Origin of the sequence: Aurantiacibacter sediminis (assembly GCF_016019885.1) — a bacterium.
Classification (GTDB): Bacteria; Pseudomonadota; Alphaproteobacteria; order Sphingomonadales; family Sphingomonadaceae; genus Alteraurantiacibacter; species Alteraurantiacibacter sediminis.
On the sequence record NZ_JAEANY010000001.1, the window covers coordinates 501,461 to 558,094 of the forward strand.

Annotated in this window: 58 protein-coding genes and 2 tRNA genes (2 of these 60 only partly in view); 38 read left to right on the top strand and 22 right to left on the bottom strand. The window is 60.7% G+C overall.

Translation table 11 applies throughout. The features are described 5' to 3' along the window. The 9 genes from ileS to I5L03_RS02655 all read right to left on the bottom strand — a co-directional run. Positions 1-1,320, bottom strand: the 5' end (the start) of a protein-coding gene (gene ileS, locus I5L03_RS02615; RefSeq protein ID WP_197920136.1) for an isoleucine--tRNA ligase. It extends 1,548 nt beyond the left edge of the window; the window shows 1,320 of its 2,868 coding nt (coding positions 1-1,320); it begins with the start codon at positions 1,318-1,320; its stop codon lies beyond the left edge, outside the window. A gap of 62 nt (positions 1,321-1,382) precedes the next feature. After that, the gene (locus I5L03_RS02620) at positions 1,383-2,441 is read right to left on the bottom strand and encodes a glycerophosphodiester phosphodiesterase family protein (protein ID WP_197920137.1); all 1,059 of its coding nucleotides are present in this window, start codon (positions 2,439-2,441) and stop codon (positions 1,383-1,385) included. Continuing rightward, complete coding sequence (locus I5L03_RS02625) at positions 2,438-3,361, bottom strand: bifunctional riboflavin kinase/FAD synthetase (RefSeq protein WP_197920138.1); 924 nt, start codon at positions 3,359-3,361, stop codon at positions 2,438-2,440. The genes I5L03_RS02620 and I5L03_RS02625 overlap by 4 nt, the downstream gene beginning before the upstream one ends. Further along, on the bottom strand, positions 3,358-4,539 hold the full coding sequence (locus I5L03_RS02630) for a dipeptidase (protein WP_407647598.1): 1,182 nt from the start codon (positions 4,537-4,539) through the stop codon (positions 3,358-3,360). The genes I5L03_RS02625 and I5L03_RS02630 overlap by 4 nt, the downstream gene beginning before the upstream one ends. Next, the gene (locus I5L03_RS02635) at positions 4,539-5,039 is read right to left on the bottom strand and encodes a dihydrofolate reductase (RefSeq protein ID WP_197920139.1); all 501 of its coding nucleotides are present in this window, start codon (positions 5,037-5,039) and stop codon (positions 4,539-4,541) included. The genes I5L03_RS02630 and I5L03_RS02635 overlap by 1 nt, the downstream gene beginning before the upstream one ends. 3 nt (positions 5,040-5,042) lie before the next feature. Then, positions 5,043-6,095 (bottom strand): 5-(carboxyamino)imidazole ribonucleotide synthase, encoded by a 1,053-nt coding sequence (locus tag I5L03_RS02640; protein ID WP_197920700.1) that lies wholly within the window; start codon positions 6,093-6,095, stop codon positions 5,043-5,045. A gap of 105 nt (positions 6,096-6,200) precedes the next feature. Next, positions 6,201-6,683 carry a 5-(carboxyamino)imidazole ribonucleotide mutase gene (gene purE / locus I5L03_RS02645; protein ID WP_197920140.1) on the bottom strand — a complete coding sequence of 161 codons (483 nt, stop codon included), beginning with the start codon at positions 6,681-6,683 and terminating at the stop codon, positions 6,201-6,203. Positions 6,684-6,687: 4 nt separating this feature from the next. Continuing rightward, positions 6,688-7,377, bottom strand: coding sequence for a 2,3-diphosphoglycerate-dependent phosphoglycerate mutase (gene gpmA, locus I5L03_RS02650; RefSeq protein WP_197920141.1), 690 nt, complete (start codon positions 7,375-7,377; stop codon positions 6,688-6,690). Positions 7,378-7,420: 43 nt separating this feature from the next. Continuing rightward, on the bottom strand, positions 7,421-7,561 hold the full coding sequence (locus tag I5L03_RS02655; RefSeq protein ID WP_197920142.1) for a hypothetical protein: 141 nt from the start codon (positions 7,559-7,561) through the stop codon (positions 7,421-7,423). Between the two features lie 136 nt (positions 7,562-7,697). Here I5L03_RS02655 and I5L03_RS02660 point away from each other — a divergent pair. The 3 genes from I5L03_RS02660 to I5L03_RS02670 all read left to right on the top strand — a co-directional run bounded on the left by I5L03_RS02660 (position 7,698) and on the right by I5L03_RS02670 (position 10,271). Further along, positions 7,698-7,772, top strand: a tRNA-Thr gene (locus tag I5L03_RS02660). Positions 7,773-8,196: 424 nt separating this feature from the next. Beyond that, positions 8,197-8,661, top strand: a complete 465-nt coding sequence (locus I5L03_RS02665; RefSeq protein ID WP_234034998.1) for a PH domain-containing protein — start codon at positions 8,197-8,199, stop codon at positions 8,659-8,661. Next, complete coding sequence (locus I5L03_RS02670) at positions 8,658-10,271, top strand: PH domain-containing protein (RefSeq protein ID WP_197920143.1); 1,614 nt, start codon at positions 8,658-8,660, stop codon at positions 10,269-10,271. Before I5L03_RS02665 ends, I5L03_RS02670 begins: the two co-directional genes overlap by 4 nt. A 119-nt stretch (positions 10,272-10,390) precedes the next feature. On the opposite strand, the gene I5L03_RS02675 is transcribed toward I5L03_RS02670, so the two are convergent. Together I5L03_RS02675 and I5L03_RS02680 are read right to left on the bottom strand one after the other, a co-directional pair. After that, positions 10,391-10,825 (bottom strand): PRC-barrel domain-containing protein, encoded by a 435-nt coding sequence (locus I5L03_RS02675; RefSeq protein WP_325100050.1) that lies wholly within the window; start codon positions 10,823-10,825, stop codon positions 10,391-10,393. Positions 10,826-11,059: 234 nt separating this feature from the next. Beyond that, positions 11,060-11,362, bottom strand: coding sequence for a GNAT family N-acetyltransferase (locus I5L03_RS02680; protein ID WP_197920144.1), 303 nt, complete (start codon positions 11,360-11,362; stop codon positions 11,060-11,062). A 50-nt stretch (positions 11,363-11,412) separates the two neighbouring features. Between I5L03_RS02680 and I5L03_RS02685 the strand changes: the two genes are divergently transcribed. Further along, complete coding sequence (locus I5L03_RS02685) at positions 11,413-12,408, top strand: threonine aldolase family protein (RefSeq protein WP_197920145.1); 996 nt, start codon at positions 11,413-11,415, stop codon at positions 12,406-12,408. Then, the gene (locus tag I5L03_RS02690) at positions 12,405-13,370 is read left to right on the top strand and encodes a DMT family transporter (RefSeq protein WP_197920146.1); all 966 of its coding nucleotides are present in this window, start codon (positions 12,405-12,407) and stop codon (positions 13,368-13,370) included. Before I5L03_RS02685 ends, I5L03_RS02690 begins: the two co-directional genes overlap by 4 nt. Here I5L03_RS02690 and I5L03_RS02695 read toward each other — a convergent pair. Beyond that, on the bottom strand, positions 13,367-14,143 hold the full coding sequence (locus I5L03_RS02695; protein ID WP_197920147.1) for a Rossmann-fold NAD(P)-binding domain-containing protein: 777 nt from the start codon (positions 14,141-14,143) through the stop codon (positions 13,367-13,369). The two genes, I5L03_RS02690 and I5L03_RS02695, sit on opposite strands and share 4 nt — an antisense overlap. Positions 14,144-14,195: 52 nt before the next feature. Between I5L03_RS02695 and pepN the strand changes: the two genes are divergently transcribed. The 9 genes from pepN (at position 14,196) to I5L03_RS02740 (ending at position 23,860) form a co-directional block, all read left to right on the top strand. After that, positions 14,196-16,850: an aminopeptidase N gene (pepN, locus tag I5L03_RS02700; protein WP_197920703.1), complete on the top strand. Its 2,655-nt coding sequence runs from the start codon at positions 14,196-14,198 to the stop codon at positions 16,848-16,850. Continuing rightward, a complete protein-coding gene (gene pgeF, locus I5L03_RS02705) occupies positions 16,843-17,544 on the top strand; it encodes a peptidoglycan editing factor PgeF (protein WP_197920148.1) in 702 nt (233 codons plus the stop codon). Before pepN ends, pgeF begins: the two co-directional genes overlap by 8 nt. Before the next feature lie 190 nt (positions 17,545-17,734). Beyond that, positions 17,735-18,304, top strand: a complete 570-nt coding sequence (petA, locus tag I5L03_RS02710; RefSeq protein ID WP_197920149.1) for a ubiquinol-cytochrome c reductase iron-sulfur subunit — start codon at positions 17,735-17,737, stop codon at positions 18,302-18,304. Between the two features lie 20 nt (positions 18,305-18,324). Beyond that, positions 18,325-19,620, top strand: a complete 1,296-nt coding sequence (locus I5L03_RS02715) for a cytochrome b (RefSeq protein WP_197920150.1) — start codon at positions 18,325-18,327, stop codon at positions 19,618-19,620. Between the two features lie 28 nt (positions 19,621-19,648). After that, complete coding sequence (locus I5L03_RS02720) at positions 19,649-20,497, top strand: cytochrome c1 (protein ID WP_197920151.1); 849 nt, start codon at positions 19,649-19,651, stop codon at positions 20,495-20,497. 7 nt (positions 20,498-20,504) lie between these two features. Beyond that, entirely contained in the window at positions 20,505-21,041 is a 537-nt protein-coding gene (locus I5L03_RS02725; protein ID WP_197920152.1) for an adenine phosphoribosyltransferase, read from the top strand. A gap of 82 nt (positions 21,042-21,123) precedes the next feature. Beyond that, positions 21,124-23,034, top strand: a complete 1,911-nt coding sequence (locus I5L03_RS02730) for a cation:proton antiporter (RefSeq protein WP_197920153.1) — start codon at positions 21,124-21,126, stop codon at positions 23,032-23,034. Positions 23,035-23,064: 30 nt separating this feature from the next. Beyond that, positions 23,065-23,718, top strand: coding sequence for an OmpA family protein (locus tag I5L03_RS02735; protein ID WP_197920154.1), 654 nt, complete (start codon positions 23,065-23,067; stop codon positions 23,716-23,718). 68 nt (positions 23,719-23,786) lie between these two features. Further along, positions 23,787-23,860, top strand: a tRNA-Gly gene (locus I5L03_RS02740). A 355-nt stretch (positions 23,861-24,215) separates the two neighbouring features. On the opposite strand, the gene I5L03_RS02745 is transcribed toward I5L03_RS02740, so the two are convergent. Together I5L03_RS02745 and panC are read right to left on the bottom strand one after the other, a co-directional pair. Beyond that, positions 24,216-25,697, bottom strand: a complete 1,482-nt coding sequence (locus tag I5L03_RS02745; protein WP_197920155.1) for a DUF4403 family protein — start codon at positions 25,695-25,697, stop codon at positions 24,216-24,218. Between the two features lie 2 nt (positions 25,698-25,699). Beyond that, entirely contained in the window at positions 25,700-26,548 is an 849-nt protein-coding gene (gene panC / locus I5L03_RS02750; RefSeq protein WP_197920156.1) for a pantoate--beta-alanine ligase, read from the bottom strand. A 70-nt stretch (positions 26,549-26,618) separates the two neighbouring features. Between panC and I5L03_RS02755 the strand changes: the two genes are divergently transcribed. From I5L03_RS02755 to I5L03_RS02780, 6 genes are all read left to right on the top strand, one after another. Next, a complete protein-coding gene (locus tag I5L03_RS02755) occupies positions 26,619-27,455 on the top strand; it encodes a division plane positioning ATPase MipZ (RefSeq protein ID WP_325100052.1) in 837 nt (278 codons plus the stop codon). Position 27,456: 1 nt separating this feature from the next. Continuing rightward, complete coding sequence (locus tag I5L03_RS02760; RefSeq protein WP_197920158.1) at positions 27,457-27,741, top strand: J domain-containing protein; 285 nt, start codon at positions 27,457-27,459, stop codon at positions 27,739-27,741. 33 nt (positions 27,742-27,774) lie between these two features. Next, positions 27,775-29,202 (top strand): phosphoglucomutase/phosphomannomutase PgmG, encoded by a 1,428-nt coding sequence (pgmG, locus tag I5L03_RS02765; RefSeq protein WP_197920159.1) that lies wholly within the window; start codon positions 27,775-27,777, stop codon positions 29,200-29,202. 11 nt (positions 29,203-29,213) lie between these two features. Continuing rightward, complete coding sequence (locus tag I5L03_RS02770; protein ID WP_197920160.1) at positions 29,214-30,077, top strand: DUF2059 domain-containing protein; 864 nt, start codon at positions 29,214-29,216, stop codon at positions 30,075-30,077. 8 nt (positions 30,078-30,085) lie between these two features. Further along, positions 30,086-31,498, top strand: coding sequence for a hypothetical protein (locus I5L03_RS02775; RefSeq protein WP_197920161.1), 1,413 nt, complete (start codon positions 30,086-30,088; stop codon positions 31,496-31,498). A 179-nt stretch (positions 31,499-31,677) separates the two neighbouring features. Next, entirely contained in the window at positions 31,678-34,137 is a 2,460-nt protein-coding gene (locus I5L03_RS02780; protein ID WP_197920162.1) for a ligase-associated DNA damage response DEXH box helicase, read from the top strand. On the opposite strand, the gene I5L03_RS02785 is transcribed toward I5L03_RS02780, so the two are convergent. The 6 genes from I5L03_RS02785 to I5L03_RS02810 form a co-directional block, all read right to left on the bottom strand. Next, positions 34,134-34,718: an ExbD/TolR family protein gene (locus I5L03_RS02785; RefSeq protein WP_197920163.1), complete on the bottom strand. Its 585-nt coding sequence runs from the start codon at positions 34,716-34,718 to the stop codon at positions 34,134-34,136. The genes I5L03_RS02780 and I5L03_RS02785 overlap by 4 nt on opposite strands. After that, on the bottom strand, positions 34,708-35,148 hold the full coding sequence (locus tag I5L03_RS02790; RefSeq protein WP_197920164.1) for an ExbD/TolR family protein: 441 nt from the start codon (positions 35,146-35,148) through the stop codon (positions 34,708-34,710). Before I5L03_RS02790 ends, I5L03_RS02785 begins: the two co-directional genes overlap by 11 nt. 187 nt (positions 35,149-35,335) lie before the next feature. Then, a complete protein-coding gene (locus I5L03_RS02795) occupies positions 35,336-35,770 on the bottom strand; it encodes an ExbD/TolR family protein (protein WP_197920165.1) in 435 nt (144 codons plus the stop codon). A 48-nt stretch (positions 35,771-35,818) separates the two neighbouring features. Beyond that, positions 35,819-36,355, bottom strand: a complete 537-nt coding sequence (locus tag I5L03_RS02800; RefSeq protein WP_197920166.1) for an ExbD/TolR family protein — start codon at positions 36,353-36,355, stop codon at positions 35,819-35,821. Between the two features lie 80 nt (positions 36,356-36,435). Next, positions 36,436-37,254: a MotA/TolQ/ExbB proton channel family protein gene (locus tag I5L03_RS02805; protein ID WP_197920167.1), complete on the bottom strand. Its 819-nt coding sequence runs from the start codon at positions 37,252-37,254 to the stop codon at positions 36,436-36,438. A 39-nt stretch (positions 37,255-37,293) separates the two neighbouring features. Then, positions 37,294-37,974, bottom strand: a complete 681-nt coding sequence (locus I5L03_RS02810) for an energy transducer TonB (protein ID WP_197920168.1) — start codon at positions 37,972-37,974, stop codon at positions 37,294-37,296. A gap of 375 nt (positions 37,975-38,349) precedes the next feature. Here I5L03_RS02810 and I5L03_RS02815 point away from each other — a divergent pair, with 375 nt between their 5' ends. Together I5L03_RS02815 and I5L03_RS02820 are read left to right on the top strand one after the other, a co-directional pair. Next, the gene (locus I5L03_RS02815) at positions 38,350-39,258 is read left to right on the top strand and encodes a hypothetical protein (RefSeq protein WP_197920169.1); all 909 of its coding nucleotides are present in this window, start codon (positions 38,350-38,352) and stop codon (positions 39,256-39,258) included. 120 nt (positions 39,259-39,378) lie between these two features. Then, positions 39,379-40,686 (top strand): homoserine dehydrogenase, encoded by a 1,308-nt coding sequence (locus tag I5L03_RS02820; protein WP_197920170.1) that lies wholly within the window; start codon positions 39,379-39,381, stop codon positions 40,684-40,686. Here the strand turns inward: I5L03_RS02820 and I5L03_RS02825 are convergent. After that, a complete protein-coding gene (locus I5L03_RS02825; RefSeq protein ID WP_197920171.1) occupies positions 40,683-41,168 on the bottom strand; it encodes a hypothetical protein in 486 nt (161 codons plus the stop codon). The genes I5L03_RS02820 and I5L03_RS02825 overlap by 4 nt on opposite strands. A gap of 55 nt (positions 41,169-41,223) precedes the next feature. On the opposite strand from I5L03_RS02825, the gene glpX reads away from it, so the two are divergent. From glpX to I5L03_RS02840, 3 genes are all read left to right on the top strand, one after another. Further along, the gene (gene glpX / locus I5L03_RS02830) at positions 41,224-42,216 is read left to right on the top strand and encodes a class II fructose-bisphosphatase (protein WP_197920172.1); all 993 of its coding nucleotides are present in this window, start codon (positions 41,224-41,226) and stop codon (positions 42,214-42,216) included. A 40-nt stretch (positions 42,217-42,256) separates the two neighbouring features. Then, on the top strand, positions 42,257-42,610 hold the full coding sequence (locus tag I5L03_RS02835) for a DUF3703 domain-containing protein (protein WP_197920173.1): 354 nt from the start codon (positions 42,257-42,259) through the stop codon (positions 42,608-42,610). A gap of 90 nt (positions 42,611-42,700) precedes the next feature. Beyond that, positions 42,701-43,636 carry a ribose-phosphate pyrophosphokinase gene (locus tag I5L03_RS02840; protein WP_197920174.1) on the top strand — a complete coding sequence of 312 codons (936 nt, stop codon included), beginning with the start codon at positions 42,701-42,703 and terminating at the stop codon, positions 43,634-43,636. Here the strand turns inward: I5L03_RS02840 and I5L03_RS02845 are convergent, their stop codons facing one another. Further along, the gene (locus I5L03_RS02845) at positions 43,637-44,617 is read right to left on the bottom strand and encodes a DUF6597 domain-containing transcriptional factor (RefSeq protein WP_197920175.1); all 981 of its coding nucleotides are present in this window, start codon (positions 44,615-44,617) and stop codon (positions 43,637-43,639) included. It lies immediately after the preceding gene. Positions 44,618-44,682: 65 nt separating this feature from the next. On the opposite strand from I5L03_RS02845, the gene I5L03_RS02850 reads away from it, so the two are divergent. From I5L03_RS02850 to I5L03_RS02910, 13 genes are all read left to right on the top strand, one after another. Beyond that, positions 44,683-45,459, top strand: coding sequence for an inositol monophosphatase family protein (locus I5L03_RS02850; RefSeq protein ID WP_197920176.1), 777 nt, complete (start codon positions 44,683-44,685; stop codon positions 45,457-45,459). Between the two features lie 125 nt (positions 45,460-45,584). Further along, positions 45,585-46,409: a hypothetical protein gene (locus I5L03_RS02855; protein ID WP_197920177.1), complete on the top strand. Its 825-nt coding sequence runs from the start codon at positions 45,585-45,587 to the stop codon at positions 46,407-46,409. Between the two features lie 215 nt (positions 46,410-46,624). Continuing rightward, positions 46,625-46,828, top strand: coding sequence for a 50S ribosomal protein L35 (gene rpmI, locus I5L03_RS02860; protein ID WP_197920178.1), 204 nt, complete (start codon positions 46,625-46,627; stop codon positions 46,826-46,828). A gap of 120 nt (positions 46,829-46,948) precedes the next feature. Next, entirely contained in the window at positions 46,949-47,308 is a 360-nt protein-coding gene (rplT, locus tag I5L03_RS02865; protein ID WP_197920179.1) for a 50S ribosomal protein L20, read from the top strand. A gap of 80 nt (positions 47,309-47,388) precedes the next feature. Beyond that, on the top strand, positions 47,389-48,492 hold the full coding sequence (pheS, locus tag I5L03_RS02870; protein WP_197920180.1) for a phenylalanine--tRNA ligase subunit alpha: 1,104 nt from the start codon (positions 47,389-47,391) through the stop codon (positions 48,490-48,492). Next, entirely contained in the window at positions 48,489-50,903 is a 2,415-nt protein-coding gene (gene pheT / locus I5L03_RS02875; protein WP_197920181.1) for a phenylalanine--tRNA ligase subunit beta, read from the top strand. Before pheS ends, pheT begins: the two co-directional genes overlap by 4 nt. Positions 50,904-50,906: 3 nt before the next feature. After that, complete coding sequence (locus tag I5L03_RS02880; RefSeq protein WP_197920182.1) at positions 50,907-52,448, top strand: peptide chain release factor 3; 1,542 nt, start codon at positions 50,907-50,909, stop codon at positions 52,446-52,448. Positions 52,449-52,539: 91 nt separating this feature from the next. Further along, entirely contained in the window at positions 52,540-53,115 is a 576-nt protein-coding gene (locus I5L03_RS02885) for a pyridoxamine 5'-phosphate oxidase family protein (RefSeq protein ID WP_197920183.1), read from the top strand. Positions 53,116-53,125: 10 nt separating this feature from the next. Then, complete coding sequence (locus tag I5L03_RS02890; RefSeq protein ID WP_197920184.1) at positions 53,126-53,821, top strand: endonuclease/exonuclease/phosphatase family protein; 696 nt, start codon at positions 53,126-53,128, stop codon at positions 53,819-53,821. 152 nt (positions 53,822-53,973) lie between these two features. After that, entirely contained in the window at positions 53,974-54,312 is a 339-nt protein-coding gene (locus I5L03_RS02895; protein ID WP_197920185.1) for a P-II family nitrogen regulator, read from the top strand. A gap of 14 nt (positions 54,313-54,326) precedes the next feature. After that, the gene (gene amt, locus I5L03_RS02900; RefSeq protein WP_234034999.1) at positions 54,327-55,691 is read left to right on the top strand and encodes an ammonium transporter; all 1,365 of its coding nucleotides are present in this window, start codon (positions 54,327-54,329) and stop codon (positions 55,689-55,691) included. 184 nt (positions 55,692-55,875) lie between these two features. Continuing rightward, positions 55,876-56,214: a P-II family nitrogen regulator gene (locus I5L03_RS02905; protein ID WP_197920186.1), complete on the top strand. Its 339-nt coding sequence runs from the start codon at positions 55,876-55,878 to the stop codon at positions 56,212-56,214. 71 nt (positions 56,215-56,285) lie between these two features. Continuing rightward, positions 56,286-56,634 carry the beginning of an OmpA family protein gene (locus I5L03_RS02910; protein ID WP_197920187.1) on the top strand. It continues 803 nt past the right edge of the window, so 349 of the gene's 1,152 nt are visible here — the first part of the coding sequence; the start codon lies at positions 56,286-56,288; its stop codon lies off the right edge, out of view.

Genomic DNA, 56,634 nt, shown 5'->3' on the forward strand with positions numbered 1-56,634 from the left:
CGGGGTGCAGCGATAGATGACCTTGGCTTTGGAGCGCCACGAATGCGGGTAGGAATGCTCGTAATCGGCGGAAGCCGAGAGCAGTGCGCCTGCCTCACGCAGGTCCGAACAAATCGGCCCGTCGGGCGCGTTGAATTTGGGGTTGATGACCGAGCCATTGCGCGCATCGGTGCGCGGCAGCCATTCCCAATCCTCGCGGTAACGCCCGTCGGCATCGACCACGAACTTCGGATTGATGCCATGCGCCTTGCAGAGGTCGAAATCGTCCTCGCCATGGTCGGGTGCCATGTGCACGAGGCCAGTACCGCTGTCGGTGGTGACAAAGTCGCCCGCAAGCAGCGGACGCGGCTCGGCAAAGAACCCGCCGAGATGGTGCATTGGGTGGCGGCAGATTGTGCCGGCGAGGTCAGAGCCTTTGATTGAGCCAACCAAGCCACCTTCACCGGTGGTTGGCTCGTAGCCCCAACGCTTCATTGATTCTGCTTGGCAACCAAAGGCGACAAGCATGCGCTTCCCGTTCCATTCGACGACATCGTAGGAAAGGTCAGGGCCATAAGCCAATGCCTGGTTCACAGGGATCGTCCACGGCGTGGTTGTCCAGATCACCGCATGCGCGCCGACCAACTCCTCGATGGGGCTCTCGACGATCTCAAACGCCACATCGATCTGCGTCGAGGTGATGTCCTCGTATTCGACTTCGGCCTCGGCCAGCGCGGTCTTTTCAACCGGGCTCCACATCACCGGCTTCGCGCCGCGATAGAGCTGGCCACTCTCTGCAAACTTGAGCAATTCGGCAACGATGCCCGCTTCGGCTGCGGGAGCCATCGTCAAATACGGCTTGTCCCACTCACCCGTGATGCCGAGGCGCTTGAATTGTTCGCGCTGCACGCCGACCCATTCGGCGGCATATTCGCGGCATTCCCGGCGGAATTCGCGCACCGGGACTTCATCCTTGTTGCGCTTCTTCTTCTTGTACTTTTCCTCGACCTTCCATTCGATGGGCAGGCCGTGGCAGTCCCAGCCGGGCACATAGGGCGCATCACGCCCAAGCAGGCTCTGCGTGCGGACGACCGCATCCTTCAGCACCTTGTTCAGCGCATGGCCGATATGGATATTGCCATTGGCGTAGGGCGGGCCATCATGCAGCACGAATTTCTCGCGCCCTGCACGCGCCTTGCGCAGCGCCTTGTAGACGCCATCGTCTTCCCAGCGCGCAAGAATGCCCGGTTCCTTCTGCGGAAGGCCGGCCTTCATGGGAAAATCGGTCTTCGGCAGAAAGACGGTGTCCCGGTAATCTCGCTTGCTAGATTCTTCGCTCATAGGGCGCAGGCAAGTAAGGGCAAACGCGCCCTACGGCAACACCGCATCGCGCGTTGCTAAAGCTAATCCAACCCCAGTCGCACGCGGCGGGCGGGCAGGGCATCTTCGGACCCGGCGCGAACATCCGCGCGGCGGCGATCAGCACTCGGGCGCAGGGCGGGGCCGATCGTCCAGATATCCTCCACCCAAACATAGCCATTATAGGTGCTGGGAATTTCCTGAAGCTGTTCGGGCAGGGCGAGGCCGCGCGGGTGATTCTCCACGTCCATCGGGCCGATCACGAGCACGCGTCCGCCATGCTCCTCCATCCGGGCGATGGCGCGATTGGGCCAGCCCCAGAATGCCCATTGCTTGTCCAGCGGCACGACGAGTGTGCGCCCCCGGCAGCTCTGCGGCAGATAGCCGGTCCAGGCATAGGCGACATAATCGCGCGAGCATTCCTCCAGCTCCGGCGCGGTCCACGACCATGCGTCGGGATAATACTCGCGGATGCGCGCAATCACATTCGGGTGGCCGTAGAAAGCATCGCCCATCCGCTCTACCCGGCGGCCCGAGGCTTCCAGCTTCTCGGCAAGCAGGTCCGCTTCTGCCGGATCGCGCGATTTAAAATTGAAGACGATAGCGCGGCGCGACAGCACTTGCAGCGCTTCCTCCAGGGTGGGGATGCGGTTGTCAGGATTGCCGCGAAATGGGAACGTTGCGCCGCCGTCAGCCGTGTAGCCGTAGCCTGCGTCGAGCGCCTGCAATTCCGCCATGCTCGCATCGCGGGTATCGCCGCTGCCATCGGTGCGGCAGTCCAGCGTCCAATCATGAAAAACCGCGATCTCGCCATCGGTAGTGGGCGCAATGTCGAGTTCCACCATCTGTGCACCGACCTGCAGCGTCATGGCCATGGAGGGCAGCGTGTTCTCAAGATAATCGTGCACCGGCTCCTCGATCCGGTCCGCAGTGCAGGTGTCGCGCCCGACGCCTTCCTTGTCATAGAGCTGCGAAACGCCGCGATGGGCGATCAGCTGAGGATTACCCTGCGGCGTCGGCGCAAGCCAGCTGGCATTGACCACGGTCAGGATGAGAAAAGCGACGGCAAGTGCCATCGCGCCGCGATAGAGCCAGATTTTCATGCGAGTAGCGTACGAGCCTTTGTGCAGTCGACCCCCATCTGCGCGATCAGCGCATCCAGATCGTCAAACTTCGCTTCGGGGCGGAGGAAATGGTGAAATTCCACGTCGAGAACTTCGCCGTAGAGATCTCCGGAAAAGTCGAAGAAATGCGGCTCCAGCAATTCCTTGGGCGGATCGAATTGCGGGCGCACACCCAGATTGGCCGCGCCTGTCAGCCCCTGCCCGGTCGAGAGTATTTTGCCGCGCACGGCGTAAATGCCGAAGCGGGGCCGCAGATATTGGCCCATGTCGATATTGGCGGTGGGATAGCCCAATTCGCGGCCCCGCTTGTCGCCATGGATCACTTCGCCGCGCACGGTGAATGGGCGGCTGAGCAGGCTGGTGGCGGTATCGCATTCGCCAGCTTTCAGCGCATCGCGGATACGGCTGGAGGAAATGACCTGCCCACCATCGCCGACCGGGCCGATGGCGCGCGCCTGAATGCCGCAGTCTGCACCGACCTCGCGCAGGACCTGCGTATTGCCGCCGCGGCCTTTGCCGAAGGTAAAGTCCTCGCCCGTGACTACACCCGCCGCGCCGATATGGCTGCCAAGCAGGTCGCGCACGAAGCTCTCCGCTTCCATACTGGCGAGCGCATCGCCGAATTCGAACACGAGCATCGCCGCTGCGCCCGCTTCGGTAAAAAGCTCTTCGCGCTGGTCCAGCCTCGTCAGGCGGAAAGGCGGCACATGGGGGGCGAAATGGCGCACGGGGTGGGGATCAAATGTGGCGACAATCGCCGGGCGGCCTTCGCTTTTCGCCCACTCCACCGCTTCGGACACGACATGCTGGTGCCCGCGATGAAAGCCATCGAAATTGCCGAGCGCGACGATGGCGCCGCGCAAGCTTTCAGGGACAGGATCGCGGTGGGAAAGCCTCATGGCGCCTGCTCCATAGGGGCGATGCCGGCGCGGATGACACGCAGGGCGTTCAATCCCATGATCGCGCGGATTTCGTCCTCTGAAAAGCCGTCTTCTATAAGAGCCTGCGTCACATGTACGATCTGTGCCGTGTCGAAGCGCACTTCCACCGTTCCGTCATAATCGCTGCCAAGCGCGACATGCTCCACGCCGACGAGGTCCGCCACATGGCGCATCGCGGCGACGATGGCTTGCGGCGAAGTGTCGCACACAGCGCCGTCGAAATAGCCGATGCCGATCACTCCACCTGTCGCCGCCACGCCGCGAATCTCATCGTCGGTCAGGTTGCGATTGACCGGGCAGGTCGCCTGCACCCCGCCATGGCTGGAGACCAGCGGGCGGCGCGCCATGGTGATCAGCTCGGCCACGCATTGATGGCTGCAATGGGCGACATCGACGATGACACCCATGCGCTCCATTTCACCCACCATCTCGCGCCCGAAATCGGTCAGGCCGCCCTTATCCTCACCATGCATCGATCCGGCGAGTTCATTGTCGAAGAAATGGGTGATCCCTGCCATGCGCATGCCATCATCATACAGGCGCTGGAGGTTCTCCGCGCGGCCTTCCAGATTGTGCAGCCCCTCGACCGAGAACAGGCCGCCAATAGGGCGACCTGTCGCGTTGCGCTGCTCCAGCAAGGCATCGATATCTTCGGGAGAGCGGATCGTTCTCAGCGCATCGGGAGCTTGATTGGCGGCACGGGTCAGGCGCGATGCGTGCCAGCGCGATCGTTCGAGCAGCGATGTCCAGGTTGACACCGGCTGCAGCTGGCCGATGGCAAGCAGCGTAATGTTGTCGCGCGCGTCGGCGGAATTCTCATCAAAATTGAGGCCCGCAGGCGATTTGGTGACGCTGGAGAATACCTGCAGCGCCACATTGCCATCGATAAGGCGCGGCAAATCCATATGGCCGCGATCCGCGCGCTCCACCGGATCACGCGCCCACATCAGAGTGTCCGAATGCAGATCGACGATCGTCAGCGTTGCATGCAATTCGCGTGCTTCATCGGTAATTTCCGGCAGCGATCCGCCATCGATCACATTCATATTTCGCTCGGCGATACCGGGGGCGAAGATGAAGAAGCCCGCCAGTGCCACGACCAGCACAATGCCAAGACCTTTGAGAAGCCGACCGATCACGTGCGCCGCTCGAAAGTGACGAAGTCGAAAGGCGGAAAGCCTTCAGCCGTGCGCGCTTCGCGCGCCACTTCGACCCAGCTATCGTCATCGGCAGGGCTGCGCATGGTGACATCGCCTTCGGTGTCTTCATGCACTTCGGTGAGTTCGAAAACGGTACCATGATCCCAAAACAGGTCGAAAATCTCCGCCCCGCCAATCACGGAGAAATCCTCATCCCCCACCAAAGCGAGTGCGCCGCCGAGGTCGTGCGCGACTTCGGCACCATCGGCCTGCCAGTCTTCGGATCGCGTCAGCACGATATGGCGCCGACCGGGCAGAAGACCGGGCAGGCTTTCGAATGTCTTACGGCCCATTACCATCGGCTTGCCCATGGTAAGGCGCTTGAACCTTTTCAGATCTTCCGAAATTGCCCAGGGCACGGCGCCATCGCGCGCGATCACGCCATTGATGGCGCGGGCGACGATGAATAGAATTTCGCGATCAGCGGCGTCAGTCAAAACTCAGCCCACCCGGGTGACGTGGCCCATCTTGCGACCCTCGCGCGCCTCGGCCTTGCCGTAGAGATGGAGGTGAGCCTTGGGGTCGGAGAGGTGCTTTGCTACATCCAGCGCATTCGCGCCGATCAGATTGTCCATGACCATCGTTCCGCTCACGCTGGCGGTATCGCCCAGCGGCAGACCGGCGATGGCGCGAATATGGTTCTCGAATTGGCTGGTGACGGCTCCTTCAATAGTCCAGTGGCCCGAATTGTGCACGCGCGGGGCCATTTCGTTGAATAACGGGCCATTCGCCGTGGCGAAGAATTCACAGGTGAGCACGCCGACATATTCGAGCGCTTCGGCGATCTTTTGCGCCAGCGTCCGCGCGGCTTCTACCTGCTCGCCAACGATAGCGGGCGCGGGCAATTCGCAGTGCGCGAGGATGCCGCTGTCATGCCGGTTGCGGGTCGAATCCCAAAATCGCACTTCGCCCTCGCGCCCTCGCACGAGGATAACCGAGAATTCGCATTCGAAGCGGACTTTGCCTTCATAGACACTGCCGCTTGCAGGCACGCGCACGCCGTCCGCTTCATGCGCGCTGGCAATGCTCCACTGGCCCTTGCCGTCATAGCCATCGCGCCGTGTCTTCAGGATGCCGGGCGTGCCGACCTTCTCGATAGCTTCAGCCAGATCGGCATCGTGATCGACCACGGCGAAGGGCGCGGGCAATCCGCCGAGCTCCTCGACGAAGCGTTTCTCGCTCACCCGGTCTTGTGCGATTTCAAGCGCGCGTGTGCCGGGGGCCAGCATACCGGCAGGGATCGCTGAAAGCGGCTCTACCGGCACGTTCTCGAACTCATAGGTCACCACATCGCAGGCAGATGCAAAGGCTGCCAGCGCTTCGCGATCATGCCAGGATGCCTTGGTGAACTGCGCGCTGACTTCGGCTGCAACGCTATGCTCTTCCGGCGAGAAGATATGACAGCGATAGCCCAATTGCGCGGCAGACATCGCCATCATCCGGCCAAGCTGGCCGCCGCCCAAAATGCCGATTGTCGATCCGGGAGCTAGCACCATACCTCCGTCTGCCCTGAGCTTGTCGAAGGGCTGTCCTTACTGTTGCTTCGCTAGACCAAAAAAGCAGTCCTTCGACAAGCTCAGGACGAACGGCAATTGTGATTATTCCTTAGGATGCTGAGCCACTTTGTCGGTCTGCGCCGCGCGCCAGTCTTGCAGCCGCCCTGCCAGGGCATCATCGCCGAGTGCGAGAATCGACGCGGCGAGCAAGCCCGCATTGGTCGCGCCAGCCTCGCCAATCGCAAGCGTGCCGGTCGGAACGCCTGCGGGCATCTGGACAATGGACAACAGGCTGTCGAGACCGCTGAGCGCCCGCGACTGCACCGGCACGCCGAGCACGGGCAGATGCGTGAGCGCGGCGATCATTCCGGGCAAATGCGCCGCCCCGCCAGCGCCTGCGATCACCACCTGAAAGCCTTCTTCCGCCACGCCCTTGCCAAAGGCGTGCAGCCTGTCCGGCGTGCGGTGAGCGGAAACGATGCGCGCTTCGTACGAAACGCCGAGATCATCCAGCACCTTTGCCGCGCATTGCATGGTCGGCCAGTCAGACTGGCTGCCCATCACGATTGCCACTTGTGCGCTCATTGGATCAGGAATCCTTTAAGTAATAGCGTTCGCCCGGCTGCATTGTCGCATCGTCGAATTCGTAGATGATCGGCTGGCCGGTGGGAATTTCGAGACCCGTGATCTCGTCATCGGAAATGTCCGAGAGATGCTTTACCAGCGCGCGCAGACTGTTGCCGTGCGCGGAAATAATCACCGTCTCGCCTTTCTCCAGCTGCGGCAGGATGGTGTTTTCCCAATAGGGCAGCACGCGCTCGATGGTCAGCTTCAGGCTCTCGGTCTGCGGAACGTCGATCCCGTCATAACGCGGATCATTGCCGGGATCGTATTTGTCGCCCTTTTCCATCGGCGGGGGCGGTACGTCGAAACTGCGGCGCCAGATATGCACCTGCTCATCGCCGTGCTTGTCGCGCGTTTCCTGCTTGTTGAGCCCGGTCAGCCCGCCATAATGGCGCTCATTCAGCTGCCAGTTCTTGGTTTCCGGAATCCACAGCCGCTCGCATTCTTCCAGCGCCAGATGCAGCGTCTTGATCGCGCGTTTCTGCACGCTGGTGAAAGCGACGGTCGCGAATACGCCTTTCTCTTTCAGCAGGCGGCCCGCCTCGCGCGCTTCTTCAACGCCTTTTTCGGTGACATCGACATCCCACCAGCCGGTAAAGCGATTGGCGAGATTCCATTCGGACTGGCCATGGCGAACGAGGATCAGTTTGGGCACGGAAAATGTCCTTTAGGTCTTGCGGTCACAGCAAGGCAGGGCGTTAGCCTTCGTCATCTGTCTTGGGAAGAGCTTCGTCGGCCTTTTGCCGGTCTGCCATTTCGCGCGCCTGCGTCTTGCGCCGACGCAGGTTCTCGCGCAACTTGGCGGCCAGGCGCTCTTCGCGGGTCATGTCCTTGCACATAGCCTACCTCTTGCCGCAAGGTGCGTTTCGGCTCAAGCTTGGCTTGACATTCGCGGCGCAGATGACAATAGCGCGCGCCTGCCTGACGGGTAATGAAACGCAACGGTGATTCTTGTCACCTGCCCACAGGACCGGAGCCGCGGTAGCTCAGTGGTAGAGCGCACCCTTGGTAAGGGTGAGGCCGAGAGTTCAATTCTCTCTCGTGGCACCATTTTTCTGAAGGAAAAATGATTGTTTGTTCTCCGCCCGCCCATCCGGGCGTGCGTCCTCGGTGCTGTTCGCTTCGCGGGGACTTCGTTCCCGCTGCGCGGCACCTGCGGGCTTCGCGGTTGCTCGCTGTCGCTGAGCTGCGCTCAGCGATTCTCGCGCTTCAGCCGGGAAGTGTCGCGGAGCACGGGCCATCGGCCCGCAAGCGCGAATGCGCGCCCGGAGCCGCCCCGCAGCGGAGCGGAGGGATTCAGGCGAGGATAGCCTAAGGGAGCGGATGCGACCGCCGGCGCCTGAGGCCAAACAAATTAGATTGCGTCTAGCGAGGACGAACCTGCGGATGCAGGTTCAAGAAGAAAACAAAACGAAACGCCCGCGGAAGAACAACCCTCTTCCCCTCTCCGTGTGTCACTTATAGATATCACCCGATGGACACCGAACCGCTTACCCAGCTCGACCCTTCCTACACCACTGTGATGCGGATCGAGGGGCTGATTACGACCTTACCCTTTGTCATTGGCGCTACGGTGCTTTCGCTTGCGGAGGTGGTGCCTGCCTATGTTCCGGCGATCCCGGTGGTCATTCTTGCAGTTATCCTGATCGGCGTGCTGCCGCTGAAGCGTTATCACTCACGTGGGTATGACATGAGCACGGACCGGCTGCGGGTGGTGAAGGGTGTGCTTTTCCATTCTGACACGGTCGTGCCGTTCAGCCGGGTGCAGCATCTCGACGTGGAGCAGGGGCCGCTTGAACGGCTGTTCGGCATCGCGCGGCTGATCCTGCACACGGCGGGAACGCATAATGCTTCGGTCACGCTTCCGGGCCTGCGGCATGGCGATGCGACGAGCATGCGGGAAGGAATTCGCCAGCATGTGAAGCGGGAATCGATGTGAGCGACAGCGACAGCGAAATCGCGCAGGCCGGCGACACCATTGAGGTGGACGAGTGGCGGCGTGTCAGCCCGCTTTCTGTTGTCGCGCAAGGAGTGCGGACCATCGGGAGCGCGATCATCCCGGCGGCTTTCGTCCTCTTCGCTGCAGCTCGTCAGGAAGACAAGCTCTCCGGCCTAGCGCCTTGGCTTGTCCCGATCCTGGGCCTGATCATCGCGATCAATATCTTGCCAGCATGGCTCAACTGGTATCGGCTGCGCTATCGCATCGGCAGCAGCGATGTGCGGCTGGAGCAGGGCATTATCAGCCGCTCCGCGCGCTCGGTCCCCTACGACCGGATTCAGGATGTAAGTCTCGAGCAGAAGCTGATCCCGCGCCTGTTGGGCCTTGTCGAAGTGAAATTCGAAACGGGCGCAGGCGGCAAGGATGAGCTGACACTGTCTTATGTCAGCGAGGAAGAAGGCGAGCGCCTGCGCGAAGTGGTGCGTGGCCTGGTCGAGGGCGCAGACGAAACTGCCGCCATCTGCGTCGCCAGCGAAGTCCAGCCCGGCGAGCACGTTAGCGTACGAGACACAGGGGATAGGCTTCTCTTCGCGATGCCGCCCCAGCGCCTATTGACGTTCGGCCTGTTCAGTTTCTCGCTGGTGATCTTCGCCGTGCTGGTCGGCGTGGTGCAGCAATTCGAATTCCTACTCCCTTTCGATGTGGTCGATTACATTGCCGACTATTTCGAGGATGAGCGCTATGCCGAGGCAGGTTCGTATATCAGCGGCATGGACACGATAGCGCGCATTGCCGGGATTGCGTGGCTCATTGCATCGGTCGTGCTCGTTGGTCTTGCCAGCGGCGTGGTAAAGACCTTCGTGCGGGACTGGGAATTCCGGCTGGAGCGCACCGCGAAAGGCTTCCGTCGCCGCCGCGGCCTGTTGACCAAAACCGATGTTGTGATGCCGGTCCACCGGGTGCAGGCCCTGATAGTCTCCACCGGCCTGATCCGCCGCCGGTTCGGCTGGCACGGCCTGTCCTTTATCTCGCTGGCGCAAGATTCAGGCAGCGCCAATCATGATGTGGCGCCTTTTGCCAAAATGACGGAAATTGCGCCCATCGCTTCGGAAGCTGGTTTTACATTACCGGAGAGAACCGAGGAGTGGCGCCGGCCCAGCTCTGCGTTTTATTTTGATCGTGGCTTGATCCAATCACTGGTGATCCTGTTGATCGGCCTGGTCGTCTTCATCGTCGCTGCGGCGGAGGCTGAGCGGAACGTTCCTGGCCTCTACATCATCGGCGCGATTGTCGCAGTGCTGATCTCGCTGACTGCCGCGCGGCAATATTATCTGTGGCGCTACGATCGTCATGCGCTCGATCCCGAGCAGGTCCTTTCCCGCCGCGGCTGGCTCGCGCCGCGCACGCAGATCGCCAATCGGGTGAAGCTGCATTCGGTCGAAATCGCCCAAGGGCCGCTTGGGCGCTGGCACAATTATTGTGATCTGGTGTTCGGCATGGCGGGCGGGCGTTTCGCGTTTCGCGGCCTGGCGCTGGAGGATGCGAAGAAATTGCGCGCTGCCGTGCTCGATAGCATTGCGTCGGTCGATTTTGCGCGGCTGCCGAAATAGCTGCTGCCAATCCAACCCGCACAAAAAAAAGGCCCCGGTAATCGCCGGGGCCTCTTCGTTTCTGCGGCCCTGCGGTGATCATTTGATCAAACCGCGTGCATGAGCCGCTCTACTAGTTATCAGTACATCACACCGTAATAGGCATAGACGTTACGTCCGAAATCTTCGTTAAAGCCACTCCGCTCATCCTTCGCGATGCTCGGTGCGTCCTTCAGGCGCGACTTGTCGATATTGACGACATAACCGTTCTTTTCGGTGTCGTAATCGAGCGCGTCCCATGGGATCGGATGGTACTTCTCGTTAATGCCTAGAAAGCCGCCGAAACTCATGACTGAATATTCGACACGTCCGGAGCGTTTGCCGATCATCAGGTGATCGATGCTGCCGAGCTCTTCGCCATCGGTGGCGTAGACCTTCGTACCGCTCACACGGTCGCTTGAAATTAGATCCGCGCTTGCGTCCCGTTCCATCGGGCGTGAACGGTCAAATTGTGCGCGCCGATCCAGCTCGGCGTCGGAAAAGTCGTTACGGTTTCTGAGAGTCTGCTGAGTCATAAAATGGCTCCTCTTTGGTGACCGATGGCGGACGCGATCCTGAGCGGATGCTTGCTTGTGGGCCTACGTCTTGCCTCTGAGAGAGGTGCTCAACCCGGTAATCCGGGGAGCGCGATTGGCCCGCGCCTGTCAACGCCATCGGCGCGTTCAATTAATAAACGGTCAGGCATGAAGTATGTTCCGAGAAAATCTCATTTTTCTCTATGTTTAGCTCCACGATGTCGGTTTTTGGAGTTACGCGCGCAGATCGGACCAATCGGGGTGCTTGTCGAATTGCGCGGCGACATAGGGGCATCCCGGCACGATTTTGAAATCCTGCTCGCGCGCATCGGCGATCATCGCTTCGACAAGTTTGAGGGCGATGCCCTTGCCGCGTGCTTCGGGCGGAGTGAAGGTGTGGTTGGCATTGCGCACGTCTCCATCGCCGCGAGAGACACTGCGCCATGTCAATTCGGCCTTCTGATCCGTGCCTTCTACATCGGCGCAGTAGGCTCCGTGGTTGCCCTCGTCAGTCACGATGATTTCGATATTGGCCATGTGTTACTCCTTCTTGCGCCAAACGCACTGCGAGGCCATGGCGTTCCACCATGCAATTCCTGTCAGACAATGCCGCCCCGGTGCATCCCAAAGTGTGGGAAGCGATGCAGGCGGCAGATAACCCCGACACGCCTTATGATACCGATGCGTTGAGCCGCGAAATGGATGCGCGCTTTTCCGCGCTGTTCGGCCGTGAATGCGCGGCTCTGTGGGTGGCGACGGGCACGGCGGCGAATTGCCTTGCACTCGCGACCATGGTGGAGCCGCATGGAGGCGTGATCTGTCACCGCGAAGCCCATATCGAAATGGATGAGTGTGGCGCCCCCGGCTTCTATCTGCATGGCGCAAAGCTGCTGCTGGCGGCAGGTGAGGGTGCAAAGCTGACGCCTGCCGATATCGACGCCGTCCTCGCCGGGATCACGCGCGGTGTGCACCAGGTGCCTGCCCATGCGATCTCGATAACGCAGGCGAGCGAGTATGGCTTGCCGTACCGGCCCGAAGAGCTGGCGGCCATTGGGGCGATGGCAAAAGAGCACAACCTTGGCTTGCATATGGACGGCGCGCGTTTTGCCAATGCCGTGGCGGCGCTCGGCGGTCCTGCGGTAGAAGTCGCCGGACCCGTCGACGCGCTGAGTTTTGGCTTCGTCAAAAACGGCGGCATGGGCGCAGAGGCAGTAATCCTGTTCGACACCGAAAAGGCAGAACTGGTGCGCTGGCGGCGCAAGCGTGCAGGTCATCTGCAGAGCAAGGGTCGCTATCTCGCTGCGCAGATCCTCGCTATGCTGGACGATGAAATCTGGCTGCAAAATGCTCGCGCTGCCAATGACGCCGCAAAGATCATCGCTGACGAAGCGGGCGACCGGCTGGTCCACCCGCAGCAGATCAACGAGCTGTTCGTCCGCATGACGGCTGGAGAACGCGCGGCGCTGCGCGATCAGGGCTTTGCCTTCTACGATTGGGATGAGACCTGCGTGCGCCTCGTCACCCATTGGGCGAGCAGGCACGAGGACTCTGAAAAGCTCGGCAAGGCCATCGCCGCTTTATGAGCGCCGAGCAGCCGGCCATGCTGAGTTGGCGCGTCATCCTGCCTTTCCTTCTCACCGGAGCGATCTGGGGTTCGACCTGGTATGTGATCACTGGCCAGATCGACGGAGTGCCCGCGGCATGGTCTGTTTTCTACCGCTTCGCTCTCGCCACGCCCGCGCTGTTTTTGGTCGCGGCGCTTATGAAGCGTCGGCTGGCGCTCACCCGGCCTGAGCAGCTTCTCGCCCTCTTTGTGGGTCTCTTCCAATTCAGTGGAAATTTCCTGTTCGTCTATCACGCAGAGCTGTTCGTCACCTCGGGCATCGTCGCGATGATGTTTGCGCTGCTGATGGTGCCAAACGCCATTTTTGCGCGCATCTTTCTGGGAGAGCGAGTGCAGGGTGGCTTCATGATCGGCAGCGCGATTGCGATCGTGGGCGTATGCTTCCTGCTGTTTCACGAATGGCAATCCAATCCCGATGCAGGCGTCATAGGCGGCAATGTGGGCTTTGGCATTTTCCTCGCCCTGCTCGGGATCCTGGCAGCATCCATCGCGAATGTCGTCCAGGCCAACCCCACCGGCCGCGCCGTGCCTATGGTCAGCCTGCTTGCCTGGGCCATGCTTTACGGCACGATTTTCGATTTCGGCTTTGCGTGGGTGACAGCCGGGCCCCCGCCAATGCCGGAGGGACGCGAATATTGGACGGGGATCGTCTATCTGGCGCTGATCGGGTCGGTCGTCACTTTCCCGCTCCATTATAATCTTGTGCGGGAGATCGGTGCGGGACGATCAGCCTATAATTCGATCGTCACGATTTCTGTCGCGATGCTGCTCTCGACTTTGCTGGAAGGCTATCGCTGGACCACGCTCACCGCGCTCGGCATGGCTCTGGCCGTCATCGGCATGCTGATTGCCCTTCGCGCGCGAGGTCAGAAGAGCGTCCAGGTCCAGCAATCGGGCCGCCTCCGCCACGACGTCGATTAGAGCAGATTCAACAGGCCTTCTTTGTAAGTCGGGAACTGCGGCTCCCAGCCGAGTATCCGCTTTGCCTTGCCGTTCGCGACGCGGCGGTTCTCTGCGTAAAAGCCGCGTGCCATGTCCGATAGGCCTGCCTCATCCATCGTCTGCAGCGGCGGGGGATCAACACCCAGCAGACCGCAGGCATGCTCGATCACCCTGTTCTGGCTGCACGGCAAATCATCGCCAAGATTATAGGCGCCGGGCGAAGCATCGCCTTCCATCGCGGCGGTGACGCCGCTGGCAATGTCTTCCACATGCACGCGGCTGAAGACCTGTCCGGGCAAATCGATGCGGTGCGCCTTGCCTTCGCGAATACGGTCGAATGGGGAGCGGCCCGGGCCGTAAATGCCGGGCAGGCGAAAAACGTGCGCAGCCCGATCCAGCCACTTGGCATCGCATTCGGCCCGCGCCGTGCGGCGGCCCGTTCCGGTGGGCGAGCCTTCATCGACCCAAGCGCCGCCGGTATCGCCATAGACGCCGGTTGATGAGAGATAGCCGAGCCGCAGCCCACCAAGATAATCGCCATATCTGGCAAGCACCGGATCGCCGCCATCCTTCGGCGGGACAGAGGAGAGGACGTAGTCTGCCACGCCCAGACTGGCAGTTACTGCGCCTTCATCTTCGAAATCGACATTGCCGTCGCTCCCTGTCGCGAAGACTGTCCAACCGAGCGCTTCTGCCCGATGCTTGATACGCTTTGCAGTGTAGCCGAGACCAAAAATGAACAGATTTGCCATGTCGTGCGTTTAGACCCTCGACACCGCCAATAGAAAGACCAAGTTTCGTATGATGGATATCGCTCGCACACCCTCTTCGCCCGATGGCAACACTGTAATGGCCGATGCCGCGCCCACGCCGCATGAGCCGCCCGTTATCCGGCGCGAGGATTACAAGCCTTTTGAGTGGCTGGTGCCCGAGGTGTCGCTCGATTTCGATCTGGGGCTGGGGTCGACGCGGGTGGTCGCGACGCTTAGCGTTGCGCCCAATGCGAAAGCCGATCCCTCAACGACGATCCGCCTGAATGGAGACGGGTTGGAGCCGCTTGCCGTGCAGGTCGATGGCGAAATAGTCAGCGACTGGTCGATGGACGGCTATGATTTGATCATTCCGCTCACTGGCGAAGGGCATGAACTTCGCGTTACCACCCAGATCAGTCCCGCCGCCAACAGCGCGCTGATGGGCCTGTTTGCCTCGAACGGCATGCTGTGCACCCAATGCGAGGCAGAGGGTTTCCGGCGCATCACTTTCTTCCCTGACCGCCCGGACGTCCTCTCGACCTATCGCGTGCGGATGAGTGGCCTCAAGGCACATTTTCCGGTGCTTCTGTCCAACGGCAATCTGGAAGCGCAAGGCGAAGGCGAAGACGGGACGCATTGGGCCGAGTGGCATGATCCATGGCCAAAGCCGAGTTATCTCTTCGCTCTGGTCGCTGGCGATCTGGTCGCGAATTCGGACAGCTTCACAACCATGTCAGGCCGCGAAGTGGCGCTCAACATCTATGTCCGCGATGGCGATCTGCCGCGCACCGGCCATGCGATGGAGTCGCTCAAGAAATCGATGCGTTGGGATGAGAAGGTGTTCGGACGCGAATACGATCTTGACCTCTTCAACATCGTCGCCGTGTCGGACTTCAATATGGGGGCGATGGAGAACAAGGGCCTCAACGTCTTCAACACCAAATATGTGTTGGCCGACCCGGATACTGCGACCGATGGCGATTTCGACGGTGTCGAAGGCGTCATCGCACACGAATACTTTCATAATTGGTCCGGCAACCGCGTCACCTGCCGCGACTGGTTCCAACTGTCGCTTAAGGAAGGCTTCACTGTGCTGCGTGACCAGCTCTTCAGCCAGGACATGGGAAGCGAGCCGGTCAAGCGGATCGAGGATGTGCGCGTCCTGCGCGGGGCACAGTTCCCCGAAGATTCAGGCCCGCTCGCCCATCCGATCCGCCCGGACAGCTACCGTGAGATTTCCAACTTCTACACCGCGACGATCTACAATAAGGGCGCCGAAGTCATCCGCATGATGCGCAGCATGTGCGGCGAGGAGCGTTTCCGCGCCGGGACGGACCTCTATTTCGACCGCCACGATGGCGAAGCGGCGACTTGCGAGGACTTTGTCAAAGCGATCGAGGATGGCGCGGAGCTGGACCTCGAGCAATTCCGCCTCTGGTACAGCCAGGCGGGCACGCCGAAAGTCTCCGTCCGGCTTGAGCATGATGGCGATACGGCCACCCTGCACCTGTCGCAGGACGTGCCGCCAACACCCGGCCAGCCCGAAAAGCAGCCCATGCCTATTCCGCTGCGCATTGCCCTGTTCGACAGGGAATCAGGGAAACACGATGGTGAACAACTGATTACGCTCACCAAAGCTCAAGATAGCTTCAGTTTCGAGGGGTTCGCTACAAAACCCGTGCTCTCCATCAATCGCGGCTTTTCCGCTCCCGTCGTCATCGAACGCGACATTGCGCAGGACGATCTGGTCTTCCTCGCAGCGCACGATGACGATCCCTTTGCCCGCTACGAGGCTTTGCAGGATCTGGTCGTCGGCCATTTGAAAGATGTGATCGACGGCAATCTGGATGATAGCGAGCGCGACACGGGCAGGCAGGCAATCGCCGCTGCCATTTCCGCTGTGCTGGACGATGAGCACATCGACGATCTGATGCGCGGCGAAATGCTGTTGCTGCCGAGCGAGGGCTATCTTGCCGAAACCATGCTGGTCGCCGATCCCGGCGCGATCCACGAAGCGCGGCAGGGGCTGAGAGCTTATCTCGGAACGCAGCTCGAAGAGGCGTGGAAGGCCCTGCACCAACGCGCCTCATCCGTGCCGTTTTCGCATGATGCAGAGGCTCGCGGCGCGCGCAAAGTAAAAACGCATGCGCTTGCCTATCTCGCGGCTGGCGATGTCGACGGCGTTCAAGAGCTCGCATGGGAGCAATATTCGAGCGCTGACAATATGACCGATCGGCAGGGCGCTTTGATGGTCTTGTGTAATCTCGACGGGCCGGAGCGGACCCGCGCACTGCTCGATTTCTATAATCGGTACAAGGACAATGCGCTGGTCATCGACAAATGGTTCAGCCTCCAGTCGATGTCGCTGCATCCCAATGCGATCGAGCATGTGAAGGCGCTGGCTGACCATCCGCAGTTCACGCTGAAAAACCCCAACCGCGTGCGCTCGCTCTACATGGGCTTTGCGGTCAATCCGCAGGCGTTTCACGATGCGAGCGGCGAGGGGTATCGCATGATCGCGGACCTGATCCTCCAACTCGATCCGATCAACCCGCAGACTGCCGCGCGGTTCGTCACCCCGCTGGGCCGCTGGCGGCGGATCGAGCCCAAACGCTCGGCGCTGATGAAAGCGGAGCTGGAGCAGATTGCCGCGGCGGGCGATCTCTCGCGCGACACGTCCGAGCAGGTGAGCCGCAGCCTTGGCTGACCAGCGTGAGATCCTTCGCGCCGATGTACTGGATGGCACACCGCATGGCACCCCGCATGGCTTTCTGACCGGAGTAGGCCATACGGGCGAGCCGGACCCGGCATTGCTGGTGCCGGGCGGCAAGCTGGTTCTCACCAAGCAGGTTCATTCGGCGAAAGCGATTGCTGTCGAAAGCCCGTATCCGGATCACGCGCGGCCGGAAGTCGACGGCCTCGTGACAAAGACCCCCGGCGTCATACTTGGCATTGTTACAGCCGACTGCGCGCCCGTGCTATTCGCTGACATCGACAACGGTGTGATCGGCGCGGCGCATGCCGGTTGGCGCGGGGCGCATTACGGCGTGTTGGAAGCCACGGTTCGCAAGATGGAAGAACTCGGCGCAGAACGCACCAATATTGCAGCTGCCATCGGCCCGACCATTGCCGAAGAGAATTACGAAGTCGGCTTCGATTTCTACGAACAATTCGAAGATCGCCATGCCGATTTCTTTCGCCGCGGTCGCCCCGGCAAATGGCATTTCAACCTGCCTGCCTATGTCCTCTGGCGACTCGAATCGCTCAATCTCGGGCAGGTCGAGGACTTGGGTGTCGACACTTACGCCAATCCCGAACGCTTTCATTCCTATCGCCGCGCGACTCATCAGGGCAAAGCCCAAGACGGGCGGCAATTCTCCCTGATCGGCCTGCCCGACTAGGCAAACGCCTCATCCTTGCGAAATATCGCCAAATTACCCCCAAAAGGCGGGTTGGCATTGGCGCTGCGCTCGTCTATCAGCCGCGCCAGACTGCTGTGACGCGTGCGTTGTTAGCGCCACATTGCAGAGATGATTTCTAGCGAGCCTGAAGAGGAACCCTTCTCAACGGCTCAGCATGCAAGGCAAGGATATGGCAACCACTACGGGCAATCCTGAAACCGGCGAGACGACCACCAAGGATGGTGTGCGTCGCCGCGACTTTATCGAAATCGCCGCCGTTTCGGTGGCGGGTGTGGGCGGCCTTGTGATGGTCTATCCGCTGGTCAGCCAAATGGCACCGTCGGCAGACGTGCTCGCTGCCAGCACGACCGAGCTCGACATCAGCACGCTTGAAGCGGGCCAGGCGATTGTCACCGAATTCCGCAAGCAGCCGGTGTTTGTGCGCCGCCTGACGCAGGCCGAAATCGACGAAGCGAATGCTGTGCCGACTGGGTCTTTGCGCGATGCCGAGTCGCTGGAAGACCGCACGCAACCCGGACATGAAGACGTATTGGTAGTCATGGGTGTCTGCACCCACCTTGGATGTGTGCCGCTGGGAGCCGTCACCGGTGAGAACAAAGGCGAATATAACGGCTATTTCTGTCCGTGCCACGGTTCGCACTACGATACCGCAGCGCGCATTCGCAAAGGTCCGGCACCGACCAATCTGCTGGTCCCCGATTATACTTTCGCATCCGACACGACGATCGTGATCGGCTAAGGCAAGCAAGAGGCAAGAACATGAGCTTTCCCTGGGCCAAGGAATACCAGCCGGCCAACGGCTTCACCAAGTTCCTCGACGAGCGTCTGCCCGTTCCGCGCCTCGTCTATAATGCCGTAGGCGCCGGTTACCCGGTCCCGCGCAACCTATCCTATTTTTGGAATTTCGGTGTTCTCGCCGGCTTTTGTCTCATGCTGCAGCTGGTCACAGGCATTGTGCTCGCAATGCACTACGCCGCTGAAACGACTGTCGCCTTTGCCTCGGTCGAGCACATCATGCGCAACGTCAATTGGGGCTGGATGCTGCGTTATGCGCACGCCAACGGTGCCAGCTTCTTCTTCCTGGTGATCTACATCCACATTTTCCGCGGCCTGTTTTACGCATCGTACAAGCCGCCACGCGAAATGATCTGGTTGATCGGTGTGGTCATCTTCCTGCTGATGATGGCAACCGCTTTCATGGGCTATGTCCTTCCCTGGGGCCAGATGAGCTTCTGGGGTGCGCAGGTGATCACCGGTCTGTTCAGCGCCATTCCGCTGGTCGGTGAGTCGCTGCAGGTCTGGATCCTGGGTGGCTATGCACCGGACAATGCGGCGCTCAACCGCTTCTTCAGCCTGCACTATGTGCTGTCCTTCGTGATCGCCGGCTGTGTGGTGCTGCACATCTGGGCGCTGCACATCCCGGGTTCGAGCAACCCAACCGGCGTCGAAGTTAAGAGCGAAAGCGACACCGTGCCGTTCCACCCGTATTACACGGCAAAGGATGGGTTCGGCCTCGGCATCTTCCTGCTGATCTATTTCGCTTTCGTATTCTTCCTGCCGAACGTGCTGGGTCACCCGGATAACTATATCGAGGCAAACCCGCTTTCGACGCCGGCACTCATCGTTCCGGAATGGTATTTCTATCCGTTCTACGCGATCCTGCGCGCCTTCACCTTCGACTTCATCCTTCCGGCGAAGCTGTGGGGTGTGCTGGCCATGTTCGCATCGATCCTGGTGTGGTTCTTCCTGCCGTGGCTGGACAAGGGCCCGGTTCGCAGCGGCCATTATCGTCCGCTGTTCCGCAAGTTCTTCTGGTTCGGCCTCATCCCGTGCATGGCCATGCTGTTCTTCCTGGGCGGCGCGCCTGCTGCAGAACCTTACGTGATGCTGAGCCAGATCGCGACCGCATACTACTTCCTGCACTTCTTGGTCATCCTGCCGATCATCTCCTCGATCGAGCGTCCTGACCCGCTGCCCTATTCGATCACCGAAGCGGTGCTGGGCTCGGACAAGAAAGCTGTGCTTGGCGAAAATGCCGAGCCGGTGGCCACCTGAAGCGTAAGGCTAGGGGAAAGATAGAATTATGATCCGCCTCGTTGGTATCCTTATCGGTCTCGGCTTTACGCTGGTCGCCCTCATTTCCTTCGGCGTCGGTGCCTACACCGCCGCCACGGAAGAGGTCGCGCCGAACCCGTCCTATGAATTTCACCTCGAAGCTGAAGCGCCCGCAGGCGGTTTTTCATTCGATGGCCCGTTCGGCCGCTGGGATATCGCCCAGCTTCAGCGCGGCTATCAGGTCTACAAAGAAGCGTGCGCTGCCTGCCACAGCCTGGAATATGTGGCCTTCCGCAACCTTGCGGACCTCGGCTATTCGGATGCGCAGATCAAAGCCGAAGCAGAAACCTACACGGTCCCGCGTTATGACGAGGAAACTGCCGAGGTTGTGCGCGAGCCCGGCCTTCCGACGGATCAGTTCCCGCCAGTGCCTTATGCCGGTCTTGGAAATCCGCCTGACCTTTCGCTGATGACCAAGGCTCGTCACGATGGCACGAATTATGTCTACGCGCTGCTCACCGGTTACGAAGATATGTCGACCTTCGAGAAAGATGGCGTGGTCCTAAGCGAAGCCTATCCCGATTTCGAAATCGGCAACGGTCTCTATTTCAATCCGTACTTCTACGGCTTGGGCATCGCGATGCCAGCGCCGCTGCGGGACGGTCAGGTGACCTATGCAGACGGTACCGAAGCGACGGTTGACCAGATGTCGCAGGACATTGCGGCATTCCTCACCTGGACTGCCGAGCCGACAATGGTCCAGCGCAAGCAGACCGGCTGGTGGGTGCTCGCCTTTACGCTGTTTGCTACGATCCTTGCCTGGTTTGCCAAGAAGCAGATCTGGGCGGACATCAAGCCGAAGCGCAAAGACGACTGATCGCGCATTGGGTCCTGACGAACTCAAGGGCCTGATCCGCACGGTTCCGGATTTTCCGAAATCCGGCATCCAGTTCCGCGATATAACGACGCTCCTCGCCCATGGCGAGGGGCTGGCCGGCTCTATAAAGCAAATGGCGGCGATTGCTCGTTCGCTCGATGCCGATGCGGTCGCGGGAATAGAAGCGCGCGGGTTCATTTTCGGCACTGCACTCGCGCTAGAACTCGAACTCGGCTTTGTCCCGCTGCGCAAAGCCGGGAAGCTGCCCGTCGAAACTATCGGCGAGGACTATGCGCTCGAATACGGCACAGCGCGGCTTGAGCTCGACCCCACGCTCGTGAGTGATGGCGAGAAAGTGCTGCTTATCGACGATCTTCTGGCCACGGGCGGCACCGCAATCGCCGGGGCGCGACTTTTGCGGCGCGCCGGAGCAGTCGTGGAACATGCACTTTTCGTGATCGACCTGCCCGAACTGGGCGGCGCACGCGCTTTGGCAGATGAGACACTAAAGACGCACAGCGTCATTTCTTTCGAAGGCCACTGAGGTTTCTCGGAAAGTATCCCGCTCCCATGCATTATGGTGCTACCATCGCTTCGGGTGATGAGGCGAGCGCACAGGAAATTTCATGGAATCACAGGCGCTCACAATTGCCATTATCGGCGTTTTAGGCATTGGTGCACAATGGGTGGCTTGGCGAACTGGCTGGCCTGCGATCGTCTTGATGCTGGCCGCCGGCTTCATCGCCGGGCCCATTTTTGGCTATTTCGGCTTCCGCCTGCTCGATCCCGTCGGCGCTTTCGGTGATCTGCTCGAGCCCATGGTAGCCATCGGTGTTGCGCTGATCCTCTTTGAAGGCGGGCTGAGCCTCGATTTTCGCGAACTCAAGAAATACGGCAGCGGTGTCGGGCGACTTGTCTTTGTCGGTGCTCCGGTCGGTTGGCTGATTGGCTCGCTTGCGGCCTATTACATCGCCGGACTCGTATGGCCGGTCGCGATCCTGTTCGCGGGCATCCTCATTGTGACCGGACCCACGGTGGTTATCCCGCTGCTGCGCCAATCGGCCGTGCAGCAACGCCCCGCCGCGCTGCTGAAATGGGAAGCCATCGTCAACGATCCCATCGGCGCGCTGTGCGCCGTCATTGCGTACGAATATTTCCGCGTCACCGTGCGCGATGGCGGGACGGCTTTTGAAGTCGTGCCCTGGATTGCTGGCGCAGCGCTCGCGTCCGGCATTATTGGTTGGGCCGCGGCAAAGGTCATCGCCTGGAGCTTCCCGCGCGGCTACGTGCCCGAATATCTGAAAGTGCCTGTGCTTCTCGTCGCCGTGGTCGGCGTATTCGTGCTGTGCAACGCAATCGAGCATGAAGCAGGTCTCGTCGCAGTGACGGTGATGGGCATCGCGCTTGCGAACATGCATGTGTCCAGCCTGCGCAGCATCCACCCGTTCAAGCAGAACATCGCGGTGCTGCTGGTGTCGGGTATTTTCATCCTGCTTTCAGCCTCGCTCGACCTGACCGAGCTGACTTATCTCAATCCGCTCACACCGTCCGGCTTCAGGCTTTACATGTTCCTGCTCGCGCTCCTGTTTCTGGTACGCCCGCTCACCATTCTCATCTCGCTGCTCGGCAGTTCGGTCCCGTGGAACGAGCGGCTGTTCCTCGCCTGGATCGCGCCGCGCGGTATCGTGCTTGTAGCAATCAGCGGCCTCTTTGCGCTGCGGATGAGCGATCTGGGATATGGCGACGGGTCGATCCTGATCGGGCTCAGCTTCGCCGTCGTGGTGGTGACTATCGTGGCACACGGATTCACGGTGAATATCGTTGCCAGATTGCTCGGCGTCAAAGGCGCGAGCCGACCGGGCGTCCTCATTGCAGGTGCCACGCCCTGGACAATTTCACTCGCAGAAAAGCTTCATGAACTCGATACCCCGGTAATGATCGTGGATCCTTCATGGCAGCGTCTGAAGCCCGCCCGCAGCCGCGGCTTGCCCACCTATCACGGGGAAATCCTGAATGAGGCGACCGAGCATAATCTCGACCTAACGCCCTTCCAGTCGCTGGTCGCCGCAACCGACAATGAAGCATACAATGCACTCGTTTGCGCGGAATTCGCGCCCGAAATCGGTACCGACAAGGTCTATCAATTGGGCGAAGGCGCCGATGAGGACGATCACCGCGCCATCCCGGCGAGCTTGCGGGGGCGCGCGCTCTTCGCATCGGGGTGGGGCGTGGATGAAGTGCAGCAGCGCCAGAGCGAGGGCTGGGTATTCCGCTACACAAAACTGTCCGAGCAGTTCAATCTGGAAGATGCGCTCAATACCCTGCCCGAGTCTGCCGATATGCTGATGCTGATGAAGCCCAATGGCGAGCTCGTTTTCTTCACCCATGCCGCCGCGCCGGAACCGCAGCCGGGAGATTCGATCATCTCCTTCACTCCGCCGCGGGAGAAAAGCGAAGAGCGCATTGCTAAAAAGACCACGAAGAAAATCGAACAGGCGGCAAAGCGTGATAATGATCCAGACCCGCAGCCAGCCTGATACGCCAGAATGATGATACGGATATCGATCATGACTTTCCGCACCGCCCGACCTCTGACCTCCGCATTGGCGCTCACGCTGGGCGCGCTGGCACTATCCGCCTGCGAAGTGCGCCGCGACGGGGCAGAAGGGGATCCGGCGGCGGAGCCCAGCGCAGAGCCCGATGCGAGCGAGGGCACTGCCGCTGGAACGCCGACACAGACACCTACGCCGACACAAACCGCCTCCATCATTCGCGAAGACCTGGCGACGGAAGCGCCTGAGGTGGCAGAGCCGGCTGAGCCAATCAGCGTCATCATTCCGATGCCAGACGGCGCGGAAGTAAACGCCGCTGCACAGCGCGTTCTGGTGAATGTCCTCTCCAGCGATGCGATGGACGAAAACTGGCCGATCACGTTGAGCGGGCATACCGATTCTTCGGGCAATGATCAGGCGAATCTGCGCGCCTCGCGCGCCCGCGCCGAAGCAGTGGCGGCCTGGCTCGTCGAATATGGCGTAGAGGATGATCGGATTGAAGTGATCGCGTTCGGGGAGCAGAACCCCGTCGCGCCCAACGCGCTGCCGGATGGCACCGAAAATGAGCGGGGCCGCCAGCGCAATCGCCGTGTCGAGCTTCGTATTGCGCCCCCGGCAAGGCCGAATGCCAGCTCCACGCCGCGACCGGCGCGAACGCCTGCCAACTGATTTTGTCGCTTGACGTGAGGCCTGCACAGGTGGCAATCGGCCCTCCGACCTGACCGGTCTTATCGGGCGCGGGTATAGCATAGTGGTAATGCTCCAGCCTTCCAAGCTGGCTAGAGGGGTTCGATTCCCCTTACCCGCTCCAAATTTTCGCTGGAAATTTGGTTGTTGGTCTTTCGCACCGACATCCGTCGGCGCGTCCTCGGAAATTGTTTGCCTCGTGCGGCCACATCCGTGGCCGCGTCCTCGGCGCTGTTCGCTTCGCGGGGACTTCGTTCCCGCTGCGCGGCACCTGCGGGCTTCGCGGTTGCTCGCTGTCGCTGAGCTGCGCTCAGCGATTCTCGCGCTTCAGCCGGGAAGTGTCGCGGAGCACGGGCCATCGGCCCGCAAGCGCGAACGCGCGTCCGCAGCCGCCCCGCAGCGGAGCGGAGGGATTTAGGCGAGGATAGCCTGAGGGAGCGGATGCGACCGCCGGCGCATGAGGCTTAAGAATTTACCGATCATGAAGAGAGAGTTACCCTCAGCCTGCCGCTGCCTTCTACCTCAACGGGCAAAAACAGCCCGGCACCGGTCGCCCGGACACGGCCGTGGCGCACTTCGTCGATCGTGAGATTGAGCGTCACGCCATCTGTCTGCAGCTCGCTTACTGCTTCGCGCGCATCGGCGATGATGCGATCATAGTCGCGGGTAAAGTCGCCCACGAGCGCCGCCTCTATTTTGCTGCGCACCTGTTCATCGGCAAAAAGGGCGATCAGCAAATCCACTGTATTGCGATCGGTATCGCCATGGATGGTGAGATTGCGGATGGAGATGACCGCACTGTTCGCTGCATTGTAAGGCTCACCCGTCAGCCAGATCTGCCCTTGGGCTTCGCCATAGCGCGCGGCCACGCCTTCGCGCGGTGTCACGCTGGCATTGATGCCGACAGCGATCCTGCGATCCTGCGTGGCGTAAATCTCGACATCGCTGAATGCCGCATCAACCACGCCGATCCGCGGCAGGGTGATACCGCCTTCTGCGAATTCGCCCAGCTCGCGCAGCAGCACCGGCTCCAACTGCGCGTAATCGACGATCACGGGTACTGCGACCAGGACGCCATCGCCGGTAAAGTCGCGCGCCATGGCTGGCAGCGGGCCGGGCCGCACTGGATCGGGCCGCTCGCCGATCATGGTCTCGGTGCGCGCTTCCAATGCGATATTTACGCTCAGGGACCGCCCCTGCACATCATAACCGGTCACACCAAGTCGCTGCGGGGTGATGCGCAACCATGCAGGTGGATTCTCAGCGTTGAGCGAAACGGTGGTGAAGCCTTTCTGCCAAGCATCCTCCACAAGGGGCCGTGCAGAGATTCGCGCAAATGTGCGTTCCAACTCGCGCTCGATATCGCGAATGACGGTGTCGAGCTCTTCATCGACCCGCTCAGTAAAATTGATGCGCTGGCCGAGGAAATCGATGCCCGGCTCCTCGCTCCACGAATAATCGAGGTCGAGATCGGCGCGCATGCCCCAATTGTCCGTCATCGAAAGGCGCGCATTGATGATAACATCGGCCGAAGCATCGGCGGTCTCACCGCTGATGATATCGCCGATATCCTCTGCGCGCAGCGTGGCATTGACGGGTACGCGGATGGTCAGCCGGTTGCCGCTGCCTGTCAGGCGGATGCGGCCGCGGTTCGCCTCTCCGATGATCGTACAGGCGATATTGGGAGTGACGTTGAATCCCAGCCCGAGTGGGTTGACGCGGGTGGCGGGAATGCAATCGCTGCGCCGTTCATTCATTCGCCACAGACGGCGCGGAGTGCGGGCTTCGAGCGCGCGTTGCACCTCATCGAGCGAGATTTGCAGCGGCACTTGCATTGTCGATGTCTGATTGCCGAGCACCGGCTGGTCTTCGACACGGGGCGGCGGTTCGACTTCGATATCATTGCTGCACGCCGCAAGCAGCGTGGCTGCGAGCAGAGTCAGGATCGTGCCCCACCGCATGCTCAGGCGACCGCCATATTATCGATCAGCCGCGGCTTGCCGATCCGCGCGGCGACGAAGAGGCGCGCGTTGCCATTGTCCTCATCCAGCAGTGCGACGCTGTCCGCATCGCGCAGCTCGGTATAATCTATGGATGCGAAGCCTGCGCCGAGGAGCTCGTCTTCCAGCATGCCGAGGGTGGGGGTGACTTCCTGCCCGTCGAGAATGCGAGCAATCGCTTCTTTCATTGCGCGCGGCAGAGTGGCGGCTGCTTCGCGCTCTTCGGGCGACAGATACGCATTACGACTGCTCATCGCCAAACCGTCTGCCTCGCGCACCGTGGGCACGCCGTGGATGGCATCGACCTGCGGGAAGGACAGGTCGAGATCGCGTGCCATCCGGCGGATGACCGCGAGTTGCTGCCAGTCCTTCTCGCCGAAAAAGGCCATGTCCGGTCGCACCTGATTGAACAGCTTGCACACCACGGTCGCAACCCCGTCGAAATGTCCGGGACGATCCGCACCGCACAGGCCAGCACTGACGCCGGAAACCGAAATGTTCGTCGAATATCCGTCCGGATACATCGCCTCCACGCCCGGGTGCCACAGTAGCGCGACGCCTTCGCCTTCCAGTTTTGCAGAATCTTCAGCCAGTTGGCGCGGATATGCGTCGAGATCCTCATTCGGGCCGAACTGGCGCGGATTGACGAAGATCGAGGCGACGACGTGATCGGCATGTTTCGCCGCTTCGCGCATCAGGGTCAGGTGGCCATCGTGCAGCGCCCCCATCGTGGGAACCAAGGCCACGCTTCCTGAGCCACGCAATTCATCCACAGCTTCGCGAAGATTAACAATTGTAGTGACGGTTTGCATGGGTGCATGCCTTGGCTGTAGTGTTTGACGCGCACGCTAGACGCGCATCGCCATGAGAGAAAGAGCCGACGTGACTACCCCCCATCGCATTGTCTTTGCCAATGAAAAGGGCGGAACAGGCAAATCGACCACCGCTGTCCATGTGGCCGTGGCGCTCGCCTATCAGGGCGCGAAGGTCGCGGCGCTCGATCTCGATACGCGGCAGGCGACTTTCTTTCGTTATTGCGAGAACCGTGCCGATACGCAAAAGCGCCGCAATACGCAGCTGCCGGGGCCGGTATTCGATCGCTGCCATGGCGACACGATCGAGGCGCTGGAAGAAGAGGCGGCGCGGATCGGCGAGGGCGCGGATTTCATCGTCTTCGACACGCCCGGGCGCGATGATCCCTTTGCTCGCCATGTCGCCGCGAGTGCAGATACGCTGGTTACGCCGATGAATGACAGTTTCGTCGATTTCGACCTGATCGGACAAGTCGATGCCGAGACGTTCAAGGTTCGCAAATTGTCCTTCTATGCCGAGCTGATCTGGGAAGCGCGGATCAAGCGCAGCCGCGCGCAGATCGACCAAAACAAGCGGGAGATGGACTGGGTCGTGGTGCGCAACCGCACCGGCTATGCCGATGCGCGGAACCAGCGGCGTATCGATCAGGCGCTGACCGAGCTGTCCAAGCGAGTCGGTTTCCGCCCGGTGCAGGGCATGAGCGAGCGCGTCATATATCGCGAACTGTTTCCGAGCGGGCTGACCTTGCTAGACAAGGGCCATCTGGGTGAGCTCGGCACCAGCCATCTCGTCGCCCGGCAGGAATTGCGCAATCTTGTGCAGAATTTGCGCTTGCCGATGCCGGGAAAGCCTGAAGCGGGCGAGCCGGTGCGACCCGTTACCAAGCCTGTAAAAGAGCCCGCCTGAGATGATGCGCCTGATCGTCCTTATCGGGGTGGGGCTGCTCGCCTATCGCTGGATCGTCGGGCGATGGCCGTGGCAACCGAAGATTTCGACACGCAATCAGGCGATCTTCCGCGCCCGCCGCCTGCTCGGTATCGAAGCTGGGGCCAATCGCGCCGATATCATGGCCGCGCACAAGCGTCTGATCGCCATGGTCCACCCGGATCGCGGCGGCTCCAACGATCAGGTCCATGAAGCGAATGCCGCGCGGGATTTGCTGCTGGATGAGTTGCCCCACGAAGTGCGCTAAGCTACCGCAGAGCCAACGAAAGGTTCTGCATCCATGTCTCACAATTTCCACCCGACATCGCTGCGCGAATATGACATTCGCGGGATTATCGGCGAAACGCTTGGCCCCGACGATGCGCGCGCAATCGGCCGCGGTTTCGGCACGCTGCTGGTCCGCGACATTGGTGATGCGCGCCGCCCGATGGTGGCTGTGGGCTATGATGGCCGCGTCAGCTCGCCGATCCTCGAACACGCGCTGGTGGAAGGGCTGACATCGAGTGGCTGCGACGTGCGCTGCATCGGCATGGGCGCAACGCCAATGCTCTATTACGCGGAAGCCTCAGCCAAAGAGGCAGACGGCGGCATTCAGATAACTGGCAGCCACAATCCCGCCAATTACAATGGCTTCAAGATGGTATTTCGGGGCCGCCCGTTCTTCGGGACGGACATCCAGCGGCTCGGCGAAATGGCTGCTGCCGGCGATTGGGTCGATGGCGCAGGAAGGGTCGAGAAAGTCGAGATCCTCGATGAGTATGTCGACAATATGCTCGGCGCGCTTGCCGGTATCGACACTGCCGCGCTCGAAGGCCTCACCGTCGCCTGGGACGCGGGCAATGGCGCCGCCGGACCGGCTTTGGAGAAGCTCGCCGCCAAGCTGCCGGGCACGCATCACCTGCTGTTCACTGACGTCGACGGAAACTTTCCCAATCATCATCCTGACCCCACTGTCGAGGCGAACCTTGCGGACCTGAAAGTCGTGGTTGCCGAGAAGTCCTGCGACTTCGGAATTGCCTTTGACGGCGATGGCGACCGGATCGGCGCGATCGACGGCGAAGGCCGCGTTATCTGGGGTGATCAACTACTGATGATTTACGCCGAGGACCTCCTCGGGAAACTACCTAATTCGACCATTATCGCCGATGTGAAGGCCAGCCGCGCGCTGTTCGACCACGTCGAAAAGCACGGCGGCAAGCCACTTATGTGGAAAACCGGCCACTCGTTGATTAAATCCAAAATGAAGGAAACATCTTCTCCGCTGGCAGGCGAGATGAGCGGCCACGTCTTCTTCGCGGACGATTATTACGGTTTCGACGATGCGCTGTATGCCGGCATGCGCCTGCTCGCGGCATCGGCGCGGCTCGGTAAATCGGTGACGCAATTGCGCAGCGAAATGCCCGCGATGCTCAATACGCCGGAAATGCGCTTCCAGGTCGATGAGAGCCGCAAATTCGCCGCGATCGACGAAGTGACTGCGCGGATGACCGGTGACGATGTGCCCGAAGGTGTCGAGGTCAACGCCACCGATGGCGTGCGTGTCACGACCGAAGACGGCTGGTGGTTGCTGCGCGCGTCCAACACTCAGGATGTTCTCGTCGCGCGGGCTGAAAGCGACACCGAAGCCGGGCTTGAGCGGCTGATGGGCCAGATCGACGAACAATTGGCGCTAAGCGGACTCGAACGCGGCGAAAGCGTGGGGCACTAGAGGGCAAGATCATGGCAAATGGACTACTTTCTGCGGGTGCTGCTCTGGCGCTGGCGTGTATCTGCGCGCCTGCTGCCGCGCAGGACGCCATGGAGGATGCCGCTGGAAACGCAGCGGACATGGATTGGGCCGACGCAGACGCCATGGCATTCCCCATGGAAGTGATGACTCCCGAGCAGATGGCGCGTATTCCCTCCGCCACCCGCGTTGTGGAACTTCTGATTGCCGAGAACGGCATGGCCAGTCTCACAGGCGGCGTTTTCGAAAATCTTTTCGGGGAAGTAGATCCCGAGGATTATGGCGAGATCAGCCCCATGAACGCGATTAACGAGGCGCTTTCATTCGGCTACTACAACGAGGAACTGCCACCTTCGAAGGCCGAGCGTGCACTGGCAATCCTGGACCCGCATTGGCGCGCGCGCCAGGAAGCCGAGCGTACGGCTATGGTCAGCTATATGGAGCGGATGCGCGCCGCTACAGAACCGGCCATGCGTCAGGCGATGATAGAAATCTACGCCATGCGTTTTACCGAAGATCAGCTGCGCGAAATCGAAGCCTTCTTTGGTACCGAAGCGGGGCTGGTGTTGGCGCGCGAAGCGATGTCCATGTCTTCCGATCCGCGGGTTTACAATGCCATGATGACATCTCCTTGGTTTGATGAGGAAGAAATGAGTGTGGAGTATGCCGTAATGGAGCGCCTGCGCGCAGAGCTTCCCGCGCGGCCGATCCATGCAGAGCTTTCAGAACGCGACCGAGGTCATCTCGCTGCCTTGCTAGGAGTGAGCGAGGCGCGGCTACAAGACATGATGGAAGCGCGCGAGGCATACGATGCTGCGATAGCCAATGAAGAAGCAACGGGTGAAGCAAGCGAGTAGCCGCGATCGTGAGCGCAGAAGATGCCTCGCAATGGCCTTGGATCGCGCTCGGCATTGCTCCGACAGCTGATCGAGCGGCGATCGAGGCAGCCTATGAGCTGGCGCGCGCGCAGCTTGATGGCAGCGCGTCAATCTCGGCATTCGCCGATCTGACTGCTGCCAAGGGCAAGGCTTTGTTTCTTGCCGCAGAGATGCAGCGCGAAGCTACGCGTGGAGGCGAGCCGCCAGTTCACACGACTGCTCCAGCGCCGGAGCCACCCGCCGAACCCGAACCCGAACCCGAGCCCGAACCCGAACCTGAGCCGGAGCATGAGCCTGAGCCTGAGCCCGAGCCCGAGCTTGAGCCTGGCGCGGATCCTGAGACCCTGTCACCTCTGCAGGAATATCTGAGCGGGGCATCGGCTCGCGGCGCGCCGCTTGAGCGCGAAACCATCCCGGCCCCCAAGCCGACAATCAATCACGCGGAGGAAGCGGAAGTCTACGAGCCGGGTGGACGCTACGCCGATCCGACCGATTATCTCGATCATTTCGATCAGGATGGCGCCTTTCTCATGCATCGCCCGGCAAGCCTGCCATCAGACCAGCCTGGCTATTGGCGTGACGAGGATATCGCGCCTTTTGTCGACACAAGCGAGGGGCAGCAAAGCGGCATCAACGCCACCATTCGCCGCTACTCGCTGAATAAATACGGCGTGTGGTGGCTTGGCGGTTTTTTGCTCCTTCTGTCGATGTGCTCTGGCGGGGGCACAGATGAGGACGAGCCTTTTACGCCGGTAGCGGACGAGCCGCCAATGCAAGTTCTCCCGCCTGCTGCGGAGAGCGACAACGAACAAGCGGCATTCAGGCAGGCAGAGCAGGAGCTGTTCGGCGGGGACGCGACTTTCCAAACCGTGGCCGCTGCCAATCCGGCGCTTGCAAACTGGCTGGCGACGCAATTGCAGGGGCGTGATGGGCAGATCGAAGCGGCCATGAACATGATGCGCGATGAAATGCTCGCCGTGCGCCCGCGTGTCAGCCCAGATCAGGCTGCCGCCATTGCTGAATTGCGCCTCGCCTGGTTGCTGACGGCGGAGCAGGTGGGTGACGAGGCCTGCCGGAACGTTAAGAACGGTAGGTTCCTGCGAGGCGAGCCGATAATGCGGGCAGACTGGGTGCGGTTCGAGCGTAGCCTCTCCGCTGAACTGGCTCTCACCCCGGGCCTCTTCGCCATTCTTCCAGAGGAAGGATTGGTTGCGCCAGGAACAATCCCCGATTGGGCTTTCGAGGCTGCGGCGGAGCGCACCGGGTTGGAACTGCGTTTCATCCGGGCCGCGCATGCGAATGGCCAATCCGAAAACACCTGCCGCACTGCGATCGCTCTGCATGAGGCGATGCTTGAACGCCGCAATGACGTGACGCCAGCGCAGTTTGCCGCGCTGTAGTTGCAGGAAGGGGGTGGAGGCACCATTTCCTACATCGCAATCTTCTGAAACAAGGCACAAATGACCTGCATTCTCTCTTCTCCTCTAACACTTTGTGATCGCGGGAGAATTGCGGGCGATATTTTTCTCTCCTGGACACTGTCACACCTGTCACACCCTGCCGCAACAAGGGTTGCCGAATGAGCGGCGCAGGCGTCCCGCCAGAGATCGAATCGTGGTTCGCCGGGCGGGGCTGGCGCGTGCGGCGACATCAGGCGGAGATGCTGGCGGCCGCTGACAGCGGAAAACACGCGATGCTTGTCGCGGATACGGGTGCGGGCAAGACGCTGGCAGGCTTCCTGCCGACTTTGGCTGACTTCACGCCGTCACGGTTGGATGGCGCCAGGCCGCCGGAAGGGCTGCACACGCTCTATGTGTCGCCGCTTAAAGCCCTGGCGCACGATGTGCAGCGCAACCTGATCACGCCGGTGGAGGAGATGGAGCTGGGGCTGCGCATCGAAACGCGCAGCGGCGATACCTCTTCCGACAAGAAGCGCCGCCAGCGCAGCAAGCCGCCGCATGTGTTGCTGACGACGCCCGAAAGCCTCTCTCTGCTCCTCAGCTACGAAGACAGCTTCGAGCTGTTCAAGGGCCTGAAGCGCGTCGTGGTGGACGAGGTGCATGCCTTTGCGACGCAAAAGCGCGGTGACTTGCTTGCCCTCGCACTCACGCGATTGCAGGCCATCGCGCCCGATATGCAGCGCGCGGCGCTCTCTGCCACGGTCGCCGATCCCGATGCCTTTCGCGACTGGATCGCGCCCGATGGCGATGTCGACAGCGTCGAGCTGGTCGAGGGGGAAAGCGGGGCCGAACCTGAAGTCGAGATCCTGCTGCCCGATGAAGAGCGTGTGCCTTGGGGTGGGCACGCCGCGACATGGTCCATCGCGCAGCTCTACCAGCGCATACGCGACAATCGCACCACGCTGGTCTTCACCAACACTCGCTTCCTGGCCGAGTACATCTTCCAGCATCTGTGGGATGCGAATGAGGACAATCTGCCTATCGGCATCCACCACGGCTCGCTCTCCAAAGAGGCGCGGCGCAAGGTGGAAGCGGCGATGGCGGAGGGGAAGCTGCGGGCGCTGGTGTGCACCGCTTCCCTCGATCTGGGCGTCGATTGGGGCGATATCGACCTAGTCGTCCAAATGGGTGCGCCCAAGGGCTCATCGCGCCTGTTGCAGCGCATCGGGCGCGCGGGTCACAGGCTCGACACGCCAAGCCGCGCGCTACTGGTGCCGGGCAATCGCTTCGAGTTTCTCGAGGCGACCGCCGCGCTCGAAGCGGTGGAGGAGGGTAAGCGCGATGGTGAGGACTTCCGCCCGGGCGGTCTCGACGTGCTCGCCCAGCATGTGATGGGCTGCGCCTGTGCCGGGCCGTTCCACGAGGATGCGCTCCTCGCTGAAGTGACCAGCTGCCTTCCCTACGCCCAGATCGACAAGCCGACTTGGGAGCGCGTGCTGCAATTCGTCGCGACCGGTGGTTACGCGCTGCGGGCTTACGACAAGTTCAAGCGGATCACGCGCGATAAGGACGGCGTATGGCGGCTCACCCATCCCGAACGCGCCTATCAGCACCGCATGAATGCAGGGATCATCATCGATGCCGAAATGTTGGAAGTGCGCTTCCGCAATGGCCGATCGCTCGGCAGGGTGGAGGAACGTTTTGCCGCCTCGCTGCGGACCGGCGACACGTTCCAGTTTGCCGGCGTGAATGTCGAAGTCGAGCAGCTCAAGGATATGGAGCTGATCGTGCGCGCCAGCAAGAAGTCGGCGATGATCCCCAGCTATGGCGGCCTGCGCCTGCCGCTGACCACTCATCTGGCGGACCGGGTGCGCGGACTGCTGACCGATCGCGCGGGCTGGGCGCGCTTTCCCGATGATGTGCGAGAATGGCTGGAAGTGCAGGATTGGCGCAGCCAGCTGCCGGGGCCCGACAATCTACTAGTCGAAAGCTTCCCGCATGGGGGTAAGCATTACACGGTCTACTACACCTTTACCGGCTGGAACGCGAACCAGTCGCTCGGCATGCTTATCACTTCGCGCATGGAGGCGCTGGGGATGATGCCGGGCGGGTTCGTGGCGAATGACTACTCGCTGGCAGTCTGGAGCCTGAAGCCGGTGGAGGATCCGCGCCCTCTGCTCTCGCCCGACATCCTGACTGACGAGTTCATCGACTGGGTGCAGGACAGCCACCTCCTGCGCCGCGCCTTCCGCGAGGTTGCGGTTATCGGCGGATTGGTGGAGCGCCAGCATCCCGGCAAGAAGAAGAGCGGACGGCAGGTCACATTCAGCACCGATCTCATCTACGACGTGCTGCGCAAGTACGAGCCCGACCATGTGCTGATCGAGGCCGCGTGGGCCGACGCGCGCGAAAAGATGACCGATATCGGTCGGCTTGGAGACCTGCTCGATACGGCAGCCGAGCGGCTGGAATTCGTGGAGCTCGACCGCGTCAGCCCGCTCGCCGTGCCGGTGATGGTGATGATCGGCCGCGAAGCCGTGCCGCAAGGCGGTGCGGATGACGAGCTGCTGCTGGAGGCGGAAACGCTTGCCGGCGCGGCGATGCGAGTTGAGGGGCTGCCGGAGGGGCTGGGAGATTAGCGGTCGTACTGAGACTCGATAAGGTCATCTGGACAATAGGTCATTGTCGGTATTGGTGGCATGACGATCCGCTCGACTGGATCTAAGTTGGTTTCGGGCAGCAAATATAGTCGATCTTCGCCGCCGTCGCTGAACGTCTCACGGGCCTCCTGCCTGGCGAAACAGAACTTCGTGATGCCTGCCTTTTCGATAACGGCCAGCACCAAAGCTGCTTCGCCGTAGGCCGCATCGGGGTGCGGATCGAATATGACCAGTGGCTCGATGGGCTCGCCCATGCCTTCCTGAAGAGCATCATAGAGGCTCCATTGATCCATCGTCTGGCCATCGAGGGTGACGCGCCCGTCTGCGCTGATGCCGACACGCTTGGCCACTTCGCCCGGTAAGCGTTCAAACTCGAATGGCATAGTAGTGGGGAGATCGAAGGTGATCGCGTGGGTTCTAAGCGACGCATCTATCCACACGACCATGCCGACAAAAAGAGCGGTCAGCCCCGCCACCACATCATAGCGAGGCTGTCTAAGCGGCTCGCCATGGTCGTGGGGCAGGTGAAGCCAGCGCTTGCGCCGGAGCCTACTCGGCATCGAAGGTGCGGTATTGGTGCGCTCCGGCGAAGGCGAAGTTGCTGATATTGGCATCGTCCACCAGATTGATCACCTGCACGCTGTCATTATAGCTGGCATTGGCCTCAGGCTCGAAGCGGATGACAGGAGCATCCTCGGCAGTCGCTGCGAGGGCGAGGCGCGCTTCGAGGGTGGGGCGATCTACCGGCTCACCATCCCACAGGACTGCGCCGCCTTCGGTCACTACCAATGCGATCTGCTGGCTCTCTGGCCCGACTTCGCGGCCATTGGGTAGGTCGATCTCGATCGAATTGGTGGCGATGGGGATGGAGAGGATGAGCATGACGAGGAGGACCAGCAGGACATCAATCAGGGGCGTGATATTGAGCTCGCTCATCGGCTGGGCGTGGGTTGCGTAACGGCGTTCCAATAGCCTCGACTTGATTGCCATAATCATTCTCCTCTTCGCTTGAAGAGGTAACATAACATCACATTGATCACGCCAAGTCAAAGATCGGGCCGTTTAACGGTCGTGAAAACCTGCGCGATCGTGAAATGCTGGTGAGAACGGACCGACCGAGAGCGGACACAAAAAAGGGCGACCGAAGCCGCCCTTTCGTGTTTCTTTGGTCTTCCGTCTATTCGGCAGAGAATTGGCGATACCGCTCATTTCCGACGAAGCCGAACTTGGTGACGCCTGACGATTTGATGATCGACAGCACCTCTGCCGCAAGCTCATAGCTGGCGAGGGGCTCGGGTTCGAACTGCAGTTCCGGCTCCACCGCGAAGCCGAGCGACTCTTGCAGATTGCCAACGAGCTCGCCCTGGCTGATCGGCTGCGCGTTCCAGAGGATCTGGCCGTCCTGCGTCAGAACGATTTTATTCTTGATCGGTTCGACATCAGGCGTGTCCGGATTGTTCACCGGAGAAGGCAGGTCGATATTAACGGCGTGCGTCGCCACGGGGATGGTGATGATGAACATGATGAGGAGAACGAGCAGGACGTCGATCAACGGCGTCATGTTCATTTCCATCATCGGTGAGCCATCATCACTGCCACCTGACATTGCCATGATTGCGTACTCCTAAATTACTCTTTCGAAAGCGGTCGGCGAAGGCGATTATGGCCCTTCGGGATCGACCGGGTTCGAGATGAAGGCGACGGTGGGATAACCGGCTGCCTGCACATTGAAAATCGTTCCTGCAACGCAGCGCCATGGCGCATTCACGTCACCGCGGATGTGCACCTGCGGGATCAGTTCCGGATCGGCCATGATAGCTTCCGGACCACCTGCGCGCTGAACGATGGCATCGAGGCGTTCGAATGCACGATCGTAAAGCTCGGTCGAATCGACAAGCGTCGTGTTGTTCAGGAACACGCGGCATTCCCCGTCGCGCGTGGCACCGGTGAAGCCGCTGCGGATGGTGTCGGGCGTACGGCCCTGTGCATCCGTTGTGGTCACGGTAATCAGCAGGTTTTCGACCTTGTCATCCGACTCTTGCGTTTCGATGATCGGGATCCGAAGTTCTTCAACCGTCTGGATGGCCACTGGAACTGCGATCAAGAAGATGATCAGAAGCACCAACATGACGTCGACGAGCGGCGTCGTGTTGATGTCGGACATCGGTGTCTCTTCGCCGCCCAACTGAATTGCCATGTGTCTTTTCCTATTTCACGTAAGTGAGGAAGCGGCGGGCATCAGCATGCGACGATGCCCGCCAATTCATACAGTCTAGCTTAGCTCTTCGGCTTCGGCATCGCGCCTGCGGTGGTGCCGGCAGCCGGGGTCTTGGCAGCCGGAGCGGCCTTTGCCGGTGCGGCCTTGGCAGTCGACTTGTTCGGGGCAGTAGCCAAAGTCGGCTTAACGGCACCGTCCGAAGTGATGTTCGCCTGCAGATCGGTCGAGAAGCCGGAAAGCATCGATGCGATCTTGCGGTTGCGCGACTGCAGGTAGTTGTATGCGAACACAGCCGGCACAGCGACCATCAGGCCGATGGCGGTCATGATCAGGGCTTCACCCACCGGGCCCGCGACCTGGTCGATCGAAGCCGAACCGGTTGCACCGATCTTGATCAGCGCGCGATAGATACCGATCACGGTACCGAGCAGGCCGACGAAGGGAGCGGTTGCACCCACGGTAGCGAGGAACGGCAGGCCGCCAGCAAGCTTGGCATTGATGGACGCTTCCGAACGAGCGAGCGTGCCGTGGAGCCAATCGTGCGATTCGAGGCTATCCGTCATCTTGTCGGATTCCTGACCGGCACGGATGCCGTCATCGACCAGCTGGCGCCATGCGCTGTTCTTGTCGAATTTGGTGGCGCCGTCCTTCAGCGAACCGGCGCGCCAGAATGCTGCGCGGTTGGAGCGATATTCCTTCATCACCTTGTTCTGTTCGAAATATTTGGTGATCAGGATGTAGAATGAACCGACCGACATGATGATCATCACGCCAAGGATAAACCAGGCGACCGGGCCGCCTTCTTCCATTGCTTCCCAGAAACCAAACTGGGTCGCCGGGGCAGCATCGTTGGCCGCGGCCAGAAAATCGATAAGCATGCTAAATGTCCTCTTCTAAGAGAATTTAAATAATGAGTTTTAGTTGAGCCGGTACACGATTGTGGTCGAGAAGCTGCCCGATGTCGGGTTGCCACTACGATCGAGGGCTGGGTTAAACCGGGCATACCTGCGCATACCGTCGCAAGCCGCTTCTTTCAGAATATCGTCAGCAGAACCGGAAGGTGTGCATCCAGATACGCGTCCTTCAGAATTAATAGTCACACTCACGCGGACCTGTCCTTCGATTTCGCGACGAATGGCACGCGAAGGATAGGCTTCCTGAATGCGGCTGGCCCAACGACGCTGATTGTCTGGCGATGCATCACGCGACAGGTTAGGCGCAGGCGGCGGTGCAGGCGGCGGTGCCGGCGGCGCAGCAGGAGCCGGTGGCGGCACAACGCGGCTGATGGGTGCCGGCGGCGGAATGTTCGGCTGGACCCGCACAGGCGGCGGGTTTGGCGCGACATTGATCGGCGGCGGGGGCGCGACCGGTGGCGGCGGAGCAACTTCCTGCTCCGGCGGCGGTGGCGGCGGTTCTTCCTCAGGTGGCGGTGGCGGCGGGTCGTCAATATCCACGGTGGTCACGCGTTCGACAGCTTCCTTGAAAGCTGAATAGGCAAGACCGGTCACCAGCATATAGCCAAGACCGATGTGAATAAGGGCAACGATAATAACCGCGATGATGCGATTACCGCTCATTTCTTGGTCAGCGTAAGCCATCCAGTCCCTTCACTCCATTAATTGCACCGGGGCTAAGCCCGGCTACTCGACCGTTAAGATTCCCACCTTGCCAGCCGTGGCGGATTGTTGTCCAGCCCATTTTCTGTCCTGCAAGACCAACCAAGCAATGAAAGATTAGTGCCCGATTGGCCACATCCGGATTATTTTTGTTATCCCGGGGGCCTTTCGGGGCGCGTCTTAACCGGACCGAAGGGTCTGAGCAAATGCTTTTCCGATTAAGTCACGATTAAGCGCAGTTTCCCTTTGAGGCACAAGCAAAAGTCCATTCGGGCGGCGGGTGTGCAGACGCGTTGAACATGTCTCTGCATGCTCCGGCCATTGCATTCAGCAGTCAATCAGTTGAGAGAGATTCGCATGAGCATTAAATTTCTTCGTTCCACGGCTCGGCCCCCTTTCCGACTGAGTTTTGCGATGCTGGCAGCGAGCGCGCTTGCCGCCTGTTCGACTGCATTGCCTTCGCTTCCCGCCCTCTCGCAGGACCGCGACGAGGCAATGGTTGTGGAGCTCGGGCAGGGAGAGGATCCCACCTACGCCGATCTCGTGACCTATGCGCTGGAAGCGGAATTGGTTGCGACCGTGCAGATCGATGAGGCGATTGCGTTCTCGCAGGAGCGCGCGCCCGATGTTCGGCCGGAACGCGTGCGCCTTTATATAGAATCGCTCACGCAGAACCTCCTCACCGCGCCGCGCGGCGTTGGCGAATCGCTCATTTTCGTCACCGAGACCGATCGCGATGCCGATGGTGATGCGCCCGATTGGGACAATCGCAGCTTCGTGATCTTTGCCGACATGTCGACGACGCAACCTAATGCCGTGCAGCTCATATCGTCTCGCGCGATGTTTCCTTCCGGACCTGTACTGCAGGAAAGGGTGCGCCGTGTGTTGCGACAGCTCGCCGCAGCCGATGCGACGCCACCTATCACAGGCGTGCGCGATGTGATTTCGGTGCCGGGGAACCTGGCGGGTGAATCGGAAACGCAGATGTTTGTTGAGACGACTACGGGCGCGCCCGTTTCGCTCACCGTCATTCGCCGTCCGGGCCAGGCACCTGAATGGGGCGTGTCGCTGGGTGAGATTGTGGACGTATCGGCTCGCCCGCCAGAGCCTGAAACACTCGCCTGGTTCCGCTTTGCATGCTCCCTGCCCGAATCGCTGTCAGATGACACATTCCTGCAAGATGATGCGGAATCGCGCCGCCGTGCCCGGGAAGATTACGCGTTCGTTCGCGAGCAGCTGGGGCCTTGCGAACGCCGATATAGCTGAGCGCCTTCATCTCGGACGAAGTTTTCGTTGACGAAAGCGAAGCCCATCTCGCTTGCCCCCGACTGACTGCATTCGTAACGCGCATCGGTATCTAACACCGCAGGGCAAGACGGGGGGATCATGGCAGACAATTTGCGTATCGCATTGGCAGGGGTTGGCACGGTGGGTGCAGGTGTCGTTCGTCTGCTCGAGGAGAATGGCTCGTTGATTGCGAAGCGCGCGGGCCGGACGATCGAGGTCGTCGCGGTATCTGCAAGGGACCGCGCCAAAGACCGGGGCGTCGATCTGTCCGCCTATGATTGGGAAGACGACATGACTGCCTTTGCCGCGCGCGGCGATGTGGATGTCGTGGTAGAACTGGTCGGCGGATCGGACGGTCCGGCTCTCGCCCTTGCGCGCAAGGCGCTGGAGAACGGCAAGAGCCTCGTCACCGCCAATAAGGCGATGGTCGCGCATCACGGGCTGGAACTGGCGCAGCTGGCCGAGCAAAGCGGCGCTGCCTTGCGTTATGAAGCTGCTGTCGCTGGAGGCATCCCGGCCATCAAGGGCCTTGGCGAGGGCGCAGCGGCGAACCGCATCGAGCGCATTTACGGCATCCTAAACGGCACCTGCAATTACATCCTCTCCGAAATGGAAAGCACGGGGCGCGACTTTGCCGATGTTCTCGCCGAAGCGCAGGCGCTGGGCTATGCGGAGGCCGACCCGACGTTCGATATCGAAGGCGTGGATGCGGCGCACAAACTCTCGATCCTCGCGGCACTGGGGTTTGGCACGCGGCTGGATTTCGCTTCAGTCGATACGAGCGGGATCAGCCGCATTCGCGCCGCCGATATCGCGCAGGCCGATGCGCTGGGCTACGTCATTCGCCTGATAGGTCTCGCGGATGTTTCGGGGAGCGAGGAATCGCTCCAGCTGTTCCAGCGCGTCGCGCCCTATCTGGTGGCGAAGGATCACCCGCTGGCAGGCGTGTCGGGTCCCACTAACGCCGTAGTATGCGAAGGCAATTTCTCGGGTCGACTGCTATTCGAAGGCGCCGGCGCGGGCGATGGCCCGACGGCGAGCGCGGTAGTTGCGGACCTTATCGACATAGCGCGTGGCAGTACGCCGCCACCATTCTCCATTCCCGTATCTGCGTTGGAAGAAACCGCGCCTGCAGATCCGGGGCATCGTCGCAATCGCGCCTACATTCGGATGGTTGTTGCCGATAAGCCCGGCGTCCTGGCGGAGATCACCGCTGCCATGCGCGATGCTGAAGTTTCCATCGAAAGCTTTATTCAGCATGGCCAGCCTGATGGCGATGACGCCCCTGTACTGATCGGCATGGTCACGCACGAATCGCCCGAAGCTGCGGTAAGCAAGGCACTGACGCTGCTCGAGGGCTCGCCAAGCCTTGTCGAGGAGCCTCTGGTGATGCGGCTCCTGCGCTAATCATCCTCGGACAAGTCGATCGGGACGCGCTCTCCCGATAGCTGCTCAGCGCTCGGCGCTGCGTTTTCTACTTCGGTGACCAATTCCACTTGGTCGCTGGCTAACGGCTCCGGCAGGGTGGAAAAATCGAGCATGTAGGCAGGTTCGGGCGCGTAACCGACGCGGATACATGCAGACGTGCCAACCGCGCCGGGATTAGTCACCCAGCATGGCGGGTCGGTCAGCCCGGGAATGACGGTGCGGTCCGATTGGACTTCGCGGGGAATGGGCGAGCGATAGCGTTCGGTCTCATCGAGCTGGCGGCAGACGAGGATCACGCCCTCCTCAGTCGCCTCGGTCTCACACGGCCTTTCTTCGACGATCGTAAGGGGCACCTCTTGATCGACTTCGGTCTCAACTGCGGGGCCGTAGACCTCCTGCGATGCCGCAGAGACCGGAATTACAGCACTCGCGGCGCACATTGCGACCAATAGCCTCGACATCCGCGACCCTCCTGCTAAGCGAGCCGCAACAGAGGCGTTGGAGGCTGAATTACCGATGAATTCGACGGGTTTAAAAGAGCAGAGCGTGCTTGATCGGGTATTGGTGCTGGAGATGGTGCGGGTCACCGAAAGCGCCGCGATTGCCGCATCCGATCTGATAGGGCGCGGGGACGAGAAAGCCGCTGACGCTGCGGCGGTGGAGGCCATGCGCCGCGCCTTCGATACTCTCTATATGGATGGCACCGTCGTTATCGGTGAAGGAGAGCGTGATGAAGCGCCCATGCTCTATATCGGTGAGAAAGTCGGCGGCGCGCCGGGCAAGGGGCCGAAGATCGACATCGCGCTCGATCCCCTGGAAGGCACGACCATTACTGCCAAGGCGGGTCCGAATGCGCTCGCCGTGCTCGCTGCGGCTGAGGAAGGCTGCCTGCTCAACGCGCCTGATGTCTATATGGATAAAATTGCTGTTGGACCGGGTTACCCTGCCGATGTGATTAGCCTCGACAAAAGCGTGACCGAGAATGTCGAAGCCGTTGCGGCCGCTAAGGGCGTCGAATCGAAGGACATCATTGTCTGTGTGCTCGATCGCCCCCGACATGCCGATTTGATTGCAGAGCTGCGAAGTCTCGGCTGCGGCGTTGTGCTGATCGGCGATGGCGATGTGGCCGGTGTGATCGCGACGACCGATCAAGACACGACAATCGACATGTATATGGGCCAAGGCGGTGCGCCCGAGGGTGTGCTAGCGGCTGCCGCGCTTCGCTGTGTTGGCGGCCAATTCAATGGTCGCCTCGTCTTCCGCAATGATGATGAACGCGCCCGCGCCGCCAAATGGGGCATCGAAGATCTGGACCGCGTTTATAAGCTGGAAGATCTCGCCAAGGGCGACTGCATCTTCGCGGCAACCGGCGTTACCGAAGGATCGCTACTTTCCGGCGTGAAACGGCTTCGTCGACCCAATGGCGACCGGGTGATGACGACCGAAAGCGTGGTGATGCGCGCAAGTTCGGGCACCGTGCGCTGGATCAAGGGCGAGCACCGACTTTGAATTAAGTTGCGGTTTGAAACTTTTCTGCTAGTCTGTCGGCATGAAAAAGGCAGACAGTCTTTCGCTTTCCGATCACGTACGGCTCGAATTGGATCTTGCACATCGAAAGGTCAAGCCAGCTTCGTCCTTCCGACATCTTGAGCGCGCGCATGTGCTGTCTCAATATTCGACGAAGGATCATACGGCTGTTCATTTTGCCATGCTGCGATGGGCGTGGCAGCAGCGAGACTGGCGGGAAGGAACCGGCCAGATTGTTCGCCTGATTGGCGCGATGACCAAAACGGCATTCGGCTTGATCCCGGCAGGAAACACCGGGGGAAGCAATGTGAGCCCGATTAAGCCGATGCCGATCCCGGACGATCTTGCCGCCATTATCGCTTCCTGTCGCCTCTGATCTGAGGACAACCTGATTTCCCCCTCTGTTGCGTTTCCATGACTCTCGGCTAGGCACGCTCAAGCACTCGCTCAAAGGGATTCGTTCTCCATGAAGATCATGTCCGGCAACTCCAACATGCCGCTCGCACGCGCTATTGCAGCCTATCTCGAGGCTCCATTGACCGACGCGAGCGTCCGCCGCTTTGCCGACGAAGAGGTTTTTATCGAGATCCATGAGAATGTACGCGGGGAAGACGTATTCATCGTCCAGTCGACGAGCTTTCCGGCGAATGACAATTTGATGGAATTGCTAATCGGCATAGATGCACTGCGCCGTGCATCGGCCAAGCGGATCACGGCGGTGGTGCCCTATTTCGGCTACGCCCGGCAAGATCGCAAACCCGGCCCGCGCACGCCGATTTCGGCGAAGTTGGTGGCTAACCTGATTACCGAAGCAGGCGCGGATCGCGTGCTTGCCGTCGACCTGCATGCCGGGCAAATTCAGGGCTTCTTCGATATTCCGACGGACAATCTCTACGCCGCGCCCACCATGGCGGCGGACATTCAGGCGCGTTACGGCGATGAAGACCTCATGGTCGTGTCGCCCGATGTCGGCGGCGTGGTGCGTGCCCGCGCGCTTGCCAAGCGCCTCGACAACGCGCCGCTCGCTATCGTCGACAAGCGCCGCGATCGCCCGGGCGAAAGCGAAGTTATGAATATCATTGGTGACGTGAAGGGGCGCAGCTGCATCCTGATTGACGATATCGTCGATTCTGGCGGCACGCTGTGCAATGCGGCGCAGGCGCTGCTCGATCAGGGCGCGAAAAGCGTGGCCGCTTATATTACGCATGGCGTGCTCTCGGGCGGAGCAGTGGCCCGGGTCGACAAATCAGCGCTCAAGGAACTGGTCATAACAGACAGCATCCAGCCCACTGAAGCGGCGCACCAATCTGATCGCATTCGAGTGCTGACAATCGCTCCCTTGCTAGGCGAGGCGATGCGCCGGATTGCGGACGAAAGCTCGGTGTCGAGCCTGTTCGACTGATCAGCCTTCAGGCGGCCCTGAACGCGGTTCGCTATCGGGATCACGCCAGGGCCCCAGCTCTTCCGGATCCAACCGGTTGAGCGCATCGAGCCTTCGGCGTTGCCGCACTTCCAGAGCTAGCCGCAGAAACGGATGCATGCCGTTTTTGAGCTCGCCGGGAGACATGTCGAAGAAAGCACGCACTTCCTTGATCTGGTGCGATTGGTCGAAATAGCGATCTTCGATTTCTGGCTGGTCTTCCGGCCTGGCGACACCCAGGAGAGCCGCACCCATATCCAGCGCGCGTGCCCGGCGCAGCGCCTGTTTGGGCGTGATGCCGAAGGATTGCTTGATACAGCGCTCTATGGTGCGTTTGGATACCGATTGCCGGCTGGCAAATTCTTCTACTGTTATTTCCGGTTCCGCCAAGCAAGCGGTCTCAAACGCGCGGCTGATCGCATCCGGACGCTCTTTCCCGCCCTGCGCGACGAGCGGCCTCAGGAAATCTTCCTCCAGCACGGCAAGCCACGTCTCATAGTCATTGCCCAGCGGGACAAGCTTGGCGAGCGGAATGTCGCGGCCGAAATACTCATCGAGATCGATAATGCGGTTGACCGTTTCGGAGGGAGGCGGGAAGCCCAGCAATTGCGCTGCCCCTGCGTTAAAGTGAAGGGCGATGGCGGTGTATTTGCCGGCGATGCTGAGCGGCATACGCCGCGTTTGCGGCCCGAAATAAAGCGCCTTGCCGTGCTTGCCAGGTTGCCAGCTTTGTTCGCCATCAGCGGTGCCTGCCGTCCACGCATCGTGGAAGATAAAGGTGATGCAAGGGTGATCCACAGTGCGACCGCAATGGACGCGAACGCCGGGTGGCAACTCCCCTTCCGACATGCTCCACCAGTAAAGCCATGGCCGCAGGTCGGGCGCAGGCGCGCGGGACATTGCGAGGGGCGCGCCACTTTTGGTCGCACCTGTTTGCGATGTGATCTGCGGCCCCTTGTTCATTGCTTTCGTTCTTGCGTAAAGAAACTGCAAAATGCAACTTTCCACTCTCGCCATAGAAAGCGATTATGATCTCATCTTCTGATATTGCCCTGGCGCATCGCCTTGCCGATGCCGCCCGGGCTGAAATCCGCCCGCTCTTTCGCACTGGTCTCGGCAGTGAATCGAAAGGCGATGCCACGCCGGTGACAGAGGCCGATCGCAATGCCGAAACCGCGATGCGCAAAATCATCGAAGTTGAATGCTCGGCCGATGGCATTCATGGCGAGGAATCTGGCGTGAAAGAAGGCGTATCGGGCCGCCAATGGGTCCTTGATCCGATCGACGGGACCACCGCCTTCCTTGCTGGTCGACCGATTTTCGGCACATTGATCGCGCTTCTCGCAGACGGTTTTCCAGTGCTCGGCGTGATCGACCAGCCGATCCTCGGCGAACGCTGGCTGGGCGTGTCGGGGCAGGAAACCACATTCAACGGCAAAGCCGTTTCCACACGCCGTTGCCCCGAACTCGACAAGGCGACAATCGCCACGACAGGGCCGCATTATTTCTCGGTAGAGCAGGGCGATCGCTTCATGGCGCTGGCAGGGCAAACCGATCACAAGCGGATGGTGATGGGCGGCGACTGCTATAATTACGGCTGCCTGGCATCCGGCCATCTCGACATCGTCTGCGAGGCGGGACTTCAGCTATACGACTATGCCGCTCTCGTACCCGTCGTGGAAGGCGCGGGCGGTGTTATGGGGGACTGGCGCGGGGAGCCGCTGCACGCAGGCTCTGATGGCACGGTGCTCGCTTTAGGCGATGCGGCACGGCTGGATGATGTGGTCGAGATTCTAGCTGGCTGAGGCTCTTTCCGATCCGGACATCCGCATCATTTCTGCTTACTGCTTCAGGCGAACCCGCGCGGCTTTGACACGAGGCCTTCTTTTTGCAAATTAACATAGGTTACGTGTGAAATAGGGGGTATTTTATGCAAGGTCAGGTTCTTGGCTTCTCGGGCGCGGACGGCGCCATCACCGGCGATGATGGCAAGAGATACAAATTCACAAGAAGCGAATGGAAAAGTGAGCGCGATCCGCGTGGCGGCGAACGCGTGGATTTCATTGAAAATGCAGACGGCACTGCGGGCGAGATTTATCCGCTGAAACGCGCAGCTGCGGCGCCTGATTTCGGCGCGGTATTGCAGAGCGGGGGTGAAGGGCTTTCCCGCATGGCAGAGGGCGCAGGCGCTTCCGGCATCGTCGAGAAAATGAAAAGCGCGCCAGCCATGGTGATTGCGGGACTAATCCTCTTCGTTTGCCTGCTCCTTCCTTATATCAGCGTCTCTTTCATGGGCTCGGACGATACCACGTCACTGATCGGCTTTGCTGTTGGTGGCAGTACCGATCTGGCAGACCTTGCAGATTATGCCCGCGACCGGGCCGAGAACACGTGGCTGATGGCGGAAAGCGACCGCGCCACCTTGCGAGACGTGGCGACTGTCTTCGACGGATTGGCAATCATGGGCTGGACGTTGCTGATCCTTCCGATCTTTGCGGGCGTCACCATCTTTCGCGCCATCAAAGGCCAGCCGACGCGGACTTTCGAAATCCTGACGATCGTCGCCACTGGCTGGGCGATGCTCTATTTCATCGGAGTTCAGGAAGTAATGGCTGGCGCGATTGAGCAACGGCTTGGCGGTTTCATTTCGGCAGACAGCGTGCGCGAAGGTTGGTCTCTGGGCTTTGGCGGCTACCTGCTCATCCTGCTTGCGGTCGCCACCGTCCTCAACCTGACAGGCAAGCTGAAATTCTAGTTTGAGATGGCAGCGGCTTAAGCTGTTCCGCGAACCAGCGGCACAACATTCGACGGCGGGGCGCGCGAAAGCGCGCTCCGCCGCTTGCATTTCGCCGCGAAACCGCTAAATGCGCGCCTTCACTGACACGTGATTCATTTGCCGGTCTGGCCGTTAGGGCTGCCAGGGCTGGTTGAACGTGTTTCTGACCCACATCCTTTTAGGGGAGAACGAAAATGCCCAAACTGAAGACCAAGAGCGGCGTGAAGAAGCGCTTCAAGCTCACCGCCACCGGCAAGGTCAAGCATGGCGTTGCAGGTAAGCGCCACCGCCTGATCAGCCACAGTGCAAAGTATATCCGCCAGCAGCGCGGCACCAAGGTTCTGGCGAAAGCCGACCAGGCAGCCGTGAAAAAGTGGGCGCCCTACGGGCTGGATTGATTCGAAGAGCGGCTCCTGCCCGCTCCCCCTCCCAGCCACCCGATATTGTCTCGGGTGAGCATCGGGTGGCTGGGAGGGGGAGACGGGCCGGCACCGAGCAGATTACAAAGGATATAAGATATGCCTCGCATTAAACGTGGTACGACCACCCGCACCAAGCACAAGCGTCTTCTGGAACAGGCCAAGGGTTACCGCGGCCGCCGCAAGAATACGATCCGCGTCGCGCGCCAGGCCGTCGAAAAGGCCGGCCAGTACGCCTATCGCGACCGCAAGGTTAAGAAGCGCAACTTCCGCGCCCTCTGGATCCAGCGCATCAACGCTGCTGTCCGCGCCGAAGGCCTCACCTATTCGCAGTTCATGCACGGCGTGAAGCTGGCAGGTATCGAGCTCGACCGTAAGGTCATGGCCGATCTCGCCATGAACGAAGGCGAAGCCTTTGGTCACATCATCAAGCAGGCCAAGGAAGCGCTTCCGGCCTAATTGGTGAAATGCACGAAATCAGGAAGCGCCATCCGAAAGGGTGGCGCTTTTTGTTTGTCCCCTTTAAGCGGTCCCGCATCATGAGCACCGAACAGGAAAATCAGGTCACCCAGACGCTCGAACGGCTGCACCAGGCTGCCAGCGTCAGCGATGTCGAAGCCATTCGCGTGGAAGCGCTGGGCAAGCAGGGCTGGATCAGCCAGCTGATGAAAACGCTCGGCAAGATGACGGCTGAAGAACGGCAGACCGAAGCGCCGCGGATCCAGGGCATTCGCGCCCGTGTGGCCGACGCGATCGAGGATCGCAAAGCTGCGCTCGAAGCGGCCGAATTGGAAGCGCGCCTCGCCACGGAAACGCTCGACCTCACCCTGCCTGCACCTGACGCGCCGCGTGGCAGCGTGCACCCGGTCAGCCAGATGATGGACGAGCTGGCTGAGATTTTCGCCGACATGGGCTTCTCGGTCGCCACCGGCCCGGAGATCGAGGACGACTGGTACAATTTCACCGCGCTCAACATGCCGGAAAGCCATCCGGCGCGCGCGATGCACGATACCTTCTATTTCCCGGACCCTGCGCCCAAGGGTGGTAAGATGCTGCTTCGCACGCATACTTCGCCGGTGCAGATCCGCACGATGATGAGGGACGGCGCACCGCTGCGAATCATCGCGCCCGGCCGGGTTTATCGCTCGGACAGCGACGCCACGCATACGCCGATGTTCCATCAGGTCGAAGGCCTCGTGATCGATAAGGGCATTCACCTCGGTCACCTTAAGTGGACGCTGGAGACTTTCTTGAAGGCGTTCTTCGAGACCGACGATATCGTTCTGCGCCTGCGCCCGAGCTACTTCCCGTTCACCGAACCTTCCGTAGAAGTCGATGTCGGCTTTGCCATCGTTGACGGCAAGCGCGTGCTGGGCGGCAGCGGCGATGCGCCCGGCCATGCGTGGATGGAGCTTCTCGGCAGCGGCATGGTCAATCGCCGCGTGATCGAATTTGCCGGGCTTGATCCTGACGAGTGGCAGGGCTTTGCCTGGGGCCTCGGCGTCGATCGTCTCGCCATGCTGAAATACGGCATGGACGATCTGCGCGCCTTCTTCGATGGCGATGCGCGCTGGCTGCAGCACTACGGTTTTTCAGGTCTCGACCAGCCTACCCTGTCCGGCGGCGTGGGAGCAAAAGCATGAAGTTCTCGCTCGAGTGGCTGAAATACTTCCTCGATACCGACGCGGCAGTCGAGGATGTTGCAACGACTCTCAATGCGATTGGCATCGAAGTCGAGGGGATCGACGATCCGGCGGAGAAGCTGGACGGGTTCCGCGTGGCCGAAGTGCTGACCGCCAAAAAGCATCCCGATGCGGACAAGCTGCAGGTGCTCACCATCGATGCCGGTCAAGGCGAACCTTTGCAGGTGGTATGCGGCGCACCCAATGCGCGCGCGGGAATGAAAGGTGTGCTCGGCCTACCCGGTGCGGAAGTTCCGGCCAACGGGATGAAGCTCAAGAAGAGCGCGATCCGCGGCGTCGAGAGCAACGGCATGATGTGCTCGGTGCGCGAACTGGAGTTGGGCGATGAGCACGATGGGATCATCGAGCTTCCTGAAAATGCGCCCGTCGGCACAAGCTTTGCCGAATATCATAACGCCTCGCCGGTGTTTGACGTGGCGATCACGCCCAACCGGCCCGATTGCATGGGTGTCTACGGTATCGCCCGCGATCTCGCAGCAGCGGGCCTCGGCACGTTCAAGCCGATCGAACCCGGCGCAATCGATGCCAAAGGCGCATGCCCCGTCGAAATTCGCACGGACGATCCCGAAGGCTGCCCGGCCTTCTATGGCCGCGTGGTGAAAGGCGTCGACAACACCGTTTCCTCACCCGATTGGATGCAAAAGCGCCTGATTGCCACGGGCCAGCGCCCAATCAATGCGATTGTCGACATTACCAATTACCTGATGCTCGCATTCGGCCGTCCGGCGCATGCCTATGACCTCGCGAAGCTCTCCGGTCCGGTTGTCGCGCGCCGCGCCAAGGATGGCGAAAAGGTCGAAGCGCTCAACGAGAAGACCTACACTCTCGATTCCAGCATGACGGTGATTGCGGACGATAATGGCGTCCACGATATCGCCGGGATCATGGGCGGTGAGCATTCGGGCGTGCAGCCAGAGACCACCGACGTGCTGCTCGAAATCGCCTATTTCAATCCCGAAGCGATCGGGGTGACGGGCCGCAAGCTTGGTCTCGCCTCCGATGCGCGCACGCGCTTTGAACGCGGTGTCGATCCCGCTTTCCTCGATGATGGCCTCGCGATCCTTACCAGCCTGATCCAGCGCGTGTGCGGCGGTGAAGCGAGCGAAGTCGTGCGCGCCGGTTCGCCGCCGAGCGAGCCCAAAGTGGTTCGTTTCGATCCCGCGTTGACTGCGAAGCTGGGCGGTGTCGAAGTGGACGAAGCCGAACAGAAGCGTGTCCTCGAAAGCCTGGACTTCACGGTCGATGCCGCCTGGAACGTCACCTGCCCGTTGCGCCGCCACGATATCGAAGGTCCGGCTGATCTGGTCGAGGAAGTCGTGCGCATCCACGGCCTCGACAATGTCGAAAGCGTTGCCCTGCCGCGCGTCGATGGCGTTGCCCGTCCAACCGCCACGCCGCAGCAGCAGATAGAGCGCAAGCTCCGCCGTGCCGCTGCGGCAAGCGGGCTGAACGAAGCGGTGACGTGGAGCTTCCTCCCCACCGACCAAGCTGAGCATTTCGCCGCCCTTCGACAGGCTCAGGATGAGCGGGAAGCGCTCTGGGTGCTGGACAATCCGATCAGCGAAGACATGAAGGCCATGCGCCCCTCGCTTATCCCCGGCCTGCTCTCGGCGGTCAAACGCAACATGGATCGCGGGGCGGAAAGCCTGCGCCTGTTCGAAATCGGTCGCCGCTATTTGCGCGCCAAGGATGGCTCTTCGGACGAGCATCCGACGCTCGCCGTGCTGCTGGCTGGCGCAAGGACACCGCGCGGCTGGGCGACCGGAAAGGCGCAGATGTTCGATGCCTTCGACGCGAAGGGTGCTGCCGAAGCATTGCTGGCGGAAGCAGGCGCACCGGTGGCAAACCTGATGGTGATGGGTGATGCTGGCCCGCAATTCCATCCCAGTCAGTCCGGCACTCTGCGGCTCGGCCCGAAGAATATGCTCGCCCGCTTCGGCGCGCTGCACCCCGCAACGCTCGACGCCTTCGATGTCGATGGCCCGGTTGTCGCGGTAGAGATCTATCTCGATGCAATCCCGGCAAAGAAGGGCAAGCAGGGCTTTGCCAAGCCGCATTACGCGCCGCCCGCTCTACAGGCCGTGACCCGCGATTTCGCTTTTCTGGTCCCCGCGGATCTGCCTGCGGGCGATTTGCTGCGGGCGGTAAAAGGCGCGGACAAGAAAAACATCGTCGATGCCCGTGTGTTCGATGTCTTCGCAGGCCAGGGCGTGCCAGAAGGCAAGAAATCCGTCGCGGTGGAAGTCACTCTCCAGCCGGGCGAGAAATCGTTCAAGGATGACGAGCTGAAGGCGATTTCGGATGCGGTGGTTGCTGCGGCTGTGAAACAGGGCGCGGAGCTTCGCGGGTAATCCATGACCTCAAATCGCCGTACTTTTGCGATCATCTCGCACCCTGACGCCGGTAAGACCACGCTTACGGAAAAGCTGCTGCTGCAAGGCGGCGCTATTCATCAGGCGGGCGCTGTGAAGGCGCGCGGGGAAGCGCGGCGGGCGCGGTCTGACTGGATGAAGATCGAGCAGCAGCGCGGTATCTCGGTCACCTCCAGCGTGATGACGTTCGAAAAGCAGTACGATGGCGAGACCATCACTTTCAACCTCCTCGATACGCCGGGTCACGAAGATTTCTCCGAAGACACTTATCGCACCCTGACGGCGGTCGACAGCGCGATTATGGTGATCGATGCGGCCAAAGGTATTGAGCCGCAGACGCGCAAGCTGTTCGAGGTCTGCCGCCTGCGCAATGTGCCGATCATCACTTTCGTCAACAAGGTGGACCGCGAAGGCCGCGACCCGTTCGAGACGCTGGACGAAGTGGCGGATATGCTCGCGCTCGATGTCAGTCCGCAAATGTGGCCGATCGGCATGGGCGGCCTGTTCGAGGGCCTGCTCGATTTTCGTACCGAGGAAGTGGCGCGGGTCGAAGGCGGTTCGAAAGATTACCTCGGCAAGCGCGATGCGCTCGCAGATTCCAGTATCCCGGAGAATTACGAGGAAGAATACCAGCTGGCCCAAGCCGGCTATCCCGAATTCGACCTCGAAGCCTATCGCAATGGTGACCTGACTCCGGTATATTTCGGTTCCGCGCTCAAGAACCTCGGTGTCGAGGAGCTGATCGACGCGATTGCCCGTTACGCACCGCCGCCGCGTCCGCAGCCTGCGGGTGAGGAGAAGATCGGACCGGAGTACGGCGAAGTCACCGGGTTCATCTTCAAAGTGCAGGCGAATATGGACCCGAACCACCGGGACCGGATCGCCTTTATGCGGCAGGTGTCGGGCACGTTCAAACGCGGCATGAAACTGACCCCGTCCGGCCTTGGCAAGCCCATTGCCGTCCATTCCCCGATCCTGTTCTTCGCGCAGGATCGCGAGATTGCCGATACGGCAGAGCCAGGCGATATCATCGGCATTCCGAACCACGGCACGCTGCGCGTGGGCGATACGCTGAGTGAGAAGGACACTGTTCGCTTTACCGGACTGCCCAACTTTGCGCCGGAGATCCTGCGCCGTATCCAGTTGAAGGATCCGACCAAGACCAAGCAGCTGAGGAAAGCGCTCGATGACCTTTCGGAAGAGGGCGTTATCCAGGTTTTCTATCCGGAGATCGGCGGCAGCAGCATTGTCGGCGTGGTCGGTCAACTTCAGCTCGACGTGCTGATTTCGCGCCTGGGTGCGGAGTACAAGGTCGATGCTGCGCTCGAAGCGTCTCCCTTCGCCACGGCGCGCTGGCTGAAGGGCAGCGACAAAGCTCTGCGCGATTTCGAGCGGTTCAATCAGGGCAATCTCGCCAAGGACCGTGACGGCGACCTTGTATTCATGGCGAAAAGCCCATGGGATGTCGGCTATCAGGAAGAGAAGAACCCTGAGCTCACTTTCTCAGCAACGAAAGAACGATAGACCATAACTCCGTCACCCCAGCGAAAGCCGGGGTCTCCCCGCCTTCCGATCCCAGCTTTCGCTGGGATGACGAGTGAGGTAGTCTCGGCAAATGGCCGATTTCACCGACACGCTCACCGACAAACACATCGCGATGATTCAACGCCAGCCGGTGTTCTTTGTTGCTACCGCTGCGCCCGATGCGCGAATTAATCTCTCGCCCAAGGGTTATGACGCCTTTCGCGTGCTCGCGCCGGACCGCGTAGCCTGGCTCGACCTCGCCGGATCGGGCAATGAGACCAATGCACACCTGCTCGCCGATGGGCGGATCACCATAATGTTCTGCAATTTTGAGCAGCCCGCGCTGATCCTGCGCATTTATGGGCGCGGCAAGCCGGTATTGCCAGCCGAACATGGTTGGTACGATCTCGCGCAGCATTTCACCTTGCTTCCCGGAACGCGGCAGATCTTTGATATCGCTGTCGAAAGCGTGCAGACCAGCTGCGGCTGGGGTGTGCCTTTCATGGAGTATGAGCGCGAGCGGCACACGCTGTTGAAAGCGCATAAAGATGTCGATGAAGAGAAGTGGGTCGGCAAGCGGCAGGCGCATCCGGGTAGCATCGATGGACTGCCCACCACCAGGACCGATCGCTATATCGAGGGAACGATGCCTGCCCCTGAAAAGTAAGTCAGGGGCGATGCAACTCACTTTCGCCAGCTACAATATCCATAAGGGGATCGGCGCAGACGGGCAGCGTAATCCGCCTCGCATCCTTGATGTTATCGATGAGCTGGAGGCCGATGTGGTCGCGCTGCAGGAAGTCGACATCCGTTTCGGGGACCGGCAAAGCGTGCTCGATCTGGGCGATATCGAGAAGCGAGGCTGGCAAGTGGCGGCTGTGCCGACCAAGCCGAACAGCATGGGGTGGCACGGTAACGCCCTGCTAGTGCGACGCGGGATCGATATCCTCGACATTGCCGCGGAAAACCTGCCGCAGATCGAGCCGCGCGGCGCGGTGCGCGCGCGCCTTCGCCTCGAGCAGGCCGAATTGTGCGTCACCGCCATGCATCTTGATCTCAGCGGATTGCTGCGCAAACGCCAGTTTTCGCATCTCTGCAATGCCTCGCGTGCGCCAGGCCTTCCAGCCGTGATGATGGGGGACTGCAATGAATGGATGAAGCCCTTTGGCGGGGATCGTGGCCTCGCTGCACATTGGGAAATGGTGATTCCGGGCAAGAGCTTTCCCGCCCGTAAGCCTATGCTCGAACTCGACCGGGTCATGCATACGCCGCACTGGAAGTGTGTGAATGCCGCTGTCCATTCCAGCACGGCAGCGCGGCAAGCATCCGATCACTTGCCGATTAGGGCCGAGTTATCTCTGATCAAAAATTGAGCAGCCTGCCTGCATTTTGTGCGCTGCAGCACAAACAACAGAACAGTTGATCCCACGATCTCCTGAAAAGCATCCGAAAAGGCAAACTGGCACAGCCTTTGCAGATTGATCCTGTGGCCGGGATGATCGCCGGCGCAGGACAGGGGTCAGTGATGAAGTTCGTCATCGCCATAATCAAACCATTCAAACTCGATGAGGTGCGCGAAGCGCTTGCCGATGTCGGTGTCGCCGGGATGACAGTCTCGGAAGTGAAAGGATTCGGCCGCCAGAAGGGCCAGACCGAAATCTATCGCGGGGCCGAATACTCGGTGAACATGTTGCCGAAGGTGAAACTCGAAATTGCGGTCAGCGACGCAATGATGCCCAAAGTGGTTGAGGCCATTCAGCAGACCGCCAGCACACAAGCCATCGGCGACGGCAAGATTTTCGTGCTCGATCTCGCATCGACCACGCGCATCCGAACCGGCGAAACCGACGAAACCGCGCTGTGACCAGGGGACATTTTATGATGAAAACCGATATTCTTAAGATGGGCGCTGCTGCACTGGCTGCGCTTTCGCTATCCAGTCCAGCGTTCGCAGCACCGGTGGCCGAGGCCGCGCCTGCGGTGGCCGCAGATGCCGTCGGCGGCGGCACGGCCTATATCCTCAATACGCTGCTTTTCCTGATCGGTGGCTTCCTGGTGATGTGGATGGCGGCTGGCTTTGCCATGCTCGAAGCGGGCCTCGTTCGCACCAAGAATACCAGCACGCAGTGCCTCAAGAACATCGGCCTCTATTCGATTGCCGGGCTGATGTTCTGGGTCATCGGCTACAACATCGCCTACCCCAGCTTTGCCGAGGACAGCCTCGGCCTGATCGGTGGCTTCACCGGCATTTATTCGATGCAGGGCGTTGGCGAGGCAGATCTGGATACCGGCTATTCGGTCGCATCGGACTGGTTCTTCCAGATGGTCTTCTGCGCCACGACCGCTTCGATCGTTTCTGGCACCGTGGCAGAACGAGTGAAGATCGTTCCGTTTTTCATCTTCGTGACCGTGCTGACCGGCGTGATCTATCCGGTCGTGGTCAGCTGGGAATGGGGCGGCGGCTATCTCGATAGCGTGCATGGCTTCTCCGACTTTGCCGGTTCGACCCTTGTCCACTCGACAGGCGGCTGGGCGGCTCTTGTTGGCGCGCTGATCATCGGTCCGCGTCTTGGCCGCTATGGTCCGGGCGGGCAGGTGAATGTCTTCCCCGGCTCGAATATCCCGCTCGCCACACTTGGCACGTTTATCCTGTGGCTCGGCTGGTTTGGCTTTAACGGCGCTTCGCAGCTGGCGATGGGCACAGTGGGTGACGTATCGGACGTGTCGAAGATTTTCGTGAACACCAATATGGCGGCCGCTGGCGGCGTGGTGACCGCGATCATCCTGACCCAGCTTCGTTACAAGAAAGCAGATGTGACCATGGCGCTGAACGGCGCACTCGCCGGCCTCGTATCGATCACGGCCGAACCGCTCGCGCCAACCGTGGGCCAGTCGATTCTGATCGGTGCTGTCGGCGGTGCGATCGTGGTGTTCACCGTGCCTCTGCTCGACAAGTTCAAGATCGATGATGTTGTCGGCGCGATCCCGGTCCACCTTTTTGCAGGTATCTGGGGTACGCTGATTGTCGCCTGGACGGCCGCTCCTGATGCGGGTGTAACTTTCCTTGGTCAGCTTGTTGGCGTCCTGCTCACCATGGTCTGGGTGTCTGTCGCGAGCGCGATAGTCTGGCTCGCCCTTAAAGCCATCATGGGCGTTCGTCCCGATGAAGAAGTCGAAACCACCGGCCTCGATATCCATGAAATCGGTGTCGAAGCCTATCCGGGTCTCGCCAACCAGTCGTGACCTGACCAGCTTGGCGGGGAAGAAACTCTCTCCCTTCGTCCCCGCCGAAACTCGTTCCTCCTGCGAACGTACAACTTGAGGGCCGGAGCCACCCGCTCCGGCCCATTTTTTGGTTGCATGGGAGGGTGCGCGCATCGCACACTGGGCGGGTCGCCATGCCCGTCATGCGCACAGGGGAGAGCCGATGAAGATCGTAATAGCCGTCATCAAACCGTTCAAACTGGAAGAGGTACGCGAGGCTTTGGCCGCAATTGGCGTTGCTGGAATGACCGTGTGCGAGGCCAAGGGATTCGGTCGGCAAAAAGGGCAGACCGAAATCTATCGCGGCGCCGAATATGCGGTGAATATGCTTCCCAAGGTGCGGCTGGAAATTGCCGTCGACGACGAAATGGCTCCGCAAGTGGTCGAGACGATCCGCAATGCCGCAAACACCGGACAAATTGGCGATGGGAAAATTTTCGTCCTGCCGCTTGAAGGCGCGACGCGTATCAGGACGGGCGAAGTCGACGAAAATGCGCTATAAAATCAGCGCCGAGCTTGCGCTGCAGGCCCCTTGCGCCATACCATGCCGCAATCGCTGGAAGGAGTACCGGCATGAGAAGAGCTTTCGCTGCACTTTCCCTCTCGGCACTAATCGCCGCGCCTCCAGCACTCGCGCAGGATGACGATCCGAGGCGTGGTGCTTACGTCGCCATCGATGCAGGCGCTGTTCTGCCCGCCGATTTCGACACCGATATCGGCGCGGATAAGGAAGATGCTCGCACGTCCACGGAGCTTGGCTGGGGTGTAGATGCGCGGCTTGGCTACGATGCCGGGCGTATCCGTTTAGAGCTTGAGGGCTCGCACCAATTCTTTGGAGCAGAAGAAATCACTTCTGCCACGCGCGGAATTCCGGACAGTGCCACGACTTTCGCGACCGGCTCGCAAGAGTATGACGGCGACT

Coding starts and splice junctions, on each gene's coding strand:
- I5L03_RS02620 (WP_197920137.1), bottom strand. CDS start 2,441: ATGAAAATCTGGCTCTATCGCGGCGCGATGGCACTTGCCGTCGCTTTT.
- I5L03_RS02625 (WP_197920138.1), bottom strand. CDS start 3,361: ATGAGGCTTTCCCACCGCGATCCTGTCCCTGAAAGCTTGCGCGGCGCC.
- purE (WP_197920140.1), bottom strand. CDS start 6,683: ATGAGCGCACAAGTGGCAATCGTGATGGGCAGCCAGTCTGACTGGCCG.
- I5L03_RS02655 (WP_197920142.1), bottom strand. CDS start 7,561: ATGTGCAAGGACATGACCCGCGAAGAGCGCCTGGCCGCCAAGTTGCGC.
- I5L03_RS02665 (WP_234034998.1), top strand. CDS start 8,197: ATGGACACCGAACCGCTTACCCAGCTCGACCCTTCCTACACCACTGTG.
- I5L03_RS02675 (WP_325100050.1), bottom strand. CDS start 10,825: ATGACTCAGCAGACTCTCAGAAACCGTAACGACTTTTCCGACGCCGAG.
- I5L03_RS02680 (WP_197920144.1), bottom strand. CDS start 11,362: ATGGCCAATATCGAAATCATCGTGACTGACGAGGGCAACCACGGAGCC.
- I5L03_RS02685 (WP_197920145.1), top strand. CDS start 11,413: ATGCAATTCCTGTCAGACAATGCCGCCCCGGTGCATCCCAAAGTGTGG.
- I5L03_RS02690 (WP_197920146.1), top strand. CDS start 12,405: ATGAGCGCCGAGCAGCCGGCCATGCTGAGTTGGCGCGTCATCCTGCCT.
- I5L03_RS02695 (WP_197920147.1), bottom strand. CDS start 14,143: ATGGCAAATCTGTTCATTTTTGGTCTCGGCTACACTGCAAAGCGTATC.
- pepN (WP_197920703.1), top strand. CDS start 14,196: ATGGATATCGCTCGCACACCCTCTTCGCCCGATGGCAACACTGTAATG.
- petA (WP_197920149.1), top strand. CDS start 17,735: ATGGCAACCACTACGGGCAATCCTGAAACCGGCGAGACGACCACCAAG.
- I5L03_RS02715 (WP_197920150.1), top strand. CDS start 18,325: ATGAGCTTTCCCTGGGCCAAGGAATACCAGCCGGCCAACGGCTTCACC.
- I5L03_RS02720 (WP_197920151.1), top strand. CDS start 19,649: ATGATCCGCCTCGTTGGTATCCTTATCGGTCTCGGCTTTACGCTGGTC.
- I5L03_RS02730 (WP_197920153.1), top strand. CDS start 21,124: ATGGAATCACAGGCGCTCACAATTGCCATTATCGGCGTTTTAGGCATT.
- I5L03_RS02735 (WP_197920154.1), top strand. CDS start 23,065: ATGACTTTCCGCACCGCCCGACCTCTGACCTCCGCATTGGCGCTCACG.
- I5L03_RS02745 (WP_197920155.1), bottom strand. CDS start 25,697: ATGCGGTGGGGCACGATCCTGACTCTGCTCGCAGCCACGCTGCTTGCG.
- panC (WP_197920156.1), bottom strand. CDS start 26,548: ATGCAAACCGTCACTACAATTGTTAATCTTCGCGAAGCTGTGGATGAA.
- I5L03_RS02760 (WP_197920158.1), top strand. CDS start 27,457: ATGATGCGCCTGATCGTCCTTATCGGGGTGGGGCTGCTCGCCTATCGC.
- pgmG (WP_197920159.1), top strand. CDS start 27,775: ATGTCTCACAATTTCCACCCGACATCGCTGCGCGAATATGACATTCGC.
- I5L03_RS02770 (WP_197920160.1), top strand. CDS start 29,214: ATGGCAAATGGACTACTTTCTGCGGGTGCTGCTCTGGCGCTGGCGTGT.
- I5L03_RS02780 (WP_197920162.1), top strand. CDS start 31,678: ATGAGCGGCGCAGGCGTCCCGCCAGAGATCGAATCGTGGTTCGCCGGG.
- I5L03_RS02785 (WP_197920163.1), bottom strand. CDS start 34,718: ATGCCGAGTAGGCTCCGGCGCAAGCGCTGGCTTCACCTGCCCCACGAC.
- I5L03_RS02790 (WP_197920164.1), bottom strand. CDS start 35,148: ATGGCAATCAAGTCGAGGCTATTGGAACGCCGTTACGCAACCCACGCC.
- I5L03_RS02795 (WP_197920165.1), bottom strand. CDS start 35,770: ATGGCAATGTCAGGTGGCAGTGATGATGGCTCACCGATGATGGAAATG.
- I5L03_RS02800 (WP_197920166.1), bottom strand. CDS start 36,355: ATGGCAATTCAGTTGGGCGGCGAAGAGACACCGATGTCCGACATCAAC.
- I5L03_RS02805 (WP_197920167.1), bottom strand. CDS start 37,254: ATGCTTATCGATTTTCTGGCCGCGGCCAACGATGCTGCCCCGGCGACC.
- I5L03_RS02810 (WP_197920168.1), bottom strand. CDS start 37,974: ATGGCTTACGCTGACCAAGAAATGAGCGGTAATCGCATCATCGCGGTT.
- I5L03_RS02815 (WP_197920169.1), top strand. CDS start 38,350: ATGAGCATTAAATTTCTTCGTTCCACGGCTCGGCCCCCTTTCCGACTG.
- I5L03_RS02820 (WP_197920170.1), top strand. CDS start 39,379: ATGGCAGACAATTTGCGTATCGCATTGGCAGGGGTTGGCACGGTGGGT.
- I5L03_RS02825 (WP_197920171.1), bottom strand. CDS start 41,168: ATGTCGAGGCTATTGGTCGCAATGTGCGCCGCGAGTGCTGTAATTCCG.
- glpX (WP_197920172.1), top strand. CDS start 41,224: ATGAATTCGACGGGTTTAAAAGAGCAGAGCGTGCTTGATCGGGTATTG.
- I5L03_RS02835 (WP_197920173.1), top strand. CDS start 42,257: ATGAAAAAGGCAGACAGTCTTTCGCTTTCCGATCACGTACGGCTCGAA.
- I5L03_RS02840 (WP_197920174.1), top strand. CDS start 42,701: ATGAAGATCATGTCCGGCAACTCCAACATGCCGCTCGCACGCGCTATT.
- I5L03_RS02845 (WP_197920175.1), bottom strand. CDS start 44,617: ATGAACAAGGGGCCGCAGATCACATCGCAAACAGGTGCGACCAAAAGT.
- I5L03_RS02850 (WP_197920176.1), top strand. CDS start 44,683: ATGATCTCATCTTCTGATATTGCCCTGGCGCATCGCCTTGCCGATGCC.
- I5L03_RS02855 (WP_197920177.1), top strand. CDS start 45,585: ATGCAAGGTCAGGTTCTTGGCTTCTCGGGCGCGGACGGCGCCATCACC.
- rpmI (WP_197920178.1), top strand. CDS start 46,625: ATGCCCAAACTGAAGACCAAGAGCGGCGTGAAGAAGCGCTTCAAGCTC.
- rplT (WP_197920179.1), top strand. CDS start 46,949: ATGCCTCGCATTAAACGTGGTACGACCACCCGCACCAAGCACAAGCGT.
- pheS (WP_197920180.1), top strand. CDS start 47,389: ATGAGCACCGAACAGGAAAATCAGGTCACCCAGACGCTCGAACGGCTG.
- pheT (WP_197920181.1), top strand. CDS start 48,489: ATGAAGTTCTCGCTCGAGTGGCTGAAATACTTCCTCGATACCGACGCG.
- I5L03_RS02880 (WP_197920182.1), top strand. CDS start 50,907: ATGACCTCAAATCGCCGTACTTTTGCGATCATCTCGCACCCTGACGCC.
- I5L03_RS02885 (WP_197920183.1), top strand. CDS start 52,540: ATGGCCGATTTCACCGACACGCTCACCGACAAACACATCGCGATGATT.
- I5L03_RS02890 (WP_197920184.1), top strand. CDS start 53,126: ATGCAACTCACTTTCGCCAGCTACAATATCCATAAGGGGATCGGCGCA.
- I5L03_RS02895 (WP_197920185.1), top strand. CDS start 53,974: ATGAAGTTCGTCATCGCCATAATCAAACCATTCAAACTCGATGAGGTG.
- amt (WP_234034999.1), top strand. CDS start 54,327: ATGATGAAAACCGATATTCTTAAGATGGGCGCTGCTGCACTGGCTGCG.
- I5L03_RS02905 (WP_197920186.1), top strand. CDS start 55,876: ATGAAGATCGTAATAGCCGTCATCAAACCGTTCAAACTGGAAGAGGTA.